The sequence below is a fragment of the Pyramidobacter porci genome (assembly GCF_009695745.1).
GTDB classification, from domain to species: domain Bacteria; phylum Synergistota; class Synergistia; order Synergistales; family Dethiosulfovibrionaceae; genus Pyramidobacter; species Pyramidobacter porci.
Genome location: NZ_VUNH01000007.1, coordinates 1 through 57,671, shown reverse-complemented (window position 1 = coordinate 57,671; position 57,671 = coordinate 1). Strand labels below are relative to the sequence as shown.

46 protein-coding genes and 2 riboswitches (1 of these 48 running past the window's edge) are annotated in these 57,671 nt (G+C 58.9%); of the genes, 22 read left to right on the top strand and 24 right to left on the bottom strand.

Annotated features, from left to right (window positions below; translation table 11 throughout):
* Positions 1 to 737, top strand: partial view of a flagellin lysine-N-methylase gene (fliB, locus tag FYJ74_RS07250; protein ID WP_154528915.1) — the 3' portion only. 391 nt of this gene lie to the left of the window's left edge; the window shows 737 of its 1,128 coding nt (coding positions 392–1,128); its start codon lies off the left edge, out of view; the stop codon is at positions 735 to 737.
* Positions 738 to 808: 71 nt separating this feature from the next.
* Here fliB and FYJ74_RS07245 read toward each other — a convergent pair whose 3' ends face one another.
* Positions 809 to 1,684 (bottom strand): cupin domain-containing protein, encoded by an 876-nt coding sequence (locus tag FYJ74_RS07245; protein WP_154528914.1) that lies wholly within the window; start codon positions 1,682 to 1,684, stop codon positions 809 to 811.
* A 228-nt stretch (positions 1,685 to 1,912) separates the two neighbouring features.
* On the opposite strand from FYJ74_RS07245, the gene FYJ74_RS07240 reads away from it, so the two are divergent.
* Positions 1,913 to 2,704: a class I SAM-dependent methyltransferase gene (locus FYJ74_RS07240; protein WP_154528913.1), complete on the top strand. Its 792-nt coding sequence runs from the start codon at positions 1,913 to 1,915 to the stop codon at positions 2,702 to 2,704.
* A 247-nt stretch (positions 2,705 to 2,951) separates the two neighbouring features.
* On the opposite strand, the gene nrdG is transcribed toward FYJ74_RS07240, so the two are convergent.
* The 4 genes from nrdG to FYJ74_RS07220 all read right to left on the bottom strand — a co-directional run bounded on the left by nrdG (position 2,952) and on the right by FYJ74_RS07220 (position 7,873).
* Entirely contained in the window at positions 2,952 to 3,479 is a 528-nt protein-coding gene (nrdG, locus tag FYJ74_RS07235; RefSeq protein ID WP_154528912.1) for an anaerobic ribonucleoside-triphosphate reductase activating protein, read from the bottom strand.
* A complete protein-coding gene (locus FYJ74_RS07230; RefSeq protein WP_326830904.1) occupies positions 3,476 to 5,860 on the bottom strand; it encodes an anaerobic ribonucleoside triphosphate reductase in 2,385 nt (794 codons plus the stop codon). Before FYJ74_RS07230 ends, nrdG begins: the two co-directional genes overlap by 4 nt.
* Before the next feature lie 215 nt (positions 5,861 to 6,075).
* Entirely contained in the window at positions 6,076 to 6,375 is a 300-nt protein-coding gene (locus FYJ74_RS07225) for a hypothetical protein (RefSeq protein ID WP_195838846.1), read from the bottom strand.
* A complete protein-coding gene (locus tag FYJ74_RS07220; protein ID WP_326830903.1) occupies positions 6,368 to 7,873 on the bottom strand; it encodes a succinate CoA transferase in 1,506 nt (501 codons plus the stop codon). The genes FYJ74_RS07225 and FYJ74_RS07220 overlap by 8 nt, the downstream gene beginning before the upstream one ends.
* A 145-nt stretch (positions 7,874 to 8,018) precedes the next feature.
* Positions 8,019 to 8,210: riboswitch (cobalamin riboswitch) on the bottom strand.
* 238 nt (positions 8,211 to 8,448) lie between these two features.
* Between FYJ74_RS07220 and FYJ74_RS07215 the strand changes: the two genes are divergently transcribed.
* Both FYJ74_RS07215 and FYJ74_RS07210 read left to right on the top strand, forming a co-directional pair.
* Complete coding sequence (locus tag FYJ74_RS07215) at positions 8,449 to 9,897, top strand: SH3 domain-containing protein (RefSeq protein ID WP_154528909.1); 1,449 nt, start codon at positions 8,449 to 8,451, stop codon at positions 9,895 to 9,897.
* An 11-nt stretch (positions 9,898 to 9,908) separates the two neighbouring features.
* Positions 9,909 to 11,231, top strand: coding sequence for an O-antigen ligase family protein (locus FYJ74_RS07210; protein WP_195838845.1), 1,323 nt, complete (start codon positions 9,909 to 9,911; stop codon positions 11,229 to 11,231).
* A gap of 102 nt (positions 11,232 to 11,333) precedes the next feature.
* On the opposite strand, the gene meaB is transcribed toward FYJ74_RS07210, so the two are convergent.
* Genes meaB through FYJ74_RS07195 form a run of 3 tightly spaced genes read right to left on the bottom strand, consistent with a single transcriptional unit; the run spans position 11,334 to position 16,846 of the window.
* Positions 11,334 to 12,464 carry a methylmalonyl Co-A mutase-associated GTPase MeaB gene (meaB, locus tag FYJ74_RS07205; protein WP_154528907.1) on the bottom strand — a complete coding sequence of 377 codons (1,131 nt, stop codon included), beginning with the start codon at positions 12,462 to 12,464 and terminating at the stop codon, positions 11,334 to 11,336.
* Between the two features lie 32 nt (positions 12,465 to 12,496).
* Positions 12,497 to 14,695, bottom strand: coding sequence for a methylmalonyl-CoA mutase (gene scpA / locus FYJ74_RS07200; protein WP_154528906.1), 2,199 nt, complete (start codon positions 14,693 to 14,695; stop codon positions 12,497 to 12,499).
* A gap of 3 nt (positions 14,696 to 14,698) precedes the next feature.
* Positions 14,699 to 16,846 (bottom strand): methylmalonyl-CoA mutase family protein, encoded by a 2,148-nt coding sequence (locus FYJ74_RS07195; protein ID WP_154528905.1) that lies wholly within the window; start codon positions 16,844 to 16,846, stop codon positions 14,699 to 14,701.
* A gap of 116 nt (positions 16,847 to 16,962) precedes the next feature.
* A riboswitch (cobalamin riboswitch) is annotated at positions 16,963 to 17,124 on the bottom strand.
* 212 nt (positions 17,125 to 17,336) lie between these two features.
* Between FYJ74_RS07195 and FYJ74_RS07190 the strand changes: the two genes are divergently transcribed.
* Entirely contained in the window at positions 17,337 to 17,786 is a 450-nt protein-coding gene (locus tag FYJ74_RS07190; RefSeq protein WP_154528904.1) for a hypothetical protein, read from the top strand.
* 196 nt (positions 17,787 to 17,982) lie between these two features.
* On the top strand, positions 17,983 to 19,383 hold the full coding sequence (locus FYJ74_RS07185) for a serine hydrolase domain-containing protein (protein ID WP_154528903.1): 1,401 nt from the start codon (positions 17,983 to 17,985) through the stop codon (positions 19,381 to 19,383).
* Here FYJ74_RS07185 and FYJ74_RS07180 read toward each other — a convergent pair.
* From FYJ74_RS07180 to FYJ74_RS07150, 7 genes are all read right to left on the bottom strand, one after another.
* A complete protein-coding gene (locus tag FYJ74_RS07180; RefSeq protein WP_154528902.1) occupies positions 19,380 to 20,714 on the bottom strand; it encodes an MATE family efflux transporter in 1,335 nt (444 codons plus the stop codon). The two genes, FYJ74_RS07185 and FYJ74_RS07180, sit on opposite strands and share 4 nt — an antisense overlap.
* A 483-nt stretch (positions 20,715 to 21,197) precedes the next feature.
* Positions 21,198 to 22,718 (bottom strand): ABC transporter substrate-binding protein, encoded by a 1,521-nt coding sequence (locus FYJ74_RS07175; RefSeq protein ID WP_154528901.1) that lies wholly within the window; start codon positions 22,716 to 22,718, stop codon positions 21,198 to 21,200.
* Between the two features lie 94 nt (positions 22,719 to 22,812).
* Entirely contained in the window at positions 22,813 to 23,403 is a 591-nt protein-coding gene (locus tag FYJ74_RS07170; RefSeq protein ID WP_154528900.1) for a hypothetical protein, read from the bottom strand.
* Positions 23,404 to 23,407: 4 nt separating this feature from the next.
* Complete coding sequence (locus FYJ74_RS07165; protein WP_154528899.1) at positions 23,408 to 24,394, bottom strand: ABC transporter ATP-binding protein; 987 nt, start codon at positions 24,392 to 24,394, stop codon at positions 23,408 to 23,410.
* Positions 24,391 to 25,389: an ABC transporter ATP-binding protein gene (locus FYJ74_RS07160; protein ID WP_154528898.1), complete on the bottom strand. Its 999-nt coding sequence runs from the start codon at positions 25,387 to 25,389 to the stop codon at positions 24,391 to 24,393. Before FYJ74_RS07160 ends, FYJ74_RS07165 begins: the two co-directional genes overlap by 4 nt.
* A gap of 14 nt (positions 25,390 to 25,403) precedes the next feature.
* Positions 25,404 to 26,258, bottom strand: coding sequence for an ABC transporter permease (locus FYJ74_RS07155; protein WP_154528897.1), 855 nt, complete (start codon positions 26,256 to 26,258; stop codon positions 25,404 to 25,406).
* 12 nt (positions 26,259 to 26,270) lie between these two features.
* Positions 26,271 to 27,200, bottom strand: a complete 930-nt coding sequence (locus FYJ74_RS07150; protein ID WP_154528896.1) for an ABC transporter permease — start codon at positions 27,198 to 27,200, stop codon at positions 26,271 to 26,273.
* A 411-nt stretch (positions 27,201 to 27,611) separates the two neighbouring features.
* On the opposite strand from FYJ74_RS07150, the gene FYJ74_RS07145 reads away from it, so the two are divergent.
* A complete protein-coding gene (locus FYJ74_RS07145) occupies positions 27,612 to 29,222 on the top strand; it encodes an N-acyl-D-amino-acid deacylase family protein (protein ID WP_326830902.1) in 1,611 nt (536 codons plus the stop codon).
* Positions 29,223 to 29,442: 220 nt separating this feature from the next.
* On the opposite strand, the gene FYJ74_RS07140 is transcribed toward FYJ74_RS07145, so the two are convergent.
* From FYJ74_RS07140 to FYJ74_RS07125, 4 genes are all read right to left on the bottom strand, one after another.
* Positions 29,443 to 30,522, bottom strand: a complete 1,080-nt coding sequence (locus FYJ74_RS07140) for an iron-containing alcohol dehydrogenase family protein (protein ID WP_154528894.1) — start codon at positions 30,520 to 30,522, stop codon at positions 29,443 to 29,445.
* A gap of 204 nt (positions 30,523 to 30,726) precedes the next feature.
* Entirely contained in the window at positions 30,727 to 31,944 is a 1,218-nt protein-coding gene (locus FYJ74_RS07135) for a YkvI family membrane protein (protein ID WP_195838844.1), read from the bottom strand.
* On the bottom strand, positions 31,937 to 32,092 hold the full coding sequence (locus FYJ74_RS07130) for a hypothetical protein (RefSeq protein WP_154528893.1): 156 nt from the start codon (positions 32,090 to 32,092) through the stop codon (positions 31,937 to 31,939). The genes FYJ74_RS07135 and FYJ74_RS07130 overlap by 8 nt, the downstream gene beginning before the upstream one ends.
* A 414-nt stretch (positions 32,093 to 32,506) precedes the next feature.
* Positions 32,507 to 33,139 carry a flavin reductase family protein gene (locus FYJ74_RS07125; RefSeq protein ID WP_229769411.1) on the bottom strand — a complete coding sequence of 211 codons (633 nt, stop codon included), beginning with the start codon at positions 33,137 to 33,139 and terminating at the stop codon, positions 32,507 to 32,509.
* A 265-nt stretch (positions 33,140 to 33,404) separates the two neighbouring features.
* Here FYJ74_RS07125 and FYJ74_RS07120 point away from each other — a divergent pair, with 265 nt between their 5' ends.
* The 15 genes from FYJ74_RS07120 (at position 33,405) to FYJ74_RS07050 (ending at position 51,828) form a co-directional block, all read left to right on the top strand.
* Positions 33,405 to 34,553, top strand: a complete 1,149-nt coding sequence (locus tag FYJ74_RS07120; protein ID WP_195838843.1) for a ParA family protein — start codon at positions 33,405 to 33,407, stop codon at positions 34,551 to 34,553.
* Positions 34,554 to 34,577: 24 nt separating this feature from the next.
* On the top strand, positions 34,578 to 35,051 hold the full coding sequence (locus tag FYJ74_RS07115) for a hypothetical protein (protein ID WP_154528891.1): 474 nt from the start codon (positions 34,578 to 34,580) through the stop codon (positions 35,049 to 35,051).
* 591 nt (positions 35,052 to 35,642) lie between these two features.
* Complete coding sequence (locus tag FYJ74_RS07110) at positions 35,643 to 36,425, top strand: SDR family NAD(P)-dependent oxidoreductase (protein ID WP_154528890.1); 783 nt, start codon at positions 35,643 to 35,645, stop codon at positions 36,423 to 36,425.
* A 30-nt stretch (positions 36,426 to 36,455) separates the two neighbouring features.
* Positions 36,456 to 37,838: an aminomethyl-transferring glycine dehydrogenase subunit GcvPA gene (gene gcvPA / locus FYJ74_RS07105; protein ID WP_154528889.1), complete on the top strand. Its 1,383-nt coding sequence runs from the start codon at positions 36,456 to 36,458 to the stop codon at positions 37,836 to 37,838.
* A 22-nt stretch (positions 37,839 to 37,860) separates the two neighbouring features.
* Complete coding sequence (gene gcvPB, locus FYJ74_RS07100) at positions 37,861 to 39,450, top strand: aminomethyl-transferring glycine dehydrogenase subunit GcvPB (protein WP_154528888.1); 1,590 nt, start codon at positions 37,861 to 37,863, stop codon at positions 39,448 to 39,450.
* Entirely contained in the window at positions 39,451 to 40,560 is a 1,110-nt protein-coding gene (locus FYJ74_RS07095) for an ATP-NAD kinase family protein (protein WP_154528887.1), read from the top strand.
* A gap of 84 nt (positions 40,561 to 40,644) precedes the next feature.
* Positions 40,645 to 41,400 (top strand): SDR family NAD(P)-dependent oxidoreductase, encoded by a 756-nt coding sequence (locus FYJ74_RS07090; RefSeq protein ID WP_154528886.1) that lies wholly within the window; start codon positions 40,645 to 40,647, stop codon positions 41,398 to 41,400.
* Positions 41,401 to 41,531: 131 nt separating this feature from the next.
* On the top strand, positions 41,532 to 42,998 hold the full coding sequence (gene nhaC / locus FYJ74_RS07085) for a Na+/H+ antiporter NhaC (RefSeq protein WP_154528885.1): 1,467 nt from the start codon (positions 41,532 to 41,534) through the stop codon (positions 42,996 to 42,998).
* A gap of 197 nt (positions 42,999 to 43,195) precedes the next feature.
* A complete protein-coding gene (locus FYJ74_RS07080; protein ID WP_154528884.1) occupies positions 43,196 to 44,161 on the top strand; it encodes a C-terminal binding protein in 966 nt (321 codons plus the stop codon).
* Positions 44,162 to 44,193: 32 nt separating this feature from the next.
* Positions 44,194 to 45,381 (top strand): pyridoxal phosphate-dependent aminotransferase, encoded by a 1,188-nt coding sequence (locus tag FYJ74_RS07075; RefSeq protein ID WP_154528883.1) that lies wholly within the window; start codon positions 44,194 to 44,196, stop codon positions 45,379 to 45,381.
* Positions 45,382 to 45,529: 148 nt separating this feature from the next.
* Positions 45,530 to 46,525: a TRAP transporter substrate-binding protein gene (locus FYJ74_RS07070; RefSeq protein WP_229769410.1), complete on the top strand. Its 996-nt coding sequence runs from the start codon at positions 45,530 to 45,532 to the stop codon at positions 46,523 to 46,525.
* A gap of 33 nt (positions 46,526 to 46,558) precedes the next feature.
* Positions 46,559 to 47,071 carry a TRAP transporter small permease gene (locus tag FYJ74_RS07065; protein ID WP_154528882.1) on the top strand — a complete coding sequence of 171 codons (513 nt, stop codon included), beginning with the start codon at positions 46,559 to 46,561 and terminating at the stop codon, positions 47,069 to 47,071.
* Positions 47,072 to 47,085: 14 nt separating this feature from the next.
* Positions 47,086 to 48,369 carry a TRAP transporter large permease gene (locus FYJ74_RS07060; protein WP_154528881.1) on the top strand — a complete coding sequence of 428 codons (1,284 nt, stop codon included), beginning with the start codon at positions 47,086 to 47,088 and terminating at the stop codon, positions 48,367 to 48,369.
* Positions 48,370 to 48,494: 125 nt separating this feature from the next.
* Positions 48,495 to 50,072 carry an amidohydrolase gene (locus FYJ74_RS07055; RefSeq protein WP_195838842.1) on the top strand — a complete coding sequence of 526 codons (1,578 nt, stop codon included), beginning with the start codon at positions 48,495 to 48,497 and terminating at the stop codon, positions 50,070 to 50,072.
* A 283-nt stretch (positions 50,073 to 50,355) separates the two neighbouring features.
* Positions 50,356 to 51,828, top strand: a complete 1,473-nt coding sequence (locus tag FYJ74_RS07050) for a Na+/H+ antiporter NhaC family protein (RefSeq protein ID WP_154528879.1) — start codon at positions 50,356 to 50,358, stop codon at positions 51,826 to 51,828.
* Positions 51,829 to 52,117: 289 nt separating this feature from the next.
* Here FYJ74_RS07050 and FYJ74_RS07045 read toward each other — a convergent pair whose 3' ends face one another.
* The 5 genes from FYJ74_RS07045 to FYJ74_RS07025 all read right to left on the bottom strand — a co-directional run.
* A complete protein-coding gene (locus FYJ74_RS07045; protein ID WP_229769409.1) occupies positions 52,118 to 52,924 on the bottom strand; it encodes a FadR/GntR family transcriptional regulator in 807 nt (268 codons plus the stop codon).
* 142 nt (positions 52,925 to 53,066) lie between these two features.
* Positions 53,067 to 54,305, bottom strand: a complete 1,239-nt coding sequence (locus tag FYJ74_RS07040) for a DUF401 family protein (RefSeq protein ID WP_229769408.1) — start codon at positions 54,303 to 54,305, stop codon at positions 53,067 to 53,069.
* A gap of 135 nt (positions 54,306 to 54,440) precedes the next feature.
* Entirely contained in the window at positions 54,441 to 55,643 is a 1,203-nt protein-coding gene (locus FYJ74_RS07035; protein ID WP_154528878.1) for a mandelate racemase/muconate lactonizing enzyme family protein, read from the bottom strand.
* A 46-nt stretch (positions 55,644 to 55,689) separates the two neighbouring features.
* A complete protein-coding gene (locus FYJ74_RS07030) occupies positions 55,690 to 57,135 on the bottom strand; it encodes an APC family permease (RefSeq protein ID WP_154528877.1) in 1,446 nt (481 codons plus the stop codon).
* A gap of 246 nt (positions 57,136 to 57,381) precedes the next feature.
* Positions 57,382 to 57,671 (bottom strand): enolase C-terminal domain-like protein (locus tag FYJ74_RS07025; RefSeq protein ID WP_326830901.1); only part of this gene is annotated, 290 nt, incomplete at its 5' end.

Genomic DNA, 57,671 nt, shown 5'->3' with positions numbered 1-57,671 from the left:
TGGAACTGCTTCTGGAGCAGCGGGAGCCGCTGCGCTTTTTGCTCATCGAAAAGCCCGCGTCGCTGCCCGACTTCCGGATCGGAGAGAATCCCGAAGCGGCCCGCCGCGAGCGGGAACGGCGCGACCGCTGTCTGGCGATCTTGCAGGACCGCCGCCGCTCCGTGCCGCGGCGCCTGATGGATTTGGGCGAGCTGGCCGGCGTCGCCCCCGCGCCCCCGGAACCCGACCGCGCGGAAGCGTTTCGCCTCTGCGCCCTGCTGTTGAGCGAGCTGGCCGGCGGCAGCCAGAGCCTGAGCGGCTATGCCGGCGAAGTTTTCGCGCTGTACGGCGTTCCCTTCGCGGCGGATTCGTTCAAAGCGGCCTCAGCCGTGGAGTTCGCGCCCGCCGTGGAGCGGTACGTCCGACTCTCGGAAGAATTCGCGGCGGATTTTCCCGTCTGGCCGACCTTCGCTGAACACCTGCTGGTGAATCACGTCTTTTTCACCGGCTTTCCCGGCTCCGACGCGGCGGAAGCGATGAAAAAAGAGCTCGCCGCTTTCTGCGCCGCCTATGCGCTGACGCGCTTCATGGCCGTCGGCTGGACGCGGGAGCACCGGGGCGCGGAAGCGCTGATCGACGTCTGCGCCGCTGCCTTCCGCTTCATCGAACACGGCAACTTCGCCCGGAACGCGCCCATCGTGCTGCGCGAAGCCTGCGCGCTCTCGCCCGACGGCGTGGCGAAGCTGGCGCTGGGGTAAAAACAATGAAAAAAGGCAGAAAAAGGAGACGTTTCTCCTTTTCCTGCCTTTTTGTTTCGTGAACCGTCCGTCTACTTGGCGATTTTCAGCGCGTGGTTCTTGGCGATCAGGTCGATGAAGACCAGGTCCTGGTCGTTGTCGTTGCGCAGCGCGTGGCTTTCGCCGGGGCCGGCGATGGTGACGGATTTGGGGCCGACTTCGATCTCCTTGCCGTCGCTGCCGGTAAAAACGCCCGTGCCGGCGATGATGATGTAGGCGTCGTCGTTGTCCAGGTGCGGATGCATGCCGATGGAAGCGCCCTTTTTCAGGGTCATCAGGCCGATCTCCTTGATGGCCTGATCGTCGGTGGCCTGCTCGCGGCGGAAAGCGAACTTGCCGTAAAGCACGCCCGTGCCCTTGCCCGCGCCGGCCTTCTCGACGTTCTTGTCGAAGAGGTCTTTCAGCTGGAAGCACTGGCCCGTCGGATTCTTCGCGATCGCTTCGAGGTCGGCGGCGTTGTTCTTGGCGATGATGTCAAGAAAGACGAGATTTTCTTTGAAGAGGTTGGCGAGGCCGTGCGACTGGCCGGGGCGGGCCAGCGTCATGTCGCCGGGGCCGACGACCCAGGCGTTGCCGTTGCCGTCGGTGAAAACGCCCTTGCCGGAGATGATCAGGTAGGCGTCCTCGTTGTCCTTGTGGGCGTGCAGGCCGATGTAGGCGCCGGCCTTCAGCGTCATCCAGCCGATCTCCTTGATCGCGTCGTCTTCGAGCGCCTGCTCGCGGCGGAAGGCGAACTCGCCGTGCAGCGTGCCCATGCCGCCGCCGGCTCCTTCCTTGTCGAGGACGAAGAGCTGTTCGGCCGTGTAGCACTGGCCGTGCTTCTGCGGCTTCAGTTCCACGGTGGCGAAGGCCGCTCCGGCGCCCAGCAGCGCGGCTGCGAGGCAGATTTCGGCAAGATACTTCTTCATGAAAAAACTCCTCCTTCGGAAATAAAGATAACGTTAGACATGAAAAGTCTACAATTAATTTCAGAAAAATTCAAGCCTGAAAACGCGGGAGAGGGAAGCGATTCTCCGTATGAAAATGAAATCGTTCGCGTGAAGCGAGCGGAAAAGAAGAGTTCTCTTTCACTTGGTGCGTTCCTGTGGTAGAATTTTCATGGTTAATTATAACTAACTAAGGGAAGGATGACTTCAATGAACTCTTCAAAAAAAGCGGACTACGGCAACTGGGTTCCACGGAAGCTGATGAATGCCTTGTGGGGAGTTTTCCTGGGGCTGCTGTTCCTTGCGGTCCTGAACGCGCTGCTCTGGCGCAATTCAGCTGCGGCGCTGCTGCTGGGCGCGTTCAGCGCTCTGTCGCTGGCTGCCGCCGCATACATGCAGTACTGCCGGAGGACGGTAGACCTGCGCGGCGGCGGTCTTTCCGGGAAGTTTTACGACGAGCTGCTGGATCACCTTGCCTGGCAGGGACAGGGACGGCTGCTGGATATCGGCTGCGGCTCGGGAGCGCTGTCGATCCGCTGCGCGCAGCGTTTTCCTGCGGCACAGATTATCGGCGTCGATTACTGGAGCGGCGTATGGGATTACTCGCAAAAGCAATGCGAGGAGAACGCCCGACTCGAAGGCTGCGACGCCCGAATCGGTTTTCGGCACGGCGATGCGGCTCGTCTGGAGTTCGCCGATGAAAGTTTCGACGCCGCCGTCAGCTGTTTTGTCTTTCACGAGGTGAAGACGATCTCCGGACGGTCGAAGCGCCCTGTCGTCGAGGAAGCGTTGCGTGTGCTGAAAAAAGGGGGAAGTTTTGCCTTCATCGATCTGTTTGGCCGCTCCGCTCTTTACGGCGACATGGAGGAGTTCGTGCAGCGGATGAAAGACAGCGGCCTGCGGGAAGTGAATTATATCCCCCGCGCCGGCGCGGCCTTTGTTCCCGCGCTCGCACGCCCCATGATGACGTCGGGCGTGGGGCTGCTCTACGGCGTAAAGTAGAGCTCCTCCTGCCCCGGCTCGGAGGCGGGGAGTGGTATCGAATTTTTAATATGTAATTTCGATCCGGCTTTTATAAGGCTCGACGTAAAGTGTTTCACGTGGAACATTTTTGCGACGAAAAAAAGCTTTACGGCCCCGGCGGCGGGAGAGGGGTAAACGAAAGGCCGTTCCGAAAAGCGATGAAGAAATCTTTGTCGCTTTTCGGAACGGCCTTTTCGGTGTGCGCCCGCATCGCGGCGGAGAGCCGCTACATGGCCTGGCGCATGTACTCTTCGATGACGCAGGGGGCCTGCAGGGCCAAGCTTTTTTTCACGTCGAGGATGCGCTGGTTGGACGAGCCGCGAAAGCGCAGCGACAAATCGCGCTTGTCGCGCTCGAAGCGTCCGTCGACGAGCACGTCGATCTGTTCGAGCAGGGCCGTACGGTCCGCCCAGCCCGGATTTTTGCGGTCGGTCAGCTGCTCGAAGGTAAAACCCGTGAACGCCCACACGTTCAGTCCGCGCCGGCGCGCCGCGCGGGCCACTGCGGCCAGGGCGCGGGCCTGCAGGAACGGTTCGCCGCCCGATAGTGTCAGCCCCTGCTGCAGATGGAGCGAGTCCAGCTGGGCGATCAGGTCGTCTACGTCCATTTCGAAACCGCCGAACGGGTTGTGCGTGCAGGGATTGTGGCAGCCCGGGCAGTTGTGGAAGCATCCCTGCGCCCAGATCACCGCCCGCAGTCCCGGCCCGTCGACGATGCTGTCGCGGGTCATCGGACTGGCGAGGCGGATCTTCATTTGACGCTCGCCTCTTCCTCCGTGCCGCACTGATTGTGCTTGACGCGGTCGCGGACCTCGGCGCGTTTGGCGTCGTTGAAGCGGTCCAGCGTGCCGACGAGGTAGCCGGTGATGCGGCGGATGCGCTCGAACCCCACGGGGCCGTCGTGCTCGCGGCGCCCGCAGTGGGGGCACACGTCGCCGGGGATGATGCCCGTGTAGCCGCAGACGGGGTCGCGGTCGACGGGATGGTTGATGCTGCCGTAGCCGATTCCCGCTTCCTTCATGGCGCGAACGATGCTTTCGAAGGCTTCGGGATTGTTGGCTCCCAGCCCGTCCAGCTCGACGTAGCTGATGTGCCCGCCGTTGGTCAGCGCGTGATAGGGCGCTTCGCGGGCGATCTTGTCGAAGACGCCGATCTTGTAATACACGGGAACGTGGAAGGAGTTGGTGTAGTATTCGCGGTCGGTGACGCCGGGGATCGCGCCGAACTTTTTCGCGTCGAGGCGGGTGAAGCGCCCCGACAGCCCTTCCGCGGGCGTGGCGATGAGGGAGAAGTTCAGGTCGTACTGTTCCGAAGCCTGATCCATGCGCTCTCTCATGTGGCGGATGATCTTCAGCCCCAGTTCCTGAGACTCGGAGCTCTCGCCGTGATGCTTGCCCGTCAGGGCCACCAGGCACTCAGCCAGGCCGATGAAACCGACAGTCAGTGTGCCCTGGCGGATCACCTCGCGCAGTTCGTCCTCGTCGTTCATGCCGTCGGAGCCTTTCCACACGCCCTGTCCCATCAGAAACGGGAAGTTCTTGACGCGGCGGCGCCCCTGGATTTCCAAGCGCTCCAGCAGCTGGTCGACGACCAGGTCGATCTTGCCGTCGAGGTCTTCGAAGAAGGCGTCGAGATCGGTCGTGCCGCCCAGCGCCCGGCCGTGGACGATACCCAGGCGGGGCAGATTGATGGTGGTGAAGGAGAGGTTGCCGCGGCCGCTCACCGTCGATTCGCCGCAGCGGTTGCCGACCACGCGCGTGCGGCAGCCCATGTAGGTGGCCTCCGTGTCGGGGTCGCCGGGTTTGTAGTATTCGGCGTTAAAGGGGGCGTCGAGGAAGCTGAAATTGGGGAAAAGCCGCTTGGAAGTGACGCGGCATGAGAGCTGCAGCAGGTCGTAGTTGGGATCGCCCGGGTTGTAGTTGACGCCCTCTTTGATTTTGAAGATGAGGATGGGGAAGATCGGCGTCTCGCCGTTGCCCAGCCCCTTTTCGGTCGCCAGCAGCAGGTTGCGCGTGACCATGCGCCCTTCGGGAGACGTGTCGGTGCCGAAGTTGATGCTCGAGAAGGGCACCTGCGCGCCGGCGCGCGAATGCATGGTGTTAAGGTTGTGGATGAAGGCTTCCATGGCCTGGTAGGTACGGTGGTCCGTTTCGGCGAGGGCCTCCTTGCGGGCGAACGTCTGAAGTTTGCCCAGCTCCGCGCCGTCGACTTTCAGCGACGCGGCGAGGAAATTCCGCTCGGCCTCGTCACGCGCGGCGTCGTCCGTCAGGCCGATGGCGCGCCCCGTTTCGGCTTCGGCGCGGGCTTCCGCCTCTTTGACGGAGGCTTTCGCGTCGAGGTCGCGAAGCAGTTCCAGCGCCTTGGCGAGATTGCTCACGTACAGCTTGCGGAACGTCTTGCGCACGCCGTCGGCGATGCCGTAATCGAAGTACGGGATGCTCTGGCCGCCGTGCTGGTCGTTTTGGTTGCTCTGGATGGCGATGGCCGCCAGCGCCGCGTAACTCATCACGTCCTGCGGTTCGCGCAGGAAACCGTGCCCTGTCGAGAAGCCGCCCTTGAACAGCTTGCGGATGTCGATCTGGCAGCAGGTCAGCGTGCCCATGTTGAGGAAGTCCATGTCGTGGATGTGGATGTCGCCTTCGTCGTGCGCCCTGGCGTGAGCGGGGTGGATCACGTGCGTCTTGCAGAACTCGCGCGACACGGCGCTGCCGTATTCCAGCATCGTGCCCATGGCCGTGTTGCCGTTGATGTTGGCGTTTTCGCGCTTCACGTCGGCGGTCTTGGCGTCGGCGAAGGTGATTTCCTCGATGGCCTTCATCAGGCGGGTGTGGGAGTCGCGCACGCGCGTGCGCTCGTTGCGGTAGGTGATGTAGGCTTCGCTGGTGCGGGCGTGGCCGTTCTCGATCAGCACCTTCACCACCATGTCCTGCACGTCCTCGACGCTGGGCGAACCGGAAGCGTACTTTTCGTTGAGACGGCGCACGACCTGCGACGTCAGCCCCTCGGCGATGCGGTAGTCGGCGGACGTGCCTTCCTTCTCTGCCACGGCGGACGCGGCGAGGAAAATGGCGCGGGTGATGCGGTCTTCGTTGAAGGGCGCCAGACGGCCGTCCCTCTTCTTGATGGTCTCGATCACTTGAAAGGCCTCTCTTTCCAAGAGCGAAATGCGGCGCCCGCAGCGGGCGCGCGAAAAACGGGACGAAGCGGACCGCTTGCCCGGGATTTTTCGCTGCCATCATACACCATAAAAACGATCTCGTAAAGACGAAAACACTATATACATTGTTAATTTTGACATTTAGACGCTAGATATGGCTATAAATGGCAGGCCCCGGCGTGCGAAACAGGCGGCTAACAACTCTCCGCCGTCTTTTTCTCCAGCGCCTCGTTGCGAAAGTAGAGCAGCATGTCGATCGAAACCATCGTCACGTTCACGACGTAGAGCGCGACCACGCTCCAGTGCGTGGAGTCCAGCAGGCATTTGCCGATTCCCGCCAGATAACCGACGATGATGACGACGAGAAAAAGCGCGCTCTTGCCCCTGCTGCTGCGCGAGGTCCACGATTTGTAGATGGAGATGGGCCAGGCGGCGCCGAAGCAGATCAGCATGGTGATCTCGAGAAGCGATTTCAAAAACATGATTTCAGTCATTCCTTTTCTCTGATTCGTTTTCTTCGGGGCGATAATCCTGCATCCAGCGCTGCGGATCCTCCGGCGCGAAGCCGTGACGGAAGCCGGGGCGCGCGGCGCTGCGCTCCACGAAGGCGCGCAGCGCCGGGCGGTACTTGGGATGCGCGCAGTTTTCGATCAGCGCGCGGGCGCGCTCGTAGGCCGTGAGGCCGCGCAGGTCGGCGCAGCCCTGTTCGGTGATGATCACGTGAGGGTCGTGTTCCGTGTGGTCGACGTGCGCCACGTGCGGGACGATGCAGGAGATCGTTCCGCCCTTCGCCGTCGACGGCGTGGTGAACACCGAGAGCGCGGCGTTGCGCGCGAAGTCTCCCGAGCCGCCGAGGCCGTTGACGATCTGGCAGCCGCCGATGTGTGTGGAGTTGACGTTGCCCTCGAGGTCGACTTCCAGCGCCGTGTTGACGGCGATGACGCCGAGGCGGCGGATCACTTCCGGCGAGTTGCTGATCTCCACGGGGCGCAGGATGATCTTGTACTTGTACATCTCCAGACTCTTGTAAAAGGCGTCGATGCGTTCGGGCGAGATAGTCAGGGCCGTCCCCGAGGCGAACGAGACGCGCTCCGTTTCGATCAGGTCGAGCACGGAGTCCTGTAGCACCTCCGAATAGATGGAAAGATTGCGGAATTTGGACTTCTGCAGTCCGCCCAGCACGGCGTTGGCCATGTTGCCGACGCCCGACTGGATCGGCGGCAGCTTGCGCGGCAGCCGCCCGCAGGCCACTTCGTTCTCGAGGAAAGCGACCAGATAGTCGGCCATGATCTGGGACCTCGCATCGGTCTGCGCCAGATGGCGCGTCGAATCGGGGATGTCGGTGACGACCACGGCGGCGATCTTGTCGGGGCGGCAGCGGATGTAGGGCATGCCGACACGGTTGTTGGGGCGCACGATCGGGATCGGCTCGGTCTCCTTCATGCGGCGGGGGCTGTACACGTCGTGCATGCCCTCCAGCTTGACGGGCTGGGTCGTGTTGACCTCGACGATCACTTTTTCGGCGTACTCAGCCAGCACGTTGGAACAGCCCACCGACGTGCTGGGAATGATGTTGCCCTCGTCGTCGATGCCGATCGCTTCGATGATGGCGATGTCGATCTTGCCGAAGTAGCCGTTTTTGATCCAGAAGGGCACCTGGCTGAGGTGCATGTCCACGTAGGCGAGGCGGTCGTCGTTGGCCAGGTCGCGCACGCTCTGGTTGGTCTGGTAGGGATAACGCCGTTCGATCACGCCGGCGCGCGCCAGACGCCCGTCGAGTTCGTCGCCGACGGACGCGCCGGTGATCAGTTTGATGCGGATCTTCTCGCCGCGTTCGGCGCGGCGGGCCAGCGCCATGGGCACGGCCTTGGGATATCCGGCCATGGTGAAGCCGCTGGTGCCGACGGTCATGCCGTCCCTGATCAGATCGGCGGCCTGCGCCGCCGACATGGTCTTGGCCTCTGTCTCGCGATTGCTGATGCGGTTGTACACGTTTTTTCCTTCCTTTCGGCGCGGCGCCGTCCCATGTGAAAAAAAATTCTTCCGGCATCCCATGCCGAAAGAACGTCCGCTGCCGGGGCCTCAATCAGAAAGAAAGGTCTGAAAGCAGCACACACGTTCCGTCGCTCGCGAAAACTTTTTTGTGCTCAGCGCGGCAAGTCTTCTGGCTCAAGCCCATGGAGCCTTCTCCGCCTTCCCATGAGCGCGGGGCTCACAGTGGCGCATGGAGAAGCGGGGCTTTTACAGCGGCGGGACCGCTCGGGATTCTCACCCGATTCCTTTTTGATCGAAACTGGAAAAGTCTCGAACCGTGCTGATTATTCAATTGGGTTCCGGCACAGATTATAGCATAAATCTCTCTTCGCCCCACCGGTCGGCAAGAAAAACAAACGGCTCTTTCCGCTGCAGTCGTGATCGGTCTGCAAGCGCAGCTCAAAAGAATCGTTTATAATAATTTATCGTAAACTCAGGCGGCACTCGTCCTTCAATTGCGCCGCCATGTGGTATGGTTCGAGCATTCCGTCTCTTGCGTGACACAATCTCCGACGTGAAATGGGAGCTGAAAAATGAAGATCAAGATCATGAACAAGAATTCGCGGACGCCGGCAGGGATCGTGGCGCTCATGCTGCTTTTGGGCGTCTGCGGGGCGTGGAAAGCGGCGCTTTGCGATGCGCCCCAGGCGGCTGAGCCATCGCCGGCATACGCGAAATATATGAAAACCGCCGGCGGGGTCGCCGCGGAAATGTTTCTGCCCGGCTACTGGGTCGGCAACAGCCAGCTGCTGGATTCCGTGCTGATGAGTCCGGAAAGAATAAGGGCATTCAACGCGGCAAATAAAAACGCTCTGACGACGGAATCAGGGAACACGACGGCGCTGACCGACATCGGAGACGCGATCAGCGGCGCTTTTGTAAGAGAGATGGCCGGAGCCGTTTATAAACCTAAACCGTCGGAAACCGTTTATCTGAACGGTGCGCCGGTGACGGAGAAGTACTGGGCCGATCTGGACCGGCGGCTTCATTTGAACGCTATCCCGAAGACCGTTTCCGTCCGTTTCGGCTATGCGGTCTTCTGGACCACGCTGCAGGCGTACCCCGTGCGCGACGTCGTCGGCGAAAAGGACGATCTTCTCTTTGACAAAATGGTGCGTTCCAACTGCCGCCCCTGCCAACCTCTGGCAGTCGTTCACGAAAGCGCGGACGGCGGCTGGTATTACGTTTTTACGGACAGTTACGGCGGCTGGATCGAAAAGAGGCACGTCGCCCTCTGCAAAAGCCGCGAAGAATGGCTCCGGCGCATGGAACCGGAGCATTGCCTCGTCGTGACGGGAAGCGAACTGTGCCTGGACGACGATCCTTACTGCGAAGAGCTCAGCGGCGCCAGATTCCCCATGGGGACGGCGCTGCCGCTCGTAAGCCCTGACGAAGCTCCGGAATCCGTTCGCAGCCGGATCGGATTCGGGTGTTACGCGGTCAAAATCCCTCTGCGCGGCGGCGACGGATGGATCAGGGACGAATACGCCCTGGTCCCCGTTTCTGCGGACGTTTGCGTGGGGCGGCTCGAATTCACGGCGGCAAACGTGCTGCGGCAGATGTTCAAACTGCTGGGGCGCCGTTATGGCTGGGGCGGAGACGGGCACGCCAACGACTGCTCCGGCGTTCTGCGGGACGTCTTTTCCTGCTTCGGCGTCGTTCTGCCGCGAACTTCCGCCCGGCAGGCCGAAGCGAGCGGAGCGGCAGCCGTCGATCTTTCCGGTCTGACCGACGGCGCCAAGCTCGACATGCTGAAAAAGACCCGCGCCGGTTCCCTGCTCTTCTTTCCCGGCCACGCCATGCTGTATTTGGGAACTGTCAAAGAAAAACCTTACGTCATAAGCGCAGTCTCCTCTTTCAGCGAAGACCGAATAACCGTGCTTTCCGTCAATACCGTTGTCGTCAACAGTCTGACGGAAACGTACCGAAAGGATGGGGAATCATGGCTGTCTCATCTGACAACCCTCATCCGCTTCGATTAGAAGGCGTTGGTATGGAGCGGCCTTTGACCCCTTTGAGAGCCGCGGCGGCGGACTCTTTTCTCGTTGCCGCCCTGCTTGCCGCCCTGGGGGCGACGGTCATGCGGGGCTTTCACGGCAATGCCTACCATCTGTTCTCCCGTTATTGCCTGTTATGGATCGAGTTTTTTGTTCCGGCGGCCGTTTTTCTGGGAAAAAAGGACTTGCGCGGATCGGGCGTTTTCGCTTTCGCTCTCTTTCCCCTCTGGTTCGCGCTGTGCTGTCTTTATCATGGGGTATCTCTGACCGTCGCGGGAGAAGCCCAGGCGGCTCTCGTGCATCTGACGTCCGTCGCTCTGATCGCGTTCCCTTTTGCCGAACTGACGGGGGACGGCCGGCGGCGGAAAATACTGGACGCCGTTCTGCTGGCGGGACTGATCGTCTTCGCTCTCATGCTTCTGATCGCCTTTTACGGCGTTTTCAGGGGCGCTTGCTTTTCGCTCTGGCATGGCAGGCTGCGTTTCGGCGCGACATACAGCGCGACCGGCCGCCTGGAACTCAGGGTTTTGCTGTGGCACCAGTATTGCACGGCGTTTCTGGCCATGGCCTGCTGCCTGTTGGTTCCCTACCTGCTCGCCAGCCGTCCCCGACGGTGCTTCTATGTTCCCGCCGCCGTTCTCGAACTGATCTTTTTGGCCGCGGTGGCGCTGGGAGCCTCCCGCAACGCGATGTTGGCGCTGATGGCGGGTTTCGCCTGCATCGCGGCGATTGGGATCAGGCGTTCTTCGCTGCCTCCGTGGACGAAAAGATTTGTCTTCGCCGCCGTCTGCGTATTGCTGTTGTTTTTTGGCGCTTTTTCGATGAACTTTATCTATCGAAACGTGACGCATTCCATTCGCACAATCTGGTACGGTCTTACCACGCTGACAAGTCGGATCGAAATCTGGGGAGCCGTGCCGAAAATGCTGCGCGACCGCCCGGAGGCGCTTCTTTGGGGACTTCCCTACGTCAAATTGATGTCTGTTCTCAATGGATATATCCCGCTTGAAGGTGATATTGCCCACATGCACAGCGGCTATGTGCATACGCTGTGCGGCATGGGCGTTCCGGGAGGCGCGCTTGCCTCGGCGTACACCGTTCTCTTCTTTCGCGATTTTTTTACCCTGGTCCGGGCCAAACCGGAAAGCGGAATCTCCGCGACCGATCAGCTGCTTGCCGTCGTTCCCTTTTCCATCTGGTGCGTCAATCTGCTGGAGCCGGAGCTTTTTCTGCCGGGCAGCAGCATGCTTTCTCTCAACGTTCTCTTTGCGCTGCTCTGCGGTTATCTGCGCTGCACAGCGCGGGCGAACCGGTCATAAAACGAAAGTCTCCGGGGCACTTGCTCCCGGAGACTTTCGTTATTCTGCGAAAAAGCTTGCTTGTTTTCCAGACCCGTCGCCGGCGCGGCGGCGGAAAACGATCTACCGTCCCGCGTGGAACAGCTCGCGCTCCATCACGTCGATGATCTCTTGGGCGGCCTGCGTGGGCGAGACTTTGCCCGCGGTGACCTCCTCCTCGATGCGCGCCTTGGCGGCGGCGATGGCCCGGTTGGCGCCGATGAGGTTTTCCAGATGTTCCCGCGCCATGTCGTTGACCCATTTGAGCACCTGTTCTTTGCGCCGTTTCTCGAAAACGCCGTTGCCGCGCACGGTCTTGAAAAACTCCTCGACGACGCCCCACATCTCGGGAATGCCCTCGCCCGTCAGCGACGAACAGGTGTAGGCTCGGCTGGCCCAGCCCTCCGTGGCGGGACGCAGGTAGTGGAGCATCATGTCGAAGTCGGCGCGCGCCGACAGCGCTTTGGTTTTGTTGTCGCCGTCGGCCTTGTTGACGAGGATCGAGTCGGCGATCTCCATGATGCCCTTCTTGATGCCCTGCAGGTCGTCGCCCGCGCCGGTGAGCGCCACCATGAGAAAATAATCCACCATGTTGCGCACGGTCGTCTCGCTCTGGCCGACGCCGACGGTCTCGACGAGGACCACGTCGTAGCCCGCCGCTTCCACGAGCAGCAGTGTCTCGCGACTTTTGCGCGTGACGCCGCCGAGCGTGCCGCCCGAAGGGGACGGGCGCACGAAGGCGTTGGGGTGGCGCGACAGTTTTTCCATGCGCGTCTTGTCGCCGAGGACGCTGCCCTTGGTGACGGTGCTGCTGGGATCGACGGCGAGAACGGCGACGCGGTGCCCGCGGTCGCACAGCCACGAGCCGAGCGCTTCGATGAAGGTGCTCTTGCCGGCACCGGGCACGCCGGTGATGCCGACGCGCATGGATCTGCCCGTGTGGGGCAGCAGCTTTTGGATCAGTTCCTGCGCCGTGGCGAAGTGTTTCGGGGCGTTGCTTTCGATCAGCGTGATGGCCCGCGACAGGATCGCGCGTTCGCCGTTAAGGATGCCCCGCGCGTATTCGTCGACGGAGAGGTTGCGCCTCACGGGCTGGACGTTGGCGGCCGTGGGGCCGCCGGTGCCGTCCACGCCCTTCGTCACGAAACAGGCGAATTCGCTGCCGGCGTTTTGCGGCTGCCAGTCGGGCTGGTACGTGTTGTTTTCGATGCTCATCGGGTTTTTCTCCTTTTCGGGGGAGGGGTTTTCTACTTCACGGCTCCTTCCTGGGCGGCAAGACGCTTGTTCAGCACCTGCAGCATCTCACGGGCGGCGGCGGGAATGACCGTGCCGGGGCCGAAGATGCAGGCGGCGCCGTGGTCGTACAGGAACTGGTAGTCCTGCGCCGGGATGACGCCGCCGGCGACGACCATGATGTCGCCGCGGCCGCGCTTTTTCAGCTCTTCGACGAGCTGGGGCAGCAGCGTCTTGTGACCGGCGGCCAGCGAGCTCATGCCGACGATGTGGACGTCGTTGTCTACGGCGTCCTGAGCGGTCTCGGCCGGCGTCTGGAACAGCGGCCCGACGTCGACGTCGAAACCCATGTCGGCGTAGGCGGTGGCGACGACTTTGGCGCCGCGGTCGTGGCCGTCCTGCCCCATCTTGGCGACCATGATGCGCGGACGGCGGCCTTCGCGCTTCTCGAAGTCGTCGGTCATCTGGCGGACTTCCTTGATCACTTCGTCGTCGGCGAATTCGCTGCTGTACACTCCTGAAATCGAACGGATCACGGCTTTGTGCCTCCCGCACACTTTTTCGATGGCGAAGGAAATCTCGCCCAGCGACGCGCGCGCGCGGGCCGCTTCGACGGACAGCTCGAGCAGATTGCCCTCGCCGCTTTCCATGGCGTGGGTGATGGCGTCGAGACACTGCTGCACCTTTTCGGGATCGCGGCCGGCGCGCAGCTTTTCGAGGCGCGCGATCTGCGCCTGACGCACGGCGGTGTTGTCGACGTCGAGGATGTCGAGCGGGTCTTCCTTCTCGAGCGGGAAGTAGTTGATGCCGACGATCTTTTCGTTGCCGGAGTCGATGTGGGCCTGACGGCGCGCCGCGGCCTCCTCGATGCGCATCTTGGGCAGGCCGGTGTCGATGGCCTTGGCCATGCCGCCGAGGCTTTCGACTTCCTGGATATGCGCCCAGGCGCGGCGGATCAGCTCGTCGGTGAGGGCTTCCACGTAGTAGGAGCCGCCCCACGGGTCGATGACCTTGCAGACTTTGGTTTCGTCCTGGATGTAGAGCTGCGTGTTGCGCGCGATGCGGGCGGAGAAGTCCGTGGGCAGGGCGATGGCTTCGTCGAGGGCGTTGGTGTGCAGCGACTGGGTGTGGCCGAGCGCGGCGGCCATGGCCTCGACGCAGGTGCGGGTGACGTTGTTGAAGGGGTCTTGGGCGGTCAGGCTCCAGCCCGAAGTCTGCGAGTGCGTGCGCAGCGCCATGGACTTGGTGTTCTTGGGGTTGAACTGCTTGACGATCTTGCCCCAGAGCATGCGCGCGGCGCGCATCTTGGCCACTTCCATGAAGTAGTTCTTGCCGATGGCCCAGAAAAACGACAGTCGCGGCGCGAAATCGTCGATGCTCAGTCCGGCTTTCAGTCCGGTGCGGATGTACTCGAGGCCGTCGGCCAGCGTGTAGCCCAGTTCGATGTCGGCGGTGGCGCCGGCTTCCTGCATGTGGTAGCCGGAGATGGAGATGCAGTTGAACTTGGGCATGTTGCGCGAGGTGAAGGCGAAAATGTCGCCGATGATGCGCATGGAGGCCGCGGGGGGATAGATGTAGGTGTTGCGCACCATGAACTCCTTGAGGATGTCGTTCTGGATCGTGCCGCTGAGGACTTTCATGTCGACGCCCTGTTCCTGCGCGGCGACGATGTAGAAGGCCATGACGGGCAGCACGGCGCCGTTCATGGTCATGGAGACGGACATCTGCCCCAGCGGGATGCCGGAGAACAGAATCTCCATGTCGAGGATCGAGTCGACGGCCACGCCGGCTTTGCCGACGTCGCCGACGACGCGCGGATGGTCGGAATCGTAGCCGCGGTGCGTGGCCAGGTCGAAAGCGATGGAAAGCCCCTTCTGTCCGGCGGCGAGGTTGCGGCGGTAGAACGCGTTCGACTCTTCGGCCGTGGAAAAACCGGCGTACTGGCGCACCGTCCAGGGACGGGCGACGTACATGGTGGGATACGGCCCGCGCAGGAACGGCGGGATGCCGGCCATGAAGCCGAGGTGATGCATGCCGGCGTAGTCGTCGGCGGTATAGAGCGGCTTGACGTCGATCTGCTCCATCGTGCGCGTGCACAGTTCGGAGACGGAACGGCCCGTCTCCCTGAGGACGCGCGCTTCCCAGTCCTGACGCGATTCGGCGCGGCTTTCTTCCTTGAAGGCGATCTTGGTGAAATCAGGATTCTGATACATGGTCTAGCACATCCCCTTTTTCTTCTGCATGGCGGTGAGGACCTGGAGGCAGTTGGCTTTCACGTGGATGAAATCGTCGACGCCGGCGTCGAGATAGCTCTGTTTGAACTCGGGCGCGGGCGCGCCGGCGAGGAACACGGTCATGCCGGGGCGCTTCTCCTTGATCAGCTTGGCCAGCGGCGGCACGAGCTCGGGATAGGTGTCGTCGGTGGAGCAGATCACGGCGGCGTCGGCGCCGCTTTTCGCGGCGGCTTCGGCGGCCAGCTCCACAGTCTCGAAACCGTCGTTCTTCAGTACCTCGAAGTGAGCCACTTCGAAGAAGCCCGTGCTGAAATCGGCGCGCGGCTTGTGCTGAGGGATGGGGCCCATGTTGGCGAGGAATACTTTGAGATTGCCGCCGGTCCGGGCGGTGTAGTCTTCGGTGCGTTTTCTCAGCGCTTCGTACTGTTCGGTCCAGCGGTGCGGCTGAAGCGGCGCGACTTTGAGGTCGCAGGCGCCGGCGGCGTCGAGGGTTTTCCACAGATCGGACAGCAGCGCCTCGGCCGCGAACGCCTCGGCGGCATGGACGACCTGGCCGCCTTTGCCGCATTTGGCGCTTTCGGCCACGTCTTTCAGCGCTTTGGCGAGGCAGTCGGGGCAGCGGCGTTTTTTGATCTCGGCCACTTTGGCCTCGCGGGCGGCCTTGAACTCGGCCAGGTCGCTTGCGGGCACGTCAAGCGGCGTTTCCGCCATGTTGGCGTACATGTTGTTGCCGACGGCGCGTTCGGCGCGGGTGGCGAGCTTCTTGAAGCGGTCGGCGAGCACGGCGCCGATCTCGTTCTGGATCAGGCCGGACTGCAGCGCCTTGACGAGACCGCCTTCGGCTTCGACCTTCTGGAACAGTTCCCAGACGCGGTCTTCGACCTGGCGGGTCAGCGTCTCCACGTACCAGGAACCGCCGGCGGGATCGACGGCGGCGTCGAAGTTGAACTCGGTCTGCATCATGATCTGCTGGTTGCGGGCGATGCGGCGCGCCTGTTCGGTGGCGGGGCGGACGGCCCAGTCGAAACAGTTGACGTTCATGGAATCGACGCCGGCCACGGCGGCCGAAAAGGCCTGCGTGGACGTGCGCAGGATGTTGACGTAGGGATCGTAGACCGTCACGGTGAACGGAGAGGTCTCGGCGATGACGTTGACCTTTGCGCTCTCGCCCTCGCAGCCGAAGGCGCGCGCCACGTGCGCCCAGAGCACGCGCAGGGCGCGCAGGCGGGCGATCTCCATGAAGAAGTTGGCGCCGAGGCCGACTTCGAAGCGAAGATGGCGGGCGGTCACGTCGGGGGCGATGCCGCGCTCCGCCATGGCGCGGACGACGGCGACGGCGTCGGCGAGCGCGCAGGCCGTCTCCTGGACGGCGGACGCGCCGGCGTTGGCGTAGACGCTGCCGCGAATCAGGATCGTGCGCAGAGCGCACTGATGGTTTTCGGCCCAGAGCAGCGTCTGCGCCATTTCATCGTACAGACTGTCGAGCGAGCGGCTCAGCGAGCCGTCGCGGGCCAGCGAGCCGACGGGGTCGGCGCCGACGCAGCCTTTCAGGCTGGAAAGCGCGACGCCGCGCTTTTCGCACCATGCGGCGATCATGCCCAGCATCGGCAGGGCCGACGCGCCGGCGGCGACGTGCAGCTCGTGCGCGCCCGGATCGGCGGCGGCGAAAAACTTTTCCAGATGTTCCAGCGAGCAGATGCTGACGCCGCGGCGCTCGCAGGCGGGGACGTCCATGCCGTGCGTGCTGGAGTAATCGAGCACCGGGTGGATGGCCGTGGCGCCCCTTTTCAGTTCCTCGGCGGCCAGTTCGCCGGCCCGGCGCGGGCAGCGCGCGTCGACGCCCTGGGCGATCTCCCAGAGATGGCCGTGTTGCGGCGCGCTCTTGACGCCTCTCAAAAAGTCCTGCGCTCCGGGAAAGGCATGGCAGTCTTTCAGCTCCGCGACGTTCTCGGCCGTGTAAATGGGCTGAAGCGTGATGCCCTCGAACGTCGGCGTGAACATTTTTTTGTCGAAGGGCGCCCCCTTCAGGGCCACTTCGGCGGCCTGCTTCCACTCCTCGTACGTGGGGACTTTGAACTCGTCAAAGGTGACAGGAGTGATCGGCGCGGATTTCTGCTGGTCTTTTTCCATGGTGAATCAAATCCTCCCTGACGCTGAAAAATTTGCCCGTTTCCCCGCCGGCGGAAAAAATTCAGCGAAGAGAACGCGCTCGCGCGGCGAAATCCCGCCCGCGCAAGATTCGCTCTCTGTTCCCCCCGTTTCAGGCCGGTATCCTGACTCGCGCGCAACGCGCTCACAGTGGCGGGGCCGCTTTGGTCTTTCACCAAATTCCCCGGGCTGAAACTGCATATCATGGCTTCTCATTCTACAATAAAAATTCTCTCGAATCCACCTCAAGAGGGCAAAAAGAAACGTTCGGAAGGAAAAAGTCGGTTCAAGTTTCAGTGTTGTATTTCGCGCTGCCGAAAAGACGCGGGAGAGAAGACGAACGGCGGCGGCCCCCAGCCGTCCAAAGAATTGTTGTTTTCTCTCATGTGCGGGCATTTTCCATCTGCTAGAATCAGGGCGTAACTTCCGGAGGCGTTCGTAAGTCCTCCGGCGGCAAAGGAGGTTCGTCTTCATGAAAAAAAAATCTGCGTCATGCGTTGCCCTGATGACGATGCTGTTCTTTTTGTCGGCCGCGCGTCCTCTGCCGGCAGTGAGCGTCAATTTCTACGACCTGTCGGTCGAGATCCCCGACGGCTGGTCCTTCAGACAGGGCGAACAGATCCTGATCTACAACCAGAACGAGAGCGCCGCCGTCATCGTCGACCAGGCCGCCACGACCCAGAGCGGCACCGTCAAGAGCGTGGCCGAAAATCTGGCCGACGCGGTGGGCGTGAAAAAGAACGACATCCGCCGCGACAAAAAAGGCTCGCTGCGCCTGGATTTCGTCCAGAACGGCGAACCGGTCAACGTCCGCGTGCTGGAAAGCCGCGGGCGCATCCTCATGGTCTATGTCTTCGGCAAAGACGCCGAAGCCAACAAAATCGCCGCCTCCATCGGCGAGAAAAGCGCCGCCGGCCATTGACCCGTGCGGCGATAAAAATACGCTGCGAAAGGGGCGCTTTGCCTCCTTCCGCAGCGTGTTTTTTATCCGGGGCGCGAGCTGCCCTGGGCGGTCGAAGCGGTGGTCTTTGCGGATCGTCCGTCCGCCATGTTCCGCTTCGTTTATAATTAAGACCGTTCTTATACTTCGAAATTTACGTTCTCGGGGAGAATCATCGATGACAGATCTTTTTCGGACAAAAGAACCAGCTTTCTGCGACTATGCGGAGCAAATCATGGCGGCTCACCGTGCCCGCGGCGTTGCCGTCGCCGTCGTCGATCGGCGCGGTACGGACTATCAGAAATTTTTCGGTTTCCGCGACGCGGCGCGCCGCCTGCCCGTCGGCGAGAACACGATCTTCGGCCTGGCCTCGGTGACCAAGTCTTTCACCGCGCTGGCGCTGATGCAGCTGGCGGAGCAAGGGCTCGTCGATCTGCGGGCGCCGGTTTCGGCGTACTGCCCGGAATTCAAAAACGCCGGGCAGGTTCCCGTGAGCGCGGCGCACTTCCTCAGCCACAGCGGCGGCTATTTCCCCATGCCGCGCGCGCTGCTGCCCGACCTTCTGAAGAAGCTGGGCATTGATCCCCGCTTGCGGGAAACGGCTTACGACGACCGCGTCGCCCAGGCGGCGGTCGAACAGGTCGCGCGCGGTCTGGACGCGCCGGCGCCGCGGCTGGGACGCCCCGGCGAATACATGAGCTACTGCAACGACGGCTACGGCATCCTCAGCGACATCGTCCGCCGCCGCGGCGGCGAAGGATCGTACGCCCGCTACGTGGAGCGCCGCATCCTCGGACCGCTCGGCATGAGCCGGAGCACCTGCGAATTTCTGCGTCCCTCCGAAGACGCCGACACGTCGCTGCTGTACAGCGACGACCTCGGCGTGAGCGAAGGCGACCGCGACTTTTACCGCAGCGCCTTCGTCCTCAACGGCGGCGGCGCGATGAAATCCACGCTGGCCGACCTGAAAAAATATCTGCGCATGTACCTCAACGGCGGCCGCGGCGAAGCCGGCGCGATCGTCTCGGAACGGAGCGTCCGTGACATGGTCCGCCCCCGCGTGCCCGCAAAACATCATCAGTTCTACGGCTACGGGCTAAGCGTCGGCTTCATGCGCGACCTGACAGTGTACCGCCACGGCGGCAGCCTGCCGGGCGTTTCCTCGCACATCGCCTGGTCGCCGGAACTCGACCGCGGCGCAATCGTGCTGTGCAACACACAGAACGTCCCCGTCTCCCTGATCGCCGACGCGCTGCTCCGCGTCGCCGCCGGATGGGAGCCGCAGCCGGAAGACCTCTGGACCGACTGCCCCTGGGAGCCGGAAGTCATCGAAGCGGCCTGCGGACGCTACCGTTCCGGCGAAGGCGCGGAAGTCGTCATCGAAAAGGACGGCCGCGGCCTTTCCGTCCTCAACGACGGCAAGCCGATGAGCGTACGCATGGTGCGCGGCCATATGGCCCTGCTGCGCAGCGGCTTCGCCGTGTCGGAACTGCGCCCCTTCTTCAACACCGACGGTTCGGTCTGGGGCGCGCGCCTCAACGACCGCATCGTGCCGAAAGTCGGCGAAGCAGATCTCTAGCCCAAATTTTTCTTCATCCGATAGTTTTCCACAGCGATAAAGGAGCCCGTACAGAGCAAAGAAAGGAATTCCGCGACGGGAATGGCGTACCAGACGCCGTCTGTCCCCCAGAACTTCGGCAGGACGTAAAGCATCGGGATCAAGAAGACGGTTTGGCGAAGCACGCTGAGCAGCAGCGTCTTCTTCGGCTTTCCGATCGACTGAAAATACACTTGTCCGACGGCTTGGACGGCGGCGAGAGGGAACAGCAACGTCAATTTTTCCAGACCGTCCGCGGCGTAAGGCACGATACGTCCGTCCCCGTTGGTGATGACCGACATCACTTCCGTGGCCCGAAGATGAAAGAGCAGCCAGCCGCCTATGCCGATGATGAAGGCGAGAAACATGGATTTATAAAGCGTTTCCCTTGCCCTCGCGTAGAGCTTCGCGCCGTAGTTGTAGCCGATGATCGGCTGGCTGCCCTGTCCGATTCCGAAGACCGGCATCAAAACGACGGAATAGGTGATGTTTATGGCGCCGTAAGCGCCGACGGCAAAGTAGTTTTCGTAGCGCAGCAGTTGATTGTTCGCCGCCGCGGCGATCAGCGAAGAAACGACCTGGGTGAAAAACGTGGAAAGCCCCGCCATGTAAATGTCCAGCGCGTCGCGGCGCCGCAACCTTAAATTTTTCAGACTGACGCCGTATTCCCTTGCCTTTTTCGACAAGAGCCGCAGCATACACAGCAGCAGGACGAACTGCGAGATCACCGTGGCCAGCGCCGCGCCGCCGATCCCCATGCCGAAAGGAAAGAGAAAGACGAAATCGAGGAGAACGTTGAGCAGCGCGCTGACGGCCGTGAACAGCATCGCCTCAGCCGGATAGCCGATCACCCTGTTTATGTGATACAGCCCCGTGCCTGTTATCATGAACGGCAGTCCGCGCGCGATCACCGTCAGATACTCTCTGCCGTAAGGAATGGTGCTGCCGCTGGCGCCGAAAAAATACAGCACGTCGTCAAGAAATGCGGATACGCCCAGGAAGACGATGGCCGAAGTCGCCGCCAGAGTGACCAATGTGCCGCCAATCAGCTCTTCGACCCGCTGCCGCCGTCTCTCTCCCATTTTGATCGCAATCAAGGAAGCCGCGCCGATGCCGATCCACATTCCGAAAGCCTGAAGAACCAGAAAAACCGCGCTGGCGACGCTCATGCTCGAAAAGGCCTCCGGGCCGACGGCGTAGCTGATGGATATTCTGTCCGCCAGGTTATAGACGGCATTGACGAGCATGCCGACCGTCGCCGGCACGGAATGATGAAATATCAGCCTGACGATATTGTCTTTGCCCAGATCCATTTTTTTCCTCCCGCAAAATTTTCCATGACGCGGGCGCCGTTTTATGTCCCAGACAGCGTGAACATTCTTGGCACCGCTTGTCTTGCCGCATGATATCGACGGTCGTTTATATCTTTCTGCAGAACATTCTACATGAAAAAACTCCGCTGATCAAAGTGACCAGCGGAGTTTTTTCGCGGTGCGCCTCTGTCGGTGAAACAGCCGAATTTCGCTTCGCGTGCGGTTGCGGAGACCGCGGTCATTCGTAAAAAACGCCGTTCAGCGGGTTCAGCGTGCCGTGATAGAATCCGTCACGCCCTAGAGATCCTTGTTGGTCCCGTAGAGCGTGTCGGCGGCGCCCAGACAGCACCACGGATTCGGTTCGTCGATGCACTTGCGGAGGTGAGCGTAGGTTTCGAGCGGCGGACGGCGGCAAGTTCCCGAGGTACAAAAGCAGGCGCCGAAACCGGAAGGGCTCGGCGCCTGCGACGTTACAGGAAATTCTTATTCGTAATAGATGCGGTCCAGGCGGTTGATCGAACCGCGGTAGAATTTCTCCGCGCCCTTCAGGTTCTTGTTCGCGCCGTACAGCGTGTCGGCGATGGCCAAATAGCACCAGGGATTCAGCTCGTTGACGCGGTCGCAGAATTTCTTGTAGATTTCCGCGCGCTCCGGGCCGTCGGGCGTAACGGTGCCCTTGTCAAGCAGCTCGTCGACCAGCGCGTCCTTCAGCCAGACGCGGTTGGAGGGACCGGCGAATCTCGAATGCATGGCGGCCTTGATGTAGGCGTCGGGATCGGGGTTGATGTTGTCGGCGGCCCAGCCGATCATGAAGACGGGCAGCTTGCCGGCCTTGAGCTGTTCGAGGAAGGTGCCCCACTCGAGCACCTGGATCTTGACGGTGATGCCCAAGTCGCCCAGCATGGCCTGGATGACTTCGGCGTAATCCTTGCGCTGTTTGTTCTCGTTGGTGTAGATGGTGAACTCGAGATCCTTGACGCCGGCTTCTTCAAGCATTTTTTCGGCTTTGTCGGGATCGTACTCCACCGGCACGGGGTCGGGGAAATAATTGTTCACGGGAATCAGCGGGCTGGTGGGCACGCGTCCCAGTCCCTTGTAGACGACGTCGAGGGCGCCTTCGCGGTCGATGGCGATGGTGATGGCCTTGCGGACCTTGGGGTTGTCGAACGGAGGGATCTGCGTGTTGAAGCCCATGTAGGTGATGGAAAGGCCGGGCTTGTTGTACACGGCGACTTTGCCCTCGTCCTGCAGGCGTTTGAAGTCGTTGTTGGGAATGCCGTAGGCGATGTCGATGTTGCCGGTCTCAAGCTCGATGACGCGGCTGGTGGCTTCGGGGATCGTGCGCATCAGCAGCTTCTTGTAGCGGGGCTTGTTTCCCCAATAGTCCTCGAAACGCTCGTAGGATACGTGGTCGCCCTTGAGCTTTTCCACGAACTTGAAGGGGCCGGTGCCGATCGGGTGCTTGGCATAATCTTCGCCGGCGGCTTCGACTGCGGCCTTGCAGAGGATATAGGACGAAGAGTGGGTCAGATAGGACAGAAAGCCCGCCATCGGGGAACTCGCCTTCACCTGGAAGGTGTAGCGGTCAATGACCTTCAGACCGGAAGCGTCGATGTTCGCGCCGTAAGACTTGACGGCCGCCGCCGCGGGCGTAGTCATGCGGTTCAGGGTGAAGACGGCGTCGTCGGCGGTCACTTCAGCGCCGTTGTGGAACTTGACGCCTTTGCGCAGCGTGATCTCGTAAGTCAGATCGTCGAGCTGCTTCCAGCTCTCGGCCAGGCAGGGGACCAGCTCCCTGTCGCTGTTGATCTCGATCAGCGGCTCGTACATCTGGATCATGTAGGTGCTCGACGTGGTGTCGTTGGTCATCTGCGGATCCAGCGACTTGGCGTCCGCCGCCATGCCCACCGTGATCGTGTCCTCGGGAACGGCCGCGGCCGCGCCGCAGAACATCAGTCCCAACGCAAGTACGGCGCACAAAACGGAATACCTCTTCAACTTCATAAACACACTTCCTTTCGAAATGATCAAGCTGATGGAGCCCGCCTCGCCGGCCCATGCCGGCAAGGTAAAAACCTTTTGGGAAAAATCCGCTCGCTTACGCGGCGGCGACGCCCGTCCGCTCCGCGATGAACGCGAGCGCCCGGGCGTAAATCTCCTCGTCGGGACAGTACACCCGCATCAATGTGCCGCGTTTTCCCTTGAGGACGACCACGCGCAGGTCGTCGATCTTCCGCGCCTTCGTCACGTCTTTCCATAAAACCCGGCGCTCCACGCTGCGGATAGGGGCGCGCACGGGTTCGATGGGATACGCCGTAAAACGGAGCAGCCGCCGTTCCAAAGCCCGCGGATTGCAGCGCATGTTTTCGCACAGGATCGCGGCGCGGTCGCAGCGGTACAGCGCCGCGTAGCGATTGCGCGTGATGACGAAACAGATCACGCAGTAAAAGCCGATGAAGACCAGTGAGAGATAGGATGCGACGACGGCAGCGCCTTTGTAATGCGAAACGTCCACGTACCTGCCGAGGACAAACTGCGTCGCGATCAGCGCGCCCCAGGAAACAACCCAGGCGATCGCCAGCAGCGTGACGAAATCGAGCAGAATCAGCGGATTCGTCCCCAGCGGCACGCCGGTGAACCAGCGCAGCGCGGCGTCGCCGGCATCCTGACCGTGCGGCAGCGTGCTCATGTCGTCAGGCGTGGACTCTCAAATTCCGCGCGAAGTGGCAGGCGACGAAGTGAGACGGTTCGATCTCCTGAAGCTCCGGCGTCTGTTTCGTGCAGATGTCCTGCCGGTAAGCGCAGCGTCCGGCAAAACGGCAGCCTGGCGGCGGATTGACAGGGCTGGGCACGTCGCCTTCGAGGAGGATGCGGTTTTTCTTGCGGTTCAGCCGCGCCACGGGAATGGCCGAGAGAAGCGCCTGCGTGTAGGGGTGTACGGGATCTTGGAAGAGGCGAAGATTATCGGCTTTTTCCACGACCTGGCCGAGATACATGACGGCGATCTCGTCGGAGACGTAGCGCACGACGCTGAGATTGTGGGAGATGAACAGATACGTGTAACCGCGTTCCTTTTTCAGCTCGCCCAGCAGGTTGAGGATCTGGGCCTGAATGCACACGTCCAGCGCCGAAACGGGCTCGTCCAGCACGATGAACTCGGGTTCCAGCGCCAGAGCGCGGGCGATGCCGATGCGCTGGCGGCGTCCGCCGTCCAGCTCGTGCGGGAACGAGTTGATCAGGCGTTCCGCCAGCCCCACCGTGTCCATGAGCTTCTTGACCTTGCGGTCCAGTTCGGAGCGCTGGGCGTACGCCTTGTTGATCACCATCGGCTCGGCGATCAGTTGCGAGACGGTCATGCGCGGGTTCAGCGACGAAAAGGGATCCTGAAAGACGATCTGCGCGTGCTTGCGGAACTGGACGCGCTCGGCGGGGCTGTACTTGAGCGAGTCCTTGCCGTTGAAGAAGATCTCGCCGCCGGTGGCGCCGATCAGGCCGATCACCACGCGCCCGAGCGTCGACTTGCCGCAGCCCGACTCGCCGACCAGCCCCAGCGTTTTGCCGCGGGGAATGGAAACGGTCACGTCGTCCACGGCGTGAAGCAGGCCGCCCGCGACCTGAAAGTACTTCTTCAGGCGCCGGACCTCGACGATGGAATCTGTTTTTTCGATTGTGCCGATCATGCGCGCGAGCCTCCCTTATATGCCTGCGGGAAGTAACAGTCGATGAAATGGCCGGGCTCGATTTCCCTCATGCCGCAGGGTTTTTCGAGACATTCCTCCCGAGCGTAGGGACAACGGGGCGAAAAGCTGCAGCCGCGCGGCAGATTGGTGGGATCGGGCGGAAGCCCCTGAATGACGGCGAGTTTTTCGCTAATCGGGCTTTCGAGGTCGGGAACCGCGTCGAACAGCCCCTGCGTGTAAGGGTGCAGCGGATTGCCGTACAGATGCCGGATGTCCGCGTATTCCACAAGATGCCCAGCGTACATGATAGCGACGCTGTCGCACGTTTCCGCGACGATGCCGAGGTCGTGAGTGATCAGCAGCATGGAAGTCCTGACCTGCTTCTGCAGCTCCTTGATCAGCTCCAGCACCTGCGCCTGGATCGTCACGTCGAGCGCCGTCGTCGGCTCGTCGGCGATCAGCAGGCTGGGCTTGCAGGCCAGAGCGATGGCGATGCCGACGCGCTGGCGCATGCCGCCGGAGAACTGGTGCGGATAGTCTTTGCCCCGTTCGGGGCGGATGCCGACGAGGCGCATCATCTCCAGCGCCCGCTCGCGGACCTCGCCGCCCTTCAGGTCGGAGTGGAGCGAGATCATCTCCATGATCTGCTCCTCCACCGTCATGATCGGGTTCAAAGACGTCATCGGATCCTGGAAGATCATGGCGATTTCGCGGCCGCGCATGTTGCGCAGCTCCGCTTCCGTCATCTCGCGCACGTTCTGCCCCTTGAACCAGATCTCGCCGCTGGTGATCTCGCCGGGAGGCGACTGGATCAGCTGCAGGATCGCCAGAGCGGTCGTCGTCTTGCCGGCCCCGGTCTCGCCGACGAACCCCAGCGCCTTGCCCTCTTCCAGCTGCATGTTGAGATGGTTGACGGCGTGAACGACGCCGGAGTCGGTGTCGAACTGAACGGTCAGATCGCGGATATCGAGGAGTTTTTTCTGAAAGTCTGCCATGGTTTTCTCTCCGTTTATCGTTTCTGCTTGGGATCCAGCGCGTCGCGGAGACCGTCGCCGATGAAGTTCAGGGCAATGATCGTGACGACGATGGCGATGCCGGGGAACATGCTGAGATACGGGCTGCTGCGCAGGTAATCGCGGGCGCTCGACAGCATGCCGCCCCACTCGGGATAGGGAGGCTGGATGCCAAGGCCGATGAAGCTCAGCGACGCCGACGACAGGATCGCGTTGGCGACGCTCAGCGTCGCCTGGACGATCAGCGGCGCGCAGCAGTTCGGCAGGATATGCAGCACGATGATGCGGAAATCGCTGGCGCCCATGGCTCGCGCCGCTTCGACGAACTCCATTTCCTTGACCGAGAGCACCGAGGCGCGCAGCAGGCGCGCGAACCGCGGCACCGAGGAAATGCCGACGGCGATCATCAGATTGAACAGCCCCGGCCCCAGCGCCGCCGCGATCGCGATGGCCAGCAGCGTGGAAGGCACGGCTAGCTGCACGTCCATCAGGCGCATGATCAGGTTGTCGAGTTTGCCTCCGTAAAAGCCGGCGATCGCGCCCAGCGATCCGCCCACGAGCAGCGAAATGGAAACGGCCACCAGTCCGACCTGCAGCGAGACGCGGGCGCCATAGATCAAACGGCTCAAGACGTCGCGCCCGAACTCGTCGGTGCCCAGCAGATACTTGGCGTTCGGCGCCTGCAGCGTTTCGCGCAGATGCTGGCGCGAATATTTGAACGGCGCGATGTAATCGGCGAAAACGGCCACGAAGATCAGCGTCAGCACGATCGCCAGGCCGATCATGGCCAGATGGTTTCTTCTGAGACGCACCAGCGTCAGACGCAGCATGCTGTTTTTCTTGAGAAGCATCGAAAAGGCCTCCTAGCGGTACTTTGCCTTGATGCGCGGATCGACCCAGGCGTACAGCAGATCCACGGCCAGATTGATGAAGCAGAAAACCAGCGCGATGTACAGCACGCCGCCCTGAACCACGGGGAAATCGCGCATCTTGATCGACTCCACCATCAGACGGCCGACGCCGGGGATGGAGAATACCGTCTCCGTCAGGATCGCGCCGCTCAGAAGGCCGCCGAACTGCATGCCGACGATCGTCAAAATTGGGATCAGCGCGTTCGGCAAAGCGTGCCGCCAGATGATCAGCGACTCGCGCTGCCCCTTGGCGCGCGCCGTGCGCACGTAATCCGACTTGATGACCTCCAGCATGCTGGAACGGGTCATGCGAGTGATCACGGCCAGCGTGCCGCCGGACAGCGTGAAGACGGGCATCGCCATTTCGGCGAACGTCGTGAAGCCGGAAGGCGGCAGCCAGTTCAGCTTGACCGAGAAGAGCAGGATCAGCAGGACGCCCAGCCAGAAGTTGGGCATGGCCACGCCGATCAACGCCAGCACCATCGACACCGAGTCGAAGATCGAATACTGCCGGATTGCGCAGATGATGCCGAAAGGCAGCCCCAGCGCCACGCCGAGCACGACCGCCCAGAAAGCGAGTTTCAGCGTAGTGGGGAAACGGGTGAGGATCTCCTCGCTCACCGACGACTTCGTGACGTACGAGTTGCCGATGTCGCCGTGGATCAGGGCCTTGTAACAGTATCGCCCGAACTGCACGAAGAACGGATCGTCGAGCCCGTAGTTTTTGCGGAACTGCTCGACCGCCTCCTGCGGCGCGTCCTCCCCCAGAGCCATGCGCGCCGGATCGCCGGGCGTGATGTACAGCAGCGTGAAAACCAGCAGCGCTACGCCCGCGAGAACGGGGACAAGCAAAATAAGCCTTCGGATCGTGTACTTGAGCATGCGGTTCTCCCTTCCCTTTATTTCAGAAAATTATTTCCACACAAACGGCGGCGTTTGTGTTTTTCCCGTCAAACGAAACGGCCGCTCCTGTTTTCGAAAAACGAGCGAAAGCGGAGCGCCGTCTGGAGTTCATGAAAGGCACGCGATGTTATCGAAATTAGATTCTTAACGTAAAATTTTACTTTGCCATGTTTGTGCACAGTATATCATAAAGCTATAAAAAATGCATTACGGTCCCGAAGGTGCCTTGACAGCGCATAAAAGCCTTGGAAATCTAATAAAGTAGTTTGCCGGCCAATGTTTGAGACGGTCTGAAATCAGCGAGCGAAAAGAATATGTTGTATACAAATACACGGCGTCAGCGCGACGAAAAGCGGAAAACTTTATCTTGCGGATAGGGAGCTGAAGAATGTGGCGCGAAATTATTTCATCCATAACGCGAAAATCTGCGACGGAACCGGAGCGGTGTGGTTTCGGGGCAGCCTGCGGACGGAAGACGGAAAGATTGCCGCCGTCGGCCGCGGCATCAACGCCGGGCGCAACGACGAGACGATCGAAGCCGAAGGGCTGATGCTCGCTCCCGGTTTCATCGACATTCACAGCCACGCGGATTTCGGCATGATCTACAACGCCGAGGCTGCCAACGTCATGCTGCAGGGCGTCACCTCGGTGATCATGGGACAGTGCGGCATCAGTCCCGCGCCGATTTGCCCCGAGCGCAAAGCGGAGCTGGACGAGTACGCCGGCGTGACCAAGAGCGGGCACGACGTGGGCTGGGACTGGAACAGCTTCGGCGAATGGCTGGCGCGCCTCGAACGCCAACCGCTCGGCGTCAACGCCGGTTCGTTTGTCGGTCAGGGGACGGTGCGCCTCTGCGTGATGGGCTTCGACAGCCGCGAGCCGTCGCGCGAAGAGCTGGAGCGCATGAGAGCGCTCGTCGAACAGAGCATGGAAGAAGGCGCGTTCGGCCTGAGCAGCGGTCTGGCGTACCCTCCTGGAATTTACTCTTCCGACGAAGAGCTCGAGTTCGTCGCCGGTGGCCTGACGAAGCGCCGCGGCCTGTACGTATCGCACATGAGGAATCAGGCCGACAAGTCGCCCGAGAGCGTGCGCGCGACGATCAACGTGGCGCGCGTCAACCGTATCCCGGCCCAGATCGCGCATCTCAAGGCGCGCGAGAGCGACCGTCCCAGCATGGCCCGATATCTTTTTTCCATCATCCGCGCCGCCCGCGCCGAGGGGCTGGACATCACCGTGGATCAGTATCCTTACACGGCGGCCAGCTCCAATCTGCGCTCGCTGATGCCCAAGCGGGTGCATTCGGGCGGCGTTGCCGGCATCGTGAAGCTTCTGTCCGATCCCGAGGCGCGGCGGGCGCTGCACGACGAAATGGCGGACTCGGAACGCTGGCGCAAGACGATGGAGCACGGCGGCGGCGCAAAGGGGATCGTGCTCGGCGAGCTTCCGCTCACGCCCGAATACCGCGGCATGAACCTCGAGGACGCTGCCCGGAAAATGGGGACCGATCCGCTCGAGGCGCTGCTCGAAGTGATCCTCCGCAATCGGGGGGCCGATCACGGCGTTTACTTCACGATGACGGAGCAGGACGTCCGCAACGTCATCGTCGATCCGCTGGTGATGATCGGCTCGGACGGCGCGGTCGCCGCGCCGGAAGAATTCGTGCATCCGCGTTACAGCGGCACGTTCCCGCGCGTTCTCGGACGCTACGCGCGCGAGCTGAAACTTTTTTCCATGGAAGAGGCCGTGCGCAAAATGACGTCGCTGCCCGCGGCGCGCCTCGGCCTGAGCGGCAAAGGCGTCCTTCGCCCCGGCATGGACGCGGACCTGGTGCTCTTCGACCCGGAAACGGTTCTCGACGGCGGCACCTACGAACGACCCATGGCCCCGCCCGTGGGCGTCGAAGCCGTATGGGTCGGCGGCCGCCTCAGCGCCTGCCGCGGCAAAACGACCGGCGAGCGCGCGGGACGGGTTTTGCGTTACCGGACGCCCGAATGTGAATAGAAAATTTTTGCCGGTAAGCCTGCGATCGATCTGATTAAGACGGGAATCTTCGTACTTTTTCGCGCTGCTTTTGAAAAAATAATCATCGGCGCATCGCGAGATATCCTTCCATGAAAGCACAAAGAGCCCAGAGTGATTGAACGCCCGCGACAGGCGAGCGCAATCACTCCGGGCTCTGTGCGGCAGCTCGTGCACGGTTTGCTCCGCGGTTCCTCGAACGTTATCTGTTCGCGGCGCTGTACTCTTCGAGCTGGCGGACGGCGGCGATGATCATGTCCTTGGTGACCTCGTAGGGGTAGACGCGTACGTCGATGCCTTTCAGCGCCTTGTCGGCCGCCTGGGGAACTCTGTCCTCGGCGGTGTTGATATCTTTCAGGCACGTAGGCAGACCCATCGTGCGGTTGAATCGATAGACTTTCTCGAACTCGTCCAGACGTTTGTCCATCAGCAGCAGGATGAGGATGCCGTAGGCCACGATCTCGCCGTGAAGATGGCCGTTCTCTTCGACTTCGGGCAAAACGGTGAAGCCGTTGTACATCGCATGGGCGGCGCCGGTGGTGAAATCGACCTGTACGAAGTTGGAGACCAGGCCGGTGGAGACGATGATGCCGAGAATGACCTCGGTCAGTGCGGCGGTGACGGCATGGGCGCGGCAGTCTTTCAGGGCCTGAGCGCCCCATTTCAGCATGGGCTCGGCGCACATGGCGCTCATGCAGATGCCCATGGCGTCGGAATGTTCGGGACTGCACCCGCGCGACGACGTGGTGCTTTCGTAATACTTGGCCATCGTGTCGCCGATGCCGGCCCAGAGGTATTGAGCGGGGGCGTCGGCAATGATCTGCGGATCGATGAAGATATGACGGCAGGGGACTTTGGAGAACGAATACTCGCGCAGCGAGCCGTCGGGATGATACAGGATACCGAGGCTGGTGCAGGAAGCGCAGGTCGAAGCGATCGTCGGGAACGTGAAGAACGGGCGGTTGGTGCGGTGCGCCAGCACCTTGCAGGTGTCGATGGCTTTGCCGCCGCCGACGGCGAAAATCATGTCGGCCGCCTGCACAGAGGGGATGGCCGCCAGCCGTTCGATGTTTTCCAGCGATGCTTCGCCGCCGTACCATTGTACGTCGGTGATGAAGATCGCGGAAGCTTCGACGGCGGCGCGGATTTTTGCCTCCGCGGCCGCGAGGGCCCGCTTGCCGCCGATGATCACGGCTCTGCGCCCGCAGGCGGAACAGATGGCAACGATGTCTCTGTAGGCGTCAGTGCCAATGGTGTAGCCGGGAAATAAAGTTCTTTTCATTGAATACGCGCTCCTTTGATTTCGTTTCGTGCTGATTCTCGATCGGACGTAATCAACACCGTTTGCCGGGAGATGCGAGAGAGTTCAGTCGCTCGGGACTCCCCCGGCTGCCGCGCCCGCGCGGTTCGCTTTGTGGCGCTCCCTCGGAGCTCCCTTGCGTCCGGCTTTTTAAAAACAGCCAGATATTCTTGCGAAGATCCCGCGTCAGTCCCCCGCCGCGGCCGTCACGGCCGTTTCGACAGAGCTGCCCTCGCGCCCGTCGTATTCGGGATGCTCCCTGACGAAACGGCGATTCTTGTACGCCCCCACGGTGAGGAACGGCACGACGACGATGGCGATGGCCAGGTAGCCGCAGTAGCCGTAACCGTACTTGATGATGTTGGTCAACCCGGCCATGGAGACGGTCATAGCCGCGGCGATGATCGCTCCGGAAACGAAAGCGCAGCGCACGGGAGCGCTCTCGATGCCGGAAAAGATTTTCATCTTCTCGAAGCGGGCCGTGAATCCGAAAACGGTGGTCACGCCGGTGGAGATCAGACAGAGCAGCAGGCAGACCGTGTAAGTGCCGGAGAGCCAGGGGATGTCCATCGCGCGGCAGCTGGTCAGCGTGGGGATCGTCGCGCCTTTGGGAAGGGCGGTGAACACGGGCGCCCAGCCGGTGAGCATGATCACCGAGAGCGCCAGCGCCACGGCGTTCAGCGCGAAGGAGATCCGCATGGATCTGGCGCAGGCGCGGCGGCTGGTCAGCGGCGTGCCGCAGACGATCATGGTGGGAATGACGACGCACTGGAAACCGGCGTAGTTGAAGGCGATCCAGACGGCGCGAGGCAGCTTGGAGAATCCGTCGGAGGCGTAGCTGACGGCGAATTCCCGGGCCAGGTGAGGCGCTTTGAAAATGCCGGCGACAAAGATGGCAACGGCGCTGATGAGAATGCCCAGGCCCATGATCGTCGAGGCCTTGCGCACCAGACCGGCGCCGAAGATCGTGCAGAACATGACCGCGGTCCCGACCGCGACGACATACCAGTAATAGCTGGCGCCGCCGAAGGGAAAATACGCGTTCAGCGTGGCTGCTGCGGTTGCCACCGCGGCGCCGACCGCCATGAGCACCATGATGTAGAAGAAGACCTCGAAGAAGATCTCGATCCGGCCGAAAGGGTGGTAGAGCGTTTCGAAGAGCTGTTTGTAGCTGGTCAGCCGGCGGCTGTTGTACATGAACATGGCCTCTTTGATCGTCAGCGTGAAAATCAGCATGCAGAAGACGGCGGAGAACGGGCCGAGCCAGCCGGAAGTGACAAAATTCTGGAACGCCTGGTTGCCCGAGGCGAAACCGCCGCCGGCATGCGAGCTGAAAAGCACGGCGCCGACCGAGAAACATACGGAGAAAGGCACGGTTCCGGAAACGCCGCTCCTCTTATCCACGGCGACCCGCCTCCTTCAAGTTCATCTCGTTTGACGAGTACATCACGAAACGGCCGCTCTCGGTCATGTAGATCTTCTGACCGACGACAAAACAGCGCGGGAACTTGTGCCGGCAATCCGGACGAACGCGTTTTTCCACTCTCTTCATGTTGTTTCCTCCCCGATGGATAAATAATGCCGCAAAAAGCGCCGGGGGCTCCATAAAGGAGGTCCCGGCGCAGGGGAGACGCAAAAGCCGGGACCTCCGTCACGGGATCCCGGCGCAAAGTGCGGTCAGCAACAGGCGGCTGCCGGCGGATTATCCGGCAAAAGCCACGCCTCCACGACGACTCCGGCAGAGATCCGCAGTCGTCAGGCTTAGCACGAGCGCATTGTTTCGATGAAGCAGCGACATGGCGTGAACTCCTCTCCAAAAGTTTTGTCGTGTCCGACGTATGGCATGCATTAAACCAAAAAGCTTTTATTCTGTCAAGATATTTTCTTCGGAATTATCAAAAAAATTTCCGGAACGAAACAGCGGCCGGAATCCCGTTGCGGGATCCCGGCCGCTGTCCGCATCTGCTCAGAGGCCCCGGGAAGAAAGCCCCGCCTGAAGAAGTTCAGACGCTCCGTGCACGCCTGGGAGAAACGAGCCGCCGATCTCGTGACCGTCTTTGAAGGCGGCGCCGAGGCGCTCGCCGATGACGCGGTACGCGAAAGCGGCGGGGTCGTAGCAGAGGAACTCACCCTTGCCCAGATCGACGTGACCTTTTTCGTCGAGGATCGACTCGTCGGCGCTCATGTTGACCACCTCCCCGACCACGCGGGTGCCGCCGAACTCCTCGCTGGCGCTGACGAGCCGGCATTCCAGCGTCAGCGGAAAGTCGGTGATGACGGGGGCGTCCACGTGAGCGCTTTTTTCCACATGCGCTCCCGATCGAGCGATCTTGTCTTCCTTACGGCCGGAGACGAGGCCGAAATAATCGGCCATGACGAGATTTTTGCGGTCGGCGAAACTGACCGTGAAGGCTTTTCTCCGTTTGATGTTGTCGGTGGTCAGATGTGAGCTGTCCAGCTCGACGTGGATCATGTTGTTGTCGACCTGTCCGCCCCAGGCGGCGTTCATGGCGTCGGGACGTCCGTCGTCGCCGTAGGTCGCGACGATAAGCACGGGCAGCGGCGTGACGATCGTTTGCTTGCCGAAATCCTTGCGCATGAAAATCCTCCCTTTCATGATGTGACGCCTTTCCGAATCTATTATAGGGGAAGCTGTCAAGCTGAAGCGAGCTTGACAACGTGCCCCCGCGCGCCTTTTGACGGCTCCGCCGGTATGGAGTATGGCCGGCGGAAGCGGTGAAGCGGCGGCGCTGCTTTCCGTACGAAATCCTTTTTGCGAAGGAACTTTGCGGCGGACCTTTTTTATTTTTGCGCCCATGCATTATAATGTAAACATAAGCATCCATCGATTGGACGGTGAGAACATGACCATTCTGGACAGCATCTTGAAATCCATGGGGCTGATGCGGATCAGAAATCTCCCGCCGCCTCCCGCGCCGCTGCCGCCTCAGCCGCTTTCCAAAGCCGAAGAGGAGATTCCCCTCAGCGATGAAGAGCGCGAGGAAGTGGAGCAGTGGGCGGGCTGGGCCGCGCAGATGGGCGACATCGTCCCGCAGCGGCTGGAAGTGGTCGCATTCGATTACGAGCCGTCCGTTCCCGCCGCGGACAAAGCGGCGGAAGCGGGAGAGCCTGCGGCGGCGGAAGACGTTCCCGTCCAGGCGGGAGCGGCTGCGGACGAAAAAAACGCGGCGGACGGCGGGACTCGAAGCGCCGCTCGCGCCGCGCAGAAGCGCGTGGCGGTTTCCATGCTCAAGGGCGGCGTCGGCAAGACGACGATCACCTGTTTCATCGCCACGGCGATCCAGAAAATTTGGGACGAAGAAAACCGCGACGAGCGCCTGCTGGTCGTCGACACCGATCCGCAGGGCTCGGCGACCGATTTTTTCCTGCGCGCCGAGGACGTTCCCGCCGACCTCAGCCTGCGCGCCCTGCTGGACCCCCAGCCCTATGCCGGCAATCCCGAACTGCTGATCCGCTCTACCCGTTATGCCCGCATCGACGTCCTGCCGGCCCATCCCTCCGCCGCCGACGTCCTGCCGGCGGCGGAGGGGGCGCTGGAAGACCGTCTGGCGCGTTTTCTCGACCGCGCCGCACGGGAATACCAGCTGGTGCTGATCGACACGCCGCCCGCGGCGACCCTGGCGCTGAAAAACGCGCTGCTGGCCGCCGATGACGTACTGCTGCCGATCGACCCGAGCCGCCAGTGCCTCAAGACTCTGCCGCATTTTTCCGCGACGTTGATGGAGTACAAGCACCGCAACCTGGGCCTGCGCATCTGCGGCGTCGTCTTCTCGCGCTGCGACCGGCGCCAGCGCCTTGACCGCGAAATCCTCGCGGCAGTCACCGAGCAGCTGGCCAAAAGCGGCATCCCGCTGTACGAAGTGCCGCGCCGCGCGGCCATCGCCGACTGCTATAACCGCTTCCTCGGCGTCGAGGGCCTCGAGGCAAGGGAAAAAGAAGCGCTGACAGTCTTCGGCGATCTGGCCCGGCAAACGCTTTCACTGCGGGGCTGACAACGGAAAGGCGGTGCCGTGATTATGGAAAAAGATTCCTTCAAACTGGACAAAAACGTCGCGGAAGCGCTGCAGAGCTTCGCAGCCTTCAATCAGGAACCGGAAACACCTCCCGCGGCGGCTGAGAGCTCATCGCTCGAAGAAAATCCCTCGCCCGTCGCCGCGGAAACGGCCAAATTCGTTCCAGCCGCCGGAGCGCCGACGGTCGAGGCGCTTTCGGGACAGGATGCCGTGTGGGAGTGGTACCAGGCCATGAAGCCCGGCGTGATGAACAAGTTCGACTGGCTCGTCATGCTGAGCTGTCAGGCCGCCCGCAGCGGCGGCGTCATCGTCATCGACGAGCTGGCCGGAAAAATGAGAGTGCGCGCCGACAAGCTGGCGCGCGCGCTGAACGAACTGGCGCTGGCCGGATGGATCACCGTGCTCCATACCAAGCGCGGCGGCCGCGGCCGCACCATCAGCAAGACGATTCGCGTGAACAAAACGCCCGCAAAGTAAGCGCGGCGCGGCGAAGCCTGATCATTCGCCGTTTATTGTAGCGGTAAAATGAGGAGCCAACCTTCGTAGCGCTCGTCTACAACGCTCCGATTCAGACACGCTGACTTCTGTGCGCTCGTCGCATCATGGCTGAGGAATCGACCCCTCTTAATTAATATGTTGTGGATAGAAGTGATTGAACGGCTTTGATAAGTGCCCGTCTGGCGCGTAAAAAATTCCGCGGCGTGTAAGAGAAACGCCGCGGAATTTTTGTATACTGAATTTTCGATGCGCGTTTCTCGATAACGAGAACGGCGGCTTTTGACAATGTCGTGTCGGATAAATTTGGGCGAGCGGGCAGCGTTGGTTCAATTTCAGCGGCAAAATTTCCTTGACAAATAAGCGCCCTTGTCGTAATATTCTTTTCAAATAGATTGTATACAAATAAGCGTGAGAGCATCGCCTCGCAATTCTGATGGGCGTTTTTCGTTTTGTGCTCTTGAAAAACGCGGCAGACGGCGAACGATGCTTGGCGGGCAAAAGGGACTTTTTTGTGCTCGCGCGTCGGGCGCTTTTTTTGTATACGGAATTTTATGACAGGGAGGCGTCGTCATGTTGGATTTGAACGAACTGTGCGGCATGAGGGACAAAAACGCCGTCATCACGGGAGCCGCGTCGGGGCTGGGGGCGGGGATCGCCCGCTTCTTCGCTGACGCCGGCATGAAGGTGCTGCTGCTGGACATCAACGAGAAGGGCGGCGAAGAAGTAACCGCGGAAATCAGGGGCAGCGGCGGCAACGCCGTCTTCATGCGCTGCGATGTCACCAGTCAGGCCGACTGCGCCGCCGCGGCCGAAGCGGCGTTCCGGCGCTGGGGCGGCATCGACTGTCTCGTGAACTGCGCGGGAGCGACTCGCCGCCGCACGGTGGAAGATCTCGAAGAAAAGGATTGGGATCTGGTGCTGAACGTGACGCTGAAAAGCGTTTACCTGATGTGCCACAACGTGGTGCCCTACATGAAGAAGCAGGGACACGGCAAGATCGTCAACATCGGTTCCGGCTGGGCTTTGAAGGGCGGCGATCAGGCCGTGGCGTACTGCGCGTCCAAGGGCGGCGTGTGGAACATGACCCGCGCTCTGGCGATCGACTGCGGCCCTCATAATATCAACGTCAACTGCGTTTGCCCCGGCGACAGCGACACGCCGATGCTCAAAAGCGAGTGCGAGCAGCTGGGCGGCACGTACGACTCGGCGTTCAAATCGTCGTGCGCGGTGCGTCCGATCGCCCGGCTGGGCACGCCGAAAGACGTGGCGATGTGCGTGTTCTTCCTGTGCAGCGAAATGTCGCCGTGGGTGACCGGTTCGGCTCTGGTCGTCGACGGCGGCGGCATCGCCTAGCGTGCGGCGGATTTTCAAGGAGGTCTTACGATGTCGAAACGGAATTATCCCTACATTCCCAACTCCGATCCGGCCGTCCAGGCCGAGATGCTCAAGTTCATCGGGGCGAAATCCATCGACGAGCTGATCGAGCAGAACATTCCCCGGGAGCTGCTCATGAAGGCGCCGCTCAAACTTCCGCAGCCTTACGCGGCGGAGTGCGATCTTGTCCGCCACGTTTCGGGCATTCTGAACAAGGACAAGACGGCCAATGAAATGGCCTGCTTTCTCGGCGCGGGCTGCTATAACCGCTACGTTCCGGCGCTGGTGGACGAGGTGATCAACCGTTCCGAGTTCCTTTCGGCCTACGCCGGCGAGCCGTACGAGGATCATGGCCGCTTCCAGGCCTGCTTCGAGTACGAGAGCATGATGGCCGAGCTGTTGGACTGCGACGTGGTCAACGTTCCCAACTACGACGGTTCGCAGGCCGCGGGCACGGCGCTGCGCATGGCGACGCGCGTGACGAAGCGCGACGAAGTGCTGATCCCGGCGACGCTGAATCCCGACGTGGCGCGCGCCGTAAAGACGTATTTGCATCCCGACGTGAAGGTAACGACCGTCGCCTACGATCGCACGACCGGCCGTCTCGATCTGAACGATCTCAAGGCGAAGCTGAGCGACAAGATCGCGGCGGTAATGGCGATGAATCCCAACTTTTTCGGCATCGTCGAGGAGGAGGCGCAGCAGGTCGCCGATCTGGCGCATGCGGCCGGGGCGCTGTTCGTCGTCTATGCCGAGCCTTCGACGCTGGGCGTGATGAAGCCTCCATTCCAGTACGGAGCCGACCTTGCCTGCGGCGACATTCAGGCGCTGGGCATCCACATGAACTACGGCGGCGGCGTGGGCGGCTACATGGCCGCCAGGGACCGGCCCGAGATCGTGCGCGAGTATCCTTCGCGCCTGTTCGGGCTTGCGCCGACGAGCCACGGCGAATGGGGCTTCGGCGACGTGATGTGGGAGCGCACTTCGTTCGCCGTCCGCGACCGCGCCAAGGAATTCGTCGGCACGCACGCGGCGCTGTGGAGCATCGGCGCGGCGGTGTACCTGGCCAGTCTCGGGCCGAAGGGGATGCAGGAGCTGGGCAAAACCATCCTGCAGCGCGGCCTGCTGCTGCGCAAGCGCCTGGCTTCCGTGAAGGGGCTGACGGTCTGCCCGCTGAGCGGCGCGACGTTCCAGGAGTTTGTCGTGCGCTTCGAGAACAAAACGGTCGCCGAGGTCAACGCGGCGCTTTTGAAGAAGAATATTCTCGGCGGCTTCGATTTGAGCAGGGACTTTCCCGAACTGGGGCAGTGCGCGCTGCTGTGCGTCACCGAGCGCACGGGCGAAGACGACGTCGCCGCGCTGGTCAAGGCGCTTGCCGAAATTCTTGCCTGAAGGACGGAAAGGAAGGATCGTCATGGATAAAATTGCGGACAAAAGAGACGCCCGACTGGACCGTTTCCATCAGGCGAGCTGGAACGAGCCGATTATTTACGAGTTGAGCGTGAAAGGCGAGCGTGGCGTGCTGGTTCCGGAAGTTTCGGCGGCCGTCGCGGCCGAAGCGGGCGACGGCGTTTCCAGCCTGCCCGAGTGCATGAGGCGCAAAAACGCGCCCGACCTGCCGGAGATCGGGCAGCCGCAGCTGGCGCGCCACTACAACCATCTGGCGCAGGAGAACCTCGGCGTCGACAGCAACATCGACATCGGCCAGGGCACCTGCACGATGAAGTACAGCCCCAAGGTGAACGACCGCCTCGCCGGCTGCCCCAAGCTGGCCGACATGCACCCGCTGCAGCCGGACGGCACGGCGCAGGGCATTCTCGAAGTCGTCTGGCGTCTGGGCGAGCTGTTCAAGGAAATTTCCGGCCTCGATTGCTTCAGCATCCAGCCCGGCGGCGGCGCGCACGGCATCCTCGCCATGGCGTCGGTCGTGCGCGCTTACTGGGAAGCGAAGGGGGAAAACGACCGCGACACCGTCGTCACCACGTTCTTCTCGCACCCTGCCGACGCGGCCTGCCCGATCGTCAAGGGGTACAAGGCCGTCGTGCTGCCGCCCGACGCCGAGGGGCTGCCCGATATCGAAGCTTTCAAGGCGACGCTGAAAAACAACAAAGTCGCCGCCATCTTCATGACCAACCCCGAAGACACCGGCATCTTCAACCGCCGCATCCGCGAGTTCACGCGGCTGGCTCACGAAGCCGGCGCGATCTGCTGCTACGACCAGGCCAACGCCAACGGCCTGCTGGGCATCACCCGCACCGTCGAGGCCGACTTCGACATGTCGTTCTTCAACCTGCACAAGACTTTCTCGTCGCCGCACGGCTGCGGCGGCCCCGCCGTCGGCATGGTGACCTGCCGCAAAGAGCTGCGCGATTATCTGCCCGCGCCTCTGGTCGAACGCAGCGAGGAGAAAGGCTATTACCTCGATTTCGACCTGCCCCGCAGCTGCGGCAAGGTCAAGTCCTTCTGGGGCGTCGCGCCCGTGGCGGTGCGCGCCTACGCCTGGATCATGAGCCTGGGGGCGGAAGGGCTGCGCGAGGTGAGCCGGGTGGCGATCCTCAATAACAACTACTGCATGAAAAAAATCCTCGCCATCAAGGGCGCGTCGATCAGTTTCCCCAATCACAAACCGCGCATCGAGCAGGTCCGTTACAGCTGGGAACAGCTCAAAAAGGACACGGGCTTCGGCACCGCCGACTTCTCGCGGCGCATTCCCGATTATGGCACGCATTACTGGAGCAGCCACGAACCGTGGGTGATCCCCGAGCCGTTCACGATCGAGCCCAGCGAGTCGTACAGCAAGCGCGACCTCGACACCTACTGCGAGATCCTCGCCGCCATCGCGCGCGAGTGCTACGAGCAGCCCGAGGTCATCCGCGCCGCGCCGCTGAACAGCACCGTGCACCACATCAGCCACGACTATTTCGACGACCCCGACAAGTGGGCGCTGTCGTGGCGGAACTACAAACAGAAGTACACGGGCTATTTCCAGCCGAAAAAGAAATAGATGAGAATCGGCTTTCTCGTCAATCCCGTGGCAGGAATGGGCGGTTCCGTGGCGCTGAAGGGCACCGACGGGGCGGAAACGCTCCGCCGGGCCCGTGCCCTCGGCGCCGTGCCCCGCGCCGCGGGGCGCATGGCGCAGGCGCTCGACGCCGCGCTGCCGCTGCCTGACGGCGTTGGTTTTCTCGCCTGCGGCGGCGAGATGGGCGAAACGCTTTTGAAAGAGCGGCGGCTTCCCTACGAAATCGTATGGCGTCCGGCGGGCGAAAGCCGCGCCGCCGACACGCGCGCGGCCGTCGGGGCCATGGCCGCCGCCGGAGCGGAACTGATCTTCTTCGCCGGCGGCGACGGCACGGCCCGCGACGTCTGCGCCGCGCTGGAAGGCGCGGCGACTCCCGTGATCGGCGTGCCGGCCGGCGTCAAGATCCACTCGGCGGTCTACGGCGTCACGCCTGTGCGCGCCGGTCGGCTGCTGAGCAAGTTCGCCTCCGGCGGCGTGAAGGAACTGGGCGACGCCGAAGTGATGGACATCGACGAAGAAGCTTTTCGCCGCGGCACGGTCAACGCCCGCCTCTACGGCTATTTGAAAGTGCCGCTCGACCGCGGCTGCCTTCAGGACCGCAAATCGGGCGGCGCGAACTCCGACGCCTGCGACCGCTCCGCCATCGCCGTGTGGGTCGCAGAGCACATGGCTCCCGGCCGCCTGTATCTGATCGGTTCGGGCACCACCACTCAGGCGATCATGGACGAGCTGGAACTGCCCGGCACGCTGCTGGGCGTCGACGCCGTCAAAGACCGCCGCCTCGTCGCCGCCGACCTGACGGAGCGCCAGCTCCTCGACCTGGTCGAGCCGGGCAACACCACGCTGATCGTCACCGTCATCGGCGGCCAGGGGCACATCTTCGGCCGCGGCAACCAGCAGCTCAGCCCCGCCGTGCTGCGCCGCGTCGGCGTGGAAAACGTGACGGTCGTCGCCACGCCGGCCAAGCTGATCGGCCTGTTCCCCAAGCCCCTGCTCGTGGACACCGGCGACCCCGAACTCGACCGCCGGTTCCGCGGCTACGCCGCCGTGGTGACCGGCTACGACCGCCGCCAGATGCACCGCGTGGAATGAAGAAGCATTCCCGACGTTTTGCCGTAGAATAAAAAAGTTCGGGCGAAGCGCCCGAACGAGATCATTCTTTGAGGAGGTCTTTTTATGGCACGTTATGAAGAGCTGAAAGGCAAGCGCGTGATGATCACCGGCGCGGCCAGCGGCATCGGACTGGCGACGGCCCGCCGTTTCGCCGCGGAAGGCGCGAAGGTTTTCATCGTCGATTACAACAAAAAAGCCCTCGAGGCGACGCAGAAGGAGCATCCCGAGTTCGCCGGATTTTCCGCGGCCGACGTCTCCGACGAAGAGAACGTCAAAGCGGCTTTTGCGGAGATGGATCGCCTGCTGGGCGGCATCGACGTGCTGATCTCCAACGCCGGCATCTCCATCCGCAGCGACGCGCTGAACATCCCCTACGCGCAGTGGAAAAAGGTCATGGACATCAACCTGGGCGGCATGTTCCTCTGCGCCAAAGAGGCCGGCAGGCGCATGAAGGCGCAGGGCGGCGGCGTGATTCTCATGACCGCCTCCAGCAACGGCACCGAAGGCCATCGCTGGTACGCCGATTACAACGCTTCCAAGGCGGGCGTGATCCTGCTCACCAAGACGCTGGCGCTCGAACTGGCCCCCGTCGTGCGCGTCAACTGCGTGTGCCCCGGTTACGTGCTCACGCCCATGCAGCGCGCCGAGTACACCGACGAGATGCTGGCCAAGGTCAACGAAGGCATTCCCATGAAGCGCCACGCCGCGCCCGAGGAGATTGGCGCGCTCTACGCTTTCTTGGCCAGCGACGACGCCCGCTACATCACCGGCGCCGATATTCGCATCGACGGCGGCGAGACGGCGGGGCTGTACTCGTAAGATAATATTCGCGCGACAATGTATAAAGATCCCTTAGATCATGAACCCCGACCGTGGCCGGTGCGTTCCTAGACCGGTCTAAGGGATTTTTTGTAAAACGGAAATGCACACTGCATAAGGGGGTAATTCTGATGGTGGAACGGAACTCAGAAAGCGTCTTTCACGAGGAAGCTTCAACTTATTTCAGGCCCAAAACGTGGGTGTCTTTCGTCATTGTCGCGTTTCTGATTTGTTCCATGTGCAGCGCGATCTTTGTCACCGGAGTGCAGCTGCATATCACAATGATGATCAGCATGGGATTCAGCATGCTGCTTCTTGCCTTTGACGGGTGTTCCTACAAAAAACTTGAAGCAGCCATCATATATGGCGGCAAGCTTCTGATTCCGACACTGGTCCTGCTGTATTGCATCGGCGCGTTAATCGGGGCATGGATCGCCGGCGGCACGGTGCCGATGATCATTTACTGGGGATTGCGGCTGATTGACCCGAAATACTTTCTGGTGACAGCCTGCTTGGCTTGTATGGTGGTATCGATGGCTTCCGGCAGTTCGTGGTCCACGATCGGCACCGTGGGCGTTGCGCTGATGGGGGTCGGCGTAGGCCTGAACGTGAACCCGGCAATGACGGCGGGAGCCGTCGTCTCGGGAGCGGCTTTTGGCGATAAAATGTCGCCGTTGTCCGACACGACGAATGTCGCACCGGCTGTTGCCGAAGCAGATCTATTTGATCATATTCGTGCTATGTTATATACCGGCGGCCCGGCAATAGTTTTGGCTCTGGCAGGTTTTGCTATTTTGGGCTTTCAGGCCGGCGGAACGACGGATGAGGCAACCGTGCTGAACATCATGACGTCGCTCCATGGGCTTTTCAGGATGAACGTTTTGACGTTGATTCCTGCCCTTATCGTTCTGCTCCTCGCGTTGAAACGCTTCCCTGCGTTCCCTACGCTGTTGATTTCGACGCTTGCGGCGGCGTTGCTCGCCGTTGTGATGCAAGGCCAGAGCATCCCGTCGATCCTGACGATCATGGAGCAGGGATTTGTTTCGAACACCGGAGTGGGGCAGATCGACAAGCTGTTGACGCGCGGCGGCATTTTCTCGATGAACTACAACTGCGGACTGAGCACGCTTGTCATGGTTTACGGCGGTATCCTTGAAAAGTGCGGGGTTCTTGACGTGCTTCTTGAAAAGATGCATTCTTTTACGAAAACGGTCGGTCGCCTGGTTGCCACAACGGTCTGTCTTGAAATTTTTCTGAACCTGATCACGGCGAGCCAGTACATGACGATCATTCTTGGCGGCAAATTGATGATGCCGGCCTACAGAAAGCACGATTTGCTTCCGCAGTGCCTGTCGCGTACCTTGGAAGATTCCGGCACGGTCACGTCGTTGCTGATCCCTTGGAATCTGTGTGGAGCGTTTGCGACCGCGGCCATTGGCGTGAACAGCTTCTCCTACCTCCCTTATGCTTTGTTCAACTGGCTGTGCCCACTAATCGCCGTGATATGGGGTTTCGCGGGGCTGTTCCAGTGGAAAACGGGGGCTATCTCCAGCAAAAGGACATATCGTCGCGAAGATTCCATTATCGATGCGAAGTAAAGTTTTATTTTCGCTTCCATGCGACGGCATACGTCGTTTCTGATGAGTTTCCAAAAATGTCTGATCTATTATCGACAGTGGCTGAAATGTGAGGCAAGGCGGAATTTCTGTATTTCGAGCGTTGTCTGCTTTGGACAACGTGCGGTTAAAGTGTCTTGCGTGATCGCGATTTAAAATGCTGTTAAGGGGGGAGCTTTGTGACGAAGCGTTTCAAAACAGGCATCTATAGTGTTGTCGTCACGGAAGACAAGATTGAGACCGAGGTTCTTAAGGATGTTTCAGACGTTTACCGCTTCACGAGTCGCGACGAGTTTGAAGCCGCTTTTCCGGAAATTGACGGTCTGATCGTTGACATCACTCCGGTTACCGACGAAATGATGTCGAAGATGAAGAATCTGAAAATCGTTGTCCGTCACGGCATGGGAGCCGACAACATCGACATCCCGGCGGCGACGAAACATCGCGTGATCGCCTGTAACGTGCCGAGATTTAACCTTGAGGAGGTTTCGGACTACGCTCTCGCCGCTGCCCTTTCGCTGGCCAATCATCTGCCGCAGTATACTTGGAAGGTTATGCACGACAGATCGTGGCTCCTTCAGGACCTGGAGCCAAAAACGGAAGTTCAGGAGATGACGCTTGGCATTCTCGGTTTGGGACAAATCGGCACTCTGTTCGCTCAAAAGGCAAAACCTCTGTTCAAGAAGATCATCTCCTATGATCCGTTCATGAATCGCGAGCGGGCGGCCGCTCTCGGCGTTGAGGTCATTGACGATATCGATGACGTGTTCCGTCAGGCCGACATTGTCAGCGTGCATGTGCCGCTGACGCCGGCAACCCGCAGCCTTGTCAACGCTGACCGTCTGAAGCTCATGAAGAAGACCGCTTTCTTGATGAACACGTCGCGCGGCGAGCTCGTCGATATTGACGCTCTTTCGGCGGCACTTCACAGCAAACGGATCGCAGGCGCCGCCCTCGACGTCCTTGAAGGCGAGCCGATGCCGGACATGAACCACCCGATTTTCAGGGAGCCCGGCATCATTCTGACGCCGCATGTGGCGTGGTATTCCAGCCAGTCTCTGCACAAGCTTCGCGTTACGGCTGCGGAGGAAGTTCGAGATGCGTACCTCGGGAAACGCCCAGTCGGGCAACTGAACGAATTTTAGAATGACACCGAAAGGAAAGGGAGGAGATTCCCATGATCGCTCTGCACGAAAAGACGCGCCGTATTTCTCAGTGTTCGTTTGGCGGAGGCATTCGCGACATTGCCGATGCCTGCAATAAACTTGAGAAGAAAGGCATGAAGACATTTCACTTTGAAATCGGCGAGCCCGACTTCGACTCCCCCGAAGCGGCAAAGGAGGCTTGCAAGCGCGCTCTCGACGAGAACAAAACGCACTACACTTCGACGTACGGCATTGAGGAGCTCCGCTCTGCGATTTCCGAACATGAAGCTCGCAAAGGCTACACGCTGGATCCGAACAATCTTGTTGTGACCTGCGGCGCGGAAGAGGCTCTGATGACTCTGATGCTTGCTTTGCTCGATATCGGCGACGAGATTGTTCTCTTCACGCCGTGCTACCTTGCTTATCGCGAAGAGGCTCTGTTTGCCGGCGCAGTGCCGGTTGAAGTGCCGGCGAAACTCGGCGAGCACTACGGCATCGACATGGATAAACTGAAAGCCGCGGTGACCGATAAGACCCGCATGATCCTCCTCAACACGCCGAATAACCCGTCGGGTTGCGTTGTGAGCCGCGAAGACATGGACAAGCTCGTCGAGTTCGTCAAAGGAAAGAACATCTGGCTGGTTGCCGACGAGTGTTATTCCGAGATCATCTACGCCAAAAAACACGTTTCGCCGCTCGATTATCCGGAGATCGCCGACCAGACAATCATCGTCAGTTCTTCGTCCAAGACGTTCGCCATGACGGGCTGGCGCATTGGCTATGCCTACGTTCCGCATGATGTGGTTGCGATGCTCGCCAAGGCTCATCTGATGACTACAAGCTGCGCGTGCGCGTTCGGTCAGATCGGTGCGGCTGCCGCGTTTAGAGACTGCAAAACTTTTACGCGGGAGAAAGTGGCACGATTCAAGGAACGTCGCAACGTTGTCATTGAAGCGTTGAAAAAATGCCCCGGGGCGGATTTCCCCTCGCCGGAAGGCGCGTTCTACGTTCTGCCGTCCATCGAAAAACTGAACATGAAACCGCTTGATTTCGCGATGGGGTTGATGAACAAGTACGGAGTCGCCGTGGTTCCGAGCGATTCGTTCGGCATCAAAAATCACGTGAGAATCGCCTATACGGTCGGCATCGACACGATCCGTTCCGGCATGGAGTACTTCGTCAAGTACTACAATGAGTGTCTTGAGGCTGCACGGAAATAGTAAAATTCTGAATCGAACAGTTTTCAACCACTTTCGCTGGGCGAGTCACGCGATGCCTGACGACGCTTGTGCCGCTGGTAAACGGCTGGTTCATCACTCAGACGGCCCGGAACGATTCGGGCTCAGACTCAAGAAGGGTGGTCTTCAAATGAATATGAAACGTTTCCTGTCGCTGGCTCTTTGTGCTTCGATGCTTGTTGCGTCGGCCTCTGCCGTTTCGGCGAAGACGTACAAGATGAAGATTCATTCGACCGGCAACGAGAGGAACCAGTCGACGCCGCCTTTGAGGCAGTTTGCGAAGACGGTCGAAGAAAAGACGAACGGCGACGTCAAAGTGACGATTCACTTCAACGGCGTGCTTGGCGGTGACCGTCAAGCCACGGAAGGCATGCAGCTTGGCACGATTGAATGCGGCATCACGACGACTTCCACGCTGGGGACGTTTGATCCGAGGTTCAACGTCTTTGACCTTCCATTTCTGTTCAAGGATTACGAGACGGCCTACAAAGCCATGGACGGCGAACTGGGAGACATGCTCGAGAAAGCCTGCTTGGATCAGGGGCTGCGTATTCTTGCCTGGGGCGTCAACGGCTTCCGCAGTATCAGCAATAGTCGAAAGCCGATCGATGTTCCGGCCGATCTTGGCGGTCTGAAGATTCGCTGCATGGAAAATCAGCTTCACGTTTCGACGTTCAAGGCCCTGGGCGCGAATCCGACGCCGATGAGTTTCTCTGAGTTGTACACCGCTCTTTCGCAGGGAACCGTCGACGGTCAGGATAACCCGCCGATCCTCACGTTCTCCGCAAAGTTCTATGAGGTTCAGAAATACTATTCGCTGACGCGGCACGTGTTCTCCGTCGCTCCGCTCGTGATGTCCGAAAATTTCTTCCAGCGCCTTCCGAAGGAGTATCAGGATGTTGTGCTGGCCGCCGGCAAACAGTACGAGGCTGACGTCCGCGCGGCGACAGAGAATCTTGAAGCCGAAACCATTGCGGAACTGGAGAAGACAAGCATGAAAGTCAACTCGATCAATGACGAAAATCACAAACTGTTTGTCGAGGCGACCGCCCCGATTTACGAAGAAGCCGAAAAGCTCGTCGGCAAGGATATCGTCGACGTGGCGCGCTCCTGCCTCAACAACTAGCGCCTCGAAATTCGTCTGATCGGAGGCGGTATCATGTCCAAGCTCGCTGCGGTCTACAACAAGATCGAGGAGAACCTGCTCTATCTCTCCCTGATCTGTACCGTGACGGTCATTTTCATCCAGGTCGTCATGCGGTACGTTTTTTCCAACTCGTTATCGTGGAGCGAGGAGCTTGCCCGCTATGTGTTTATCTGGCAGACATGGCTCGGCGCCAGCTACGCGACAAGAATGCATCGTCATCTGCGCATCGAAGTTCTGTCCGAGCATTTTCACGGCAACGCGAAAAAAACGCTTGAACTCATCGTTCTTGGGCTCTGGATCTTTTTCGGCGCGTTCCTGTTTTTCAAAGGCAGCCAGCTTGTCGGCATGATCTGGCATCGTCGTCAGGTCTCGGCTGCCATGGGTATCCCGATCGCCATCCCCTATGCCGCCATCCCGTGCGGCGCGCTTGCGATGACGGTCCGTCTGGTCTTTCAGGCCAGAGGCGTCTTGAAGGGCAGGCCGGAAGATGGAAACGAGGCTGTTCCTGTCGAAGAACAGGCGTAACGGAGGCCGATATTATGGATATCCTGATATTGATTGGCCTGTTGTTCGTCTTTCTGAGCGTCAGCCTTCCGATTGGCATCTCGCTTGGATTGGCGACGCTTATTACGATGATCACGACGGAGTCCATCCCGACCATCCTGATCGCTCAGAGCGCCTTTACGGGCATTGACTCGTTCCCACTGCTGGCCATTCCGTTTTTTATGCTGGCCGGTACGCTGATGAGCTACGGCGGCATCTCCAAGCGCATTGTCGACTTTGCCGAAAGCCTGATCGGCTGGGTGACGGGCGGACTGGCGATGGTCACGGTTCTCGCCTGCATGTTCTTCGCGGCAATTTCGGGATCCGGCCCCGCCACCGTGACAGCTATCGGCTCGTTCATGATCCCGGCCATGAGGGAAAAGAAGTACCACGGCAATTTTGCCGCGGCTCTGACGGCTGCCGCCGGTTCCATCGGCGTCATCATTCCGCCTTCGATCCCGTTCGTCATCTATTGCGTCGTTTCCGACGAGTCGGTGCTCGAGCTGTTTGTCGCGGGCATTGTGCCGGGCATCATCATTGGCGTCGCGTTGATGTTCGTTTCATATTTTACGGCGAAGAAGAAAAACTATCCGAAGGTTGACCGCAGCTACGGTTTCCGCGACGTTGTGCTGAGTTTCAAACGCGCTTTCTGGGCCCTGCTTGTGCCGGTCATCATTCTTGGCGGCATTTACGGCGGTTTCTTTACTCCGACCGAAGCGGCGGTCGTCGGTGTGGTGTATGCGCTTTTTGTCGGCAAATTCGTTTACAACGAGCTTGACGCGAAAAGCATCAGAGCCGCGTTCATGGACGCTCTTGTCGTGAACGGCGCGACGAATTTCATGCTGGGATTGTCCGCCGCTTTTGCCGCGTACCTGACGATGGCGGAAATCCCCGTGAAGGTTGGCGAGTGGATCCTGACCATTTCTAGCAAGCCTTGGGTGATCCTGCTCCTGGTGAACATGATGCTGCTCGTCGTCGGGTGTTTTGTCGATAACATTTCATCGATGATTATCCTCACGCCGATTTTTCTGCCGGTCATGAAACAAATCGGCGTCGATCCGGTGCATTTCGGCCTGTTCATGACCGTTGCGCTCGCGATCGGTTTCATTACGCCGCCGTACGGCGCGAATCTGTTCGTCGCTTCAGCCGTTTCGGGGGAGAGAATGAGCGTGCTGTCGAAAAGCATCATGCCGTTCGTCGCGGTTATGATCCTGTGCTTGATGCTGTTCACGTACGTTCCGTCCGTCAGCATGGGGCTTGTGAATTTGTTGCTCCGATAGCGCGCGGCTCACGACGCGATCCTGACTGTCCCAGTTCCGGCGGCCGGGGCTGTCGCGGATGCCGGCTGCCCTTTTACGTGGTGCCGACGCGCCGAAAAAGTTTGACCTCGCAAGGAGGCGGTATGATGTCGAAATCATGTGTCGTGACGGGAAATATATGGACCGGCGATCCCCAAAATCCTCATGCGGAAGCGCTGCGTATTGGCGGCGACAGGATCGTTCAGGTAGGGGAAAAGTCTGATGTCGTTCCGGCAAAAGGCGAAGAAATTTACGATTTCGGCGACTGCCTGGTGACGCCTGGATTTACCGATTCCCACATTCATTTTGGAGCTTACGCCCGCGCCGGTATGTATCCGGATTGCGGCGCCGCGAATTCGCTTGAGGAGCTGCTTGATTTTCTCCGGGCGCAGGTAAAAGACGCGGCGCCTGGCCAGTGGGTTCGCTGCATCAACTTCATTGAGCTGAATTGGAAGCATCCGGCCGTTCCAAGCCGCCTTCAGCTCGACAGCATTGCGCCGGAGACGCCGCTGCTCGTGAGCCATTACGGAGCTCATTTTCACATCGCGAACACGAAAGCGTTTGAACTTTCGGGCCTGTGGGATTCGCGTGATCCGGAGATCGAACGCGGCGCGGACGGGCTGCCGGCAGGGCGCTTGTTCGACAGCGGCGCCGACGCGATGATCAAGGCCATTGAGGCTCAGTATGAGACGAACGAAGCCCTGATGTCTTTCTCCGAGAGAGCGCTGAAAAAACTGTCGTCGATGGGGATCGTGGCGCTGCACGCCTGCGACGCGCCGTCCTACGCCCTGGGCGAGAGGCCCGATATCCTCCAGGATCTTGATGAAAGAGGCGCGCTGCCGATGCGCGTGTTTCTCTATCACGACGAACTGCCGAATTTTGCGATTCGTTCCGGAGCCGGTCTGAACGGCGGCCATATTGCCTACGCCGGTCTCAAGCTCTTTGCCGACGGATCCCTGGGGGCTCGCACGGCCGCCCTGAATGAGCCGTATTCCGACAAAGACGACGAATACGGCCGTCTGCTGTATACCGATGAAAAGTTGATGGAAAAATTTCGCGCCGCGCAGAAGCGGCGCATTCAGGTGCAGATTCACGCAATTGGCGACGCGGCGAACGAACAAGTGGTTCGCTGTATGGAGGCCGTTCAGAAAGAGCTTGGCAGGCCGACGTTTTCATATCGTCTGAATCATGCGATCGTGCTGCCCGAGGGAATGCCCGAACGCATTGCCCGTGCGGGGATCGTCGTCGATCTTCAACCCATCCAGATGTGGGATGACCGCAATATGGCTCCTTCGCGCCTTGGCGAACGCCTGTACCGCCGGACATATCAGCTTCGTAGGCTTGCTGACGCGGGCGTGCTGCTGACGGGATCGAGCGACGCTCCGTGCGACGATCCGAATCCGTGGTACGGCATCGGGATCGCGGCGACGCATTGCGGCCTTGACGGTTCAATGCTGCAAGGACAAAATGCCGGCCAAAAACTGACGCTTGATGAAGCGCTGGAGTTGTACACGACGAACCCGTGGAAGGCTCTTGGGGCGAAGGACGGCACGGCCGGAATGCTGGTCCCCGGTGCCCGCGCCGACATCGCGGTAGCCGACGGTAACGTATTCGATCGTGCTCCTGAGAATATCTGCAAGGTGAAAAACCAAGCGACGTTTTTTGAAGGGCGGCGCGTGTTTTAAGAGGTTTATTGAAAAAGGCGGAATCGTTCATTGCAGCTGGCCTCTCGAGCAGAGAAAACGCCAGATCGATGAGCGCGGCGGGCCTCGGGATGTCCGGGGATTCTTGAAGGTTAAGATTTTATATTGTATAATTTTAAAATCGTAGATAAAATAATATCCGTAAAATGTCTCCAAACAAGGAGAGAAAAGAGGGCGCGAGTTGAGGGAGGCACGGGAGGAATTTTGCCGGGGGTATAATTCCTTTTCAGGGGCCGCGGGAAGACTTAAGAGGGAGGTTTTTTGTATGATCGCACTGGTAAAGCTGCTGCCGATTTGCGTTATGGCCGGACTGATGCTTTCCGGCATGGACATTCTGCTGGCGTCGCCGATTTCCTTCATCTGCGCCTGCCTCGTGGCGATGGTCACGGAGCGTTACAAGTTCAACGAACTGCTCGACGCGGCGCTGGACAACCTGAAGAACTTCCTGATCGTGTTCCTGATTCTGGAAGCTGCGTATGCCGTCGCCGAGTGCTTCATGGCTACGGGCGTGGCGGCCGCGATCATCAATCTGGCGCTGTCGCTGGGGCTGACGGCCAAGCTGGTGGCCGTGGTGGGGTTCCTCGTCACCTGCGTGCTGTCCGTCGCCACGGGCACGTCGTGGGGCACGATCGCGGCCTGCGCGCCGATCTTCCTGTGGCTGAACCACATCGTCGGCGGCAGCGTGGTGCTGACCTTCGCCGCCATTGCCGGCGGCTCATGCTTCGGCGACAACATCGGCCTGATCTCCGACACGACGGTGGTCAGCTGCGGCATGCAGAACGTGCAGCTGGTTGACCGCATGCGCTATCAGGGCGTGTGGTCAGGGCTGTGCCTGATCGTCAGCGCCGTGATCTTCTACTTTGCGGCGGTGGCGATGGGGCTGCCTGATACGGAAGGTTCGGCGGCGGTGGCAATCCAGCAGATTCCCGAGGGCGTGTGGACGGTTCTGGCCGACAAACGCCCCGCGGCGGTAACGCTGCTGAAGCAGGTCCAGTCGGGCGTTCCCTATTACATGGTGATCCCGCTGCTGGTCGTGCTTCTTCTTGCCGTCCGCAACGTCAGCACGCTGATCTGTCTCGGCGCGGGAATCCTCTTTTCGGGGCTTCTCGGCTGGGCGGCCGGTACGGTGACCGACATCAACAAGTTCCTGCAGCTGGTTTACGACGGCGCGTCGGCCGCGGGCGGCTGGTCGATCGCCATGATGCTCTGGGTCGGCGCGTTCGGCGGCGTCATGCGCAAAATGAACGCGTTCGATTCGATCGCCGCGATGATCTTGAAGGTCGTCTCCAAGGTGCGCCAGCTGATGTTCTGCAACGCGCTGCTATGCCTGATCGGCAACGCGGCGATGGCCGACGAGATGGCGCAGATCGTCACGATCAGCCCGATCATCAAGAATCTCACGGAAAAATCGGTGCAGGGTGACGAGAAGGCCATGTACCGTCTGGCGCTGCGCAACGCCACGTATGCCGACGCCATGGCCGTGCTCGGGTCGCAGCTGATCCCGTGGCACGCCTACATGGGCTTCTTCATGGGCATCGCCACGTCGGTGTATCCGCTGGCGGCCGACACGCTGACGGTGATGGGCGTGATCACGCACAACTATTTCGCCTGGGTCGCCGTGGTCTCGATGCTGGTTCTGACGATCACCGGCTGGGATCGTTTCATCCCGCTGTTCAGCATCCCCCGCGAGCCGGAGGTCAGTCTGAAGAAGGATGCGGCTGCGTCTGAGGTGGTCTAAACCCGGCGCCAAGAGGAAAACGGTTCCAAGACAAAATAAGGGGGGAAGAAGCAGGCTGACGTTCGGCCTGTATTCTTCTCCCCCTTGTTATTCGGAGCCCTCTCTGGTACAGTCGGGGCTTTGAACAGAAATATCTCCAGACAGTTTAGAGGCTGGTGACATTCAGATTATTGTTTTTTTCGTTCCCATTTTTTAATCAAGAACAGCATTCTCATAACATTCCCCTGCCAAAAGCAAAATTTCCCCTCTATCTACCCTATATCTTTATTATAATGCATAATTCTGGTTACTATAAATCTCTGTCTATATCTAAAGGAATAATTCCTAACATCCGCTTGCTTGCATTAATAGTTTCGTCAAGTTTCCCGGAGGCAATTCCTTCATAAATCTGGACGTGTGTATCGTTTTCTGAATTTGGAAGCGCCGGATCTTCTCCTCGTTCCAAGCGGCGGTGGGCACGGGTAAATATCAATTTAGTGATATGTTCACGAATCAATTGTTGCACCATGTAATAAATATCTTTGTAAAGACTATTATGACTCATTTTGACGACTTGGTAGTGGAAAGCGAAGTCTGCATCCACCACATCCTCAAGGCATTGTTCATCATCGACATTTCTTGCATACATAAGATGCGTTTTTCGATAATGTTCCAGCCTGAGTTTTAGCTGTGCTATTTCTTCCTCTGTTGCATTCTCAATAGCGATCTTTAGGCATTCATTTTCCAATAAACCGCGCAGTTGCTGTACCTCGCTATATTTTTCGTCACTCTGATATAAAACAGAGATTTCATTTAAGATAGGGCGCAAAGAATAGGGCATTACGTAAGATCCGTCTCCGACCTTTGTTTCTACAAAACCGAGCGTATTTAATTTCTGCAATGCCATACGTACACTTAGACGGTTCACTCCGAAAATTTCTGCGAGCTGAGCTTCTGAGGGCAATTTGCTTCCAGCTTGGTAAACCCCTTTTACGATGTCCTTTTTGATGGAAGCGCAGATCTGATCGGACATTGATGTGCGTTGGATCTTTACCCTATGCACAGGCCTTAACGCTCTTTCATTCATGTACTTAGCTTCTGATCCCTGGAGGGGCATTAGTCAACTCTCCTAATTCAGATATATTCGACTTTAATTATAACACTGAAACTTTGTACATGAAATATCTTTATCAATTACAATTGCGAGGAAAATGATTTTAGTGATTCTTCAGCACGTGATGCCCTATCTTCTCTATCTTTTACCATTTAAAGCTGAGGCCGGTTAAAAAGAAATAATACATAAAAGAGAAGGCGGAAAAAACGATTACCATTGGCATTGTTTTTATAATTAGTTGTCCTAGTGAAATTCTATAATCTTCAGCGCACATAGTCAGGCAAATATGTACAGGGGAGAGCTGCATAGCAATATAATTCATGCACATGAGTAGGATAAACATTGGTAGTACGTTACCTCCATTTAGCGATGCCATTACCATTGGCATACACAGAACAATCATTGCCTGACTGCCAGCAACGACGGTCCCTAAGAAGAAGATTAGAGAAAAGAGCATATAGGTGGGGATTGGTAGCAGCGAAAAGAATTGAGGCAGCTTATTGATGACTCCTGTAGCTCCTAGAATTTCTTTAAAAATCATCACAAGCCATGTACTCAACATGAGTCGTTTCTCAAAAGCCGTGCGGAAAAATGGTTGCACTTCTAAGAATGAAAATTTATTCACGAAAAAGTTGAACGTGATGCAGATAAATACCGCTATATATACAGGTAAATGAAAAATAAGGATGATCGCAATTGCTAAGGCAATACACCATACACTTTTTACTAAGAGTTCCCAATAATAACGTTTTGGTAGGTCTGATTTCATACCAGTATCTTTAGGAATTTTGCGAAGGTAGATAATATAGCCCGTAAAAAATAAAAGAATAACCATAGGCAGCATTGTTAGTATAAAACTGCTGGCGGAAACCGCTCCGTTCGTTAACTCAAGAGCAATAAAAATGGTTGTGTATGTCGGCAAAAAACTCTCTGAAATATGTCGGAAATAAGAGGTAATTGCTGCTTTTTCATCGGCTGCCAGATAATTGCCGACGCTATCCCGTACGATAGGGCCACAGATTAAAACTGTACTTGCCGCTGGTAAGCAACCAAGTAGAAAGGGTACGATCGATACATTAATACGCCGATTATTGAAGAGCCCATTCATTGCAATTTGACAGTTGCTAAGATCTTTCCTTTTCTCCATCATTCGTTGAAGAAACGTGATGGTATAAAACACTAGTAAAGGCTGAATTGTTGTCCAGCTTGTAGCTCCTTTCCAAATGGTTTTCCATGCCACACCTGCGGGAATCTGATACAACAGAATAGTGCCTACAGATGTGATTACCATTGCCAACATAAGAGTTTTTCCCAGCCACATAACAGTAATAATGATAAAAAAGACACCTAGTAGTTTAACTACATCAAGCACAACTGCATCCAAGATCAATGTTCCTCCTTTGGAAGAAGTTAGAAGGTGTTACTTAACGTGTATAATTTTGCATCTATAAAGCTGACAAGTACTACTTTAAAGGCGAGCCCCTCTGCGAAAGCAGAGGGGCTTGGTTACTCGTACATTTTACTCAACGACATATTTATTTGCATTTTCCATCGCATATTTGCTAATTTCCGCACCAAGACCTGGTCCCTCGGGGACTTTGAACTTGCCATTAACAGGCTGGAAATCTATGGAGCATAGTTCCTTATTATAATCATGCAGGTTAAATACATGATGTTCGTGAATAACAAAGTTAGGTATTACAGCTTCAAGATGCAGAGCTGCCGCTGTAGACAGAGGCGATGCGCAGACATGACATTGAACGCTGACGTCGTACACGTAGGCCATGTCGCAGATTTTCTTGCCTTCGGTGATGCCGCCACAATTGCCAAGATCAGGCTGAATGACCTGCACGGATTGATTCTCGAAATACTGTGCATATTGCCAGCGGCTGTACACGCGTTCACCGTGGGAAATAGGCATATTGACATGGTCAGAAATGTATTTTGCAGTTTTTGGGCTTGGAGTATTCGGCTCTTCGAAGTAGAAAATGTTATACTTTTCCACTGCTCTTGCCAGTTGGATAGCGCTCTGTGCATCAGGGCGGCTATGATTCTCCATAATAATGTCAACATTTGGACCAATGGCTTCACGAACAGCAGCGACCCGCTCTTCGACAATCCCAATGTAGTGAGGACTCAACAAACGACAGCAGTCTTCATCGGTATAGCGGTGACCGTCCATAGGATCAAACGTGAAGAAGTCAATTTTGATGCAATCATAACCTTCTTTTACTGCTTTCATTGAGTTTTCAATATAATCCTGTGTAGTAACTGCATCATGAGGAGCACTTAATGTTACGCTATTTTTACAACAGTCCCCCCAACCAAACTGCAGCTGACTTGCGTAAGTGCGGAGATTATCACGGCGTTTGCCACCTAACAGTTGGTAAAGAGGAGCACTATAATATTTGCCTTTAATATCCCATAGGGCAATATCCAACGCAGAGATGCCGGCAAAAACTACAGGGCCACCATTCTGCCCCCAGAACGTACACTTGTAAAGCTTATCCCAAATGACTTCATTGTCCAAAGGATTCATGCCGATAATCAATGTAGCTAAATCACGAATCATACCAGCAGCGGCAGGAGAAGCAATTCCATAAGCTAACGCTGCCTCGCCATCGCCATAGATCCCTTCGTCAGTGTAAATACGGCACATGACAGGACGCCATACTGGACGACGAGTTTTCACTTCAAATATCTCGACCTTTGTGATCTTCATTAGAATAGACTCCTTCTTTCTAGAAATACTGATTTCTTCTGAGGAATCAGTTTGTACTCATTGTAGTTGCGCGTACTTTATTAGCCTCAATTTCATCTTCTTCTGTCCAAAGACACGTGTGAATAACAATGTTACCGGTCCTAGTACGCCAAATACCGAGAGCAGAGAGGATAAGTAATGCGCTGACGTTGATGATTGCCAAATGTGTGTTAATACTAAGAATAGACTTCCAGAAGACAATGCCGTAACCAATGAAGGACAAGATACAGCATGCATAATAGATCCCATCTGATACGTGTAGACGAGCTTTTTTCCATGCATCAGGATAAGTTTTTGGCATACGAATGTAGGCAGAAACGTAAAGAAAAGAAAGAAAGGCGCCAATCAATTGAATCATATTAGTAATTACAGTGATTGAGAACCCCATGACAATTGGAATGATTGCGATACAGAACATATAAGTTAGAATCCACTGCCGCGCACCGTTTCTATTTTTTCTACCGAAAGAGACTGGTAGCCAACCATCATCGCAGGAGTGTCCGATTAAAATGCTGTTATATGCAAAGGAAGAGTTTAGCGTGCTCAGCAGAGCCATGATTGGGCCGCCAACAATAAAGAAATAGTAAAGCCATGCAGGAAAAATACGTTGGGCAGCAAAAGTTAGCGTTGTAGACGAGCCATACTCCTCAATAGTCATAACTCCACTGCCAGCCATTGCAACACCGCAATATAAAACAATAAGGGTAGGGACAGTCATCAAAATTGCAAGAGGAATATCCCGGCGAGCGTTCATAGAACTTGCGCCATAGGCAGAAGTCATCCGGTAACCTTGTGTAGAATAGATAAACAGGAGCGTTGCACCGAAGAATCCGCCAACAATTTTACCATTCTTAAATGTGATCCCCCATCCCTGTGTCAACCATTGAGAATTACTGGTATCAAAGATAGGCAGGGATCGTTGCATTAATCCAAATATTGTAAACAGTAGCAATGCGGCAATCAGTAGCCATGTCATAAGTTTTTGGGCCCCAGCCATAATATCAATTCCGCAAAGGTTAATAATATAGAAGATTACAAGTAAGGATACGCCGATGATAATGCGCATCATTGTTCCTCCCAAGATGGGAAATACATCCCCTAGGTAGGCAGCTGCAGAGGTCCCGAAGAGTGACAACGACATACATTGAGTCAAGTAGCAAAATGAGAAAATCCCTGCAGCTTTGGGGCCACTCATGGCGGCTAAAACTGAATAGTCGCCGCTTCCAAGGCGTAAGGCAGAAGAAATGAACATAACTGGCGAAATCATGATGAAGCCCATCACAATAGCTGCGAAATATGCAAGCCACGCAGAATAACCTGTCATTTTTATGGATGGGACAACAAGAGTAATGACACCAGCGCCAATGACCTGACCAACTGCAAGGGCATAGAGTTCAGGAACTCCTAGCCTTCCTTTTGGAGGAGCTGGTTGCTTTACAACTTTGACTGCCATGAGAATACCTCCTTTTGTAAATAGTTTTTTATGACAGCTATAGCAACTAGCAGCTGTCATTTTCATCTACAACAGCTTTATTTCTTTTCATGTTGTTTATGATTAGAATACTGAGGATAAGAGCGTCCTGAGGGAGATTCACCAAGCAAAGCTGCACGGCAGTTAAGTAAGTTTGATCGGGTTGACTCCCTCGGGGCGCTGAGCACTCGACGCTAAACTATTCTATTAAGAATCAGTATTATTCCTTTATTCGATGACTGCCTTTTGGCTATAATGGGTTAGTGCGTAATCAGTAAATTCACAACCAAGTCCTGGACCTTCGGGCACTTTAAACTTACCGTTGACAGGCTGCCAATCGACTGTGCAAAGTCTCTTTTGATAATCTTCAAGATTTACCTGATGATGCTCATGGATAACAAAGTTAGGTATTACAGCTTCAAGATGCAGAGCTGCCGCTGTAGACAGAGGCGATGCGCAGACATGACATTGAACGCTGACGTCGTACACGTAGGCCATGTCGCAGATTTTCTTGCCTT

What these genes read in the sequence shown, in the direction of transcription:
- FYJ74_RS07215 (WP_154528909.1), top strand. Translation starts at nt 8,449, where the DNA reads ATGAAGATCAAGATCATGAACAAGAATTCGCGGACGCCGGCAGGGATC.
- FYJ74_RS07055 (WP_195838842.1), top strand. Translation starts at nt 48,495, where the DNA reads ATGTCGAAATCATGTGTCGTGACGGGAAATATATGGACCGGCGATCCC.
- gcvPB (WP_154528888.1), top strand. Translation starts at nt 37,861, where the DNA reads ATGGATAAAATTGCGGACAAAAGAGACGCCCGACTGGACCGTTTCCAT.
- nhaC (WP_154528885.1), top strand. Translation starts at nt 41,532, where the DNA reads ATGGTGGAACGGAACTCAGAAAGCGTCTTTCACGAGGAAGCTTCAACT.
- FYJ74_RS07090 (WP_154528886.1), top strand. Translation starts at nt 40,645, where the DNA reads ATGGCACGTTATGAAGAGCTGAAAGGCAAGCGCGTGATGATCACCGGC.
- FYJ74_RS07030 (WP_154528877.1), bottom strand. Translation starts at nt 57,135, where the DNA reads ATGGCAGTCAAAGTTGTAAAGCAACCAGCTCCTCCAAAAGGAAGGCTA.
- FYJ74_RS07175 (WP_154528901.1), bottom strand. Translation starts at nt 22,718, where the DNA reads ATGAAGTTGAAGAGGTATTCCGTTTTGTGCGCCGTACTTGCGTTGGGA.
- FYJ74_RS07195 (WP_154528905.1), bottom strand. Translation starts at nt 16,846, where the DNA reads ATGGAAAAAGACCAGCAGAAATCCGCGCCGATCACTCCTGTCACCTTT.
- FYJ74_RS07165 (WP_154528899.1), bottom strand. Translation starts at nt 24,394, where the DNA reads ATGATCGGCACAATCGAAAAAACAGATTCCATCGTCGAGGTCCGGCGC.
- FYJ74_RS07110 (WP_154528890.1), top strand. Translation starts at nt 35,643, where the DNA reads ATGTTGGATTTGAACGAACTGTGCGGCATGAGGGACAAAAACGCCGTC.
- FYJ74_RS07170 (WP_154528900.1), bottom strand. Translation starts at nt 23,403, where the DNA reads ATGAGCACGCTGCCGCACGGTCAGGATGCCGGCGACGCCGCGCTGCGC.
- FYJ74_RS07150 (WP_154528896.1), bottom strand. Translation starts at nt 27,200, where the DNA reads ATGCTCAAGTACACGATCCGAAGGCTTATTTTGCTTGTCCCCGTTCTC.
- FYJ74_RS07240 (WP_154528913.1), top strand. Translation starts at nt 1,913, where the DNA reads ATGAACTCTTCAAAAAAAGCGGACTACGGCAACTGGGTTCCACGGAAG.
- FYJ74_RS07035 (WP_154528878.1), bottom strand. Translation starts at nt 55,643, where the DNA reads ATGAAGATCACAAAGGTCGAGATATTTGAAGTGAAAACTCGTCGTCCA.
- FYJ74_RS07130 (WP_154528893.1), bottom strand. Translation starts at nt 32,092, where the DNA reads ATGAAGAGAGTGGAAAAACGCGTTCGTCCGGATTGCCGGCACAAGTTC.
- FYJ74_RS07155 (WP_154528897.1), bottom strand. Translation starts at nt 26,258, where the DNA reads ATGCTTCTCAAGAAAAACAGCATGCTGCGTCTGACGCTGGTGCGTCTC.
- FYJ74_RS07190 (WP_154528904.1), top strand. Translation starts at nt 17,337, where the DNA reads ATGAAAAAAAAATCTGCGTCATGCGTTGCCCTGATGACGATGCTGTTC.
- scpA (WP_154528906.1), bottom strand. Translation starts at nt 14,695, where the DNA reads ATGTATCAGAATCCTGATTTCACCAAGATCGCCTTCAAGGAAGAAAGC.
- FYJ74_RS07115 (WP_154528891.1), top strand. Translation starts at nt 34,578, where the DNA reads ATGGAAAAAGATTCCTTCAAACTGGACAAAAACGTCGCGGAAGCGCTG.
- FYJ74_RS07185 (WP_154528903.1), top strand. Translation starts at nt 17,983, where the DNA reads ATGACAGATCTTTTTCGGACAAAAGAACCAGCTTTCTGCGACTATGCG.
- FYJ74_RS07060 (WP_154528881.1), top strand. Translation starts at nt 47,086, where the DNA reads ATGGATATCCTGATATTGATTGGCCTGTTGTTCGTCTTTCTGAGCGTC.
- meaB (WP_154528907.1), bottom strand. Translation starts at nt 12,464, where the DNA reads ATGAGCATCGAAAACAACACGTACCAGCCCGACTGGCAGCCGCAAAAC.
- FYJ74_RS07210 (WP_195838845.1), top strand. Translation starts at nt 9,909, where the DNA reads ATGGAGCGGCCTTTGACCCCTTTGAGAGCCGCGGCGGCGGACTCTTTT.
- FYJ74_RS07125 (WP_229769411.1), bottom strand. Translation starts at nt 33,139, where the DNA reads ATGCGCAAGGATTTCGGCAAGCAAACGATCGTCACGCCGCTGCCCGTG.
- nrdG (WP_154528912.1), bottom strand. Translation starts at nt 3,479, where the DNA reads ATGAAGATCCGCCTCGCCAGTCCGATGACCCGCGACAGCATCGTCGAC.
- FYJ74_RS07065 (WP_154528882.1), top strand. Translation starts at nt 46,559, where the DNA reads ATGTCCAAGCTCGCTGCGGTCTACAACAAGATCGAGGAGAACCTGCTC.
- FYJ74_RS07140 (WP_154528894.1), bottom strand. Translation starts at nt 30,522, where the DNA reads ATGAAAAGAACTTTATTTCCCGGCTACACCATTGGCACTGACGCCTAC.
- FYJ74_RS07070 (WP_229769410.1), top strand. Translation starts at nt 45,530, where the DNA reads ATGAATATGAAACGTTTCCTGTCGCTGGCTCTTTGTGCTTCGATGCTT.
- FYJ74_RS07180 (WP_154528902.1), bottom strand. Translation starts at nt 20,714, where the DNA reads ATGGATCTGGGCAAAGACAATATCGTCAGGCTGATATTTCATCATTCC.
- FYJ74_RS07095 (WP_154528887.1), top strand. Translation starts at nt 39,451, where the DNA reads ATGAGAATCGGCTTTCTCGTCAATCCCGTGGCAGGAATGGGCGGTTCC.
- FYJ74_RS07075 (WP_154528883.1), top strand. Translation starts at nt 44,194, where the DNA reads ATGATCGCTCTGCACGAAAAGACGCGCCGTATTTCTCAGTGTTCGTTT.
- gcvPA (WP_154528889.1), top strand. Translation starts at nt 36,456, where the DNA reads ATGTCGAAACGGAATTATCCCTACATTCCCAACTCCGATCCGGCCGTC.
- FYJ74_RS07225 (WP_195838846.1), bottom strand. Translation starts at nt 6,375, where the DNA reads ATGACTGAAATCATGTTTTTGAAATCGCTTCTCGAGATCACCATGCTG.
- FYJ74_RS07160 (WP_154528898.1), bottom strand. Translation starts at nt 25,389, where the DNA reads ATGGCAGACTTTCAGAAAAAACTCCTCGATATCCGCGATCTGACCGTT.
- FYJ74_RS07045 (WP_229769409.1), bottom strand. Translation starts at nt 52,924, where the DNA reads ATGCCCCTCCAGGGATCAGAAGCTAAGTACATGAATGAAAGAGCGTTA.
- FYJ74_RS07120 (WP_195838843.1), top strand. Translation starts at nt 33,405, where the DNA reads ATGACCATTCTGGACAGCATCTTGAAATCCATGGGGCTGATGCGGATC.
- FYJ74_RS07050 (WP_154528879.1), top strand. Translation starts at nt 50,356, where the DNA reads ATGATCGCACTGGTAAAGCTGCTGCCGATTTGCGTTATGGCCGGACTG.
- FYJ74_RS07245 (WP_154528914.1), bottom strand. Translation starts at nt 1,684, where the DNA reads ATGAAGAAGTATCTTGCCGAAATCTGCCTCGCAGCCGCGCTGCTGGGC.